This is a genomic window from Halorubrum coriense DSM 10284, from assembly GCF_000337035.1.
Taxonomy (GTDB): Archaea; Halobacteriota; Halobacteria; order Halobacteriales; family Haloferacaceae; genus Halorubrum; species Halorubrum coriense.
The window spans coordinates 1-57,157 of sequence record NZ_AOJL01000037.1; the positions used below are offsets into that span (position 1 = coordinate 1).

At 66.0% G+C, this 57,157-nt stretch carries 55 protein-coding genes, 1 tRNA gene and 2 pseudogenes; 25 read left to right on the top strand and 33 right to left on the bottom strand.

Features of this window, described 5'->3' with window-relative positions:
* Positions 1–258: 258 nt before the first annotated feature.
* From C464_RS09565 to C464_RS09585, 5 genes are all read right to left on the bottom strand, one after another.
* A complete protein-coding gene (locus C464_RS09565; protein ID WP_049911027.1) occupies positions 259–1,287 on the bottom strand; it encodes an NAD-dependent epimerase/dehydratase family protein in 1,029 nt (342 codons plus the stop codon).
* A gap of 200 nt (positions 1,288–1,487) precedes the next feature.
* The gene (locus tag C464_RS09570; protein WP_006113489.1) at positions 1,488–2,741 is read right to left on the bottom strand and encodes a protoporphyrinogen/coproporphyrinogen oxidase; all 1,254 of its coding nucleotides are present in this window, start codon (positions 2,739–2,741) and stop codon (positions 1,488–1,490) included.
* Positions 2,742–2,930: 189 nt separating this feature from the next.
* Positions 2,931–3,530, bottom strand: coding sequence for a metal-dependent hydrolase (locus tag C464_RS09575; protein WP_080510423.1), 600 nt, complete (start codon positions 3,528–3,530; stop codon positions 2,931–2,933).
* Positions 3,531–3,576: 46 nt separating this feature from the next.
* Entirely contained in the window at positions 3,577–4,818 is a 1,242-nt protein-coding gene (locus C464_RS09580; RefSeq protein ID WP_006113491.1) for a glycosyltransferase family 2 protein, read from the bottom strand.
* Positions 4,819–5,442: 624 nt separating this feature from the next.
* Positions 5,443–6,519: a glucose-1-phosphate thymidylyltransferase gene (locus C464_RS09585; protein ID WP_049911029.1), complete on the bottom strand. Its 1,077-nt coding sequence runs from the start codon at positions 6,517–6,519 to the stop codon at positions 5,443–5,445.
* 242 nt (positions 6,520–6,761) lie between these two features.
* Between C464_RS09585 and C464_RS09590 the strand changes: the two genes are divergently transcribed.
* Positions 6,762–7,733, top strand: a complete 972-nt coding sequence (locus tag C464_RS09590) for a glycosyltransferase family 2 protein (RefSeq protein WP_006113493.1) — start codon at positions 6,762–6,764, stop codon at positions 7,731–7,733.
* 58 nt (positions 7,734–7,791) lie between these two features.
* Here C464_RS09590 and C464_RS09595 read toward each other — a convergent pair whose 3' ends face one another.
* From C464_RS09595 to C464_RS09605, 3 genes are all read right to left on the bottom strand, one after another.
* Positions 7,792–8,961: a glycosyltransferase family 4 protein gene (locus tag C464_RS09595; protein ID WP_006113494.1), complete on the bottom strand. Its 1,170-nt coding sequence runs from the start codon at positions 8,959–8,961 to the stop codon at positions 7,792–7,794.
* A gap of 211 nt (positions 8,962–9,172) precedes the next feature.
* Positions 9,173–10,633: a lipopolysaccharide biosynthesis protein gene (locus tag C464_RS09600; RefSeq protein ID WP_006113495.1), complete on the bottom strand. Its 1,461-nt coding sequence runs from the start codon at positions 10,631–10,633 to the stop codon at positions 9,173–9,175.
* Between the two features lie 117 nt (positions 10,634–10,750).
* A complete protein-coding gene (locus tag C464_RS09605) occupies positions 10,751–11,914 on the bottom strand; it encodes a glycosyl hydrolase (protein WP_152420918.1) in 1,164 nt (387 codons plus the stop codon).
* Between the two features lie 244 nt (positions 11,915–12,158).
* Between C464_RS09605 and C464_RS09610 the strand changes: the two genes are divergently transcribed.
* From C464_RS09610 to C464_RS09625, 4 genes are all read left to right on the top strand, one after another.
* Positions 12,159–12,755 carry an acyltransferase gene (locus tag C464_RS09610; protein ID WP_006113497.1) on the top strand — a complete coding sequence of 199 codons (597 nt, stop codon included), beginning with the start codon at positions 12,159–12,161 and terminating at the stop codon, positions 12,753–12,755.
* A 208-nt stretch (positions 12,756–12,963) separates the two neighbouring features.
* Positions 12,964–14,946, top strand: a complete 1,983-nt coding sequence (locus C464_RS09615; protein WP_006113498.1) for a hypothetical protein — start codon at positions 12,964–12,966, stop codon at positions 14,944–14,946.
* 561 nt (positions 14,947–15,507) lie between these two features.
* A complete protein-coding gene (locus tag C464_RS09620) occupies positions 15,508–16,617 on the top strand; it encodes a hypothetical protein (RefSeq protein WP_161781673.1) in 1,110 nt (369 codons plus the stop codon).
* Positions 16,618–16,776: 159 nt separating this feature from the next.
* Positions 16,777–17,739 (top strand): alkaline phosphatase family protein, encoded by a 963-nt coding sequence (locus C464_RS09625; RefSeq protein ID WP_006113500.1) that lies wholly within the window; start codon positions 16,777–16,779, stop codon positions 17,737–17,739.
* A gap of 44 nt (positions 17,740–17,783) precedes the next feature.
* Here the strand turns inward: C464_RS09625 and C464_RS09630 are convergent, their stop codons facing one another.
* From C464_RS09630 to C464_RS09650, 5 genes are all read right to left on the bottom strand, one after another.
* On the bottom strand, positions 17,784–18,791 hold the full coding sequence (locus C464_RS09630) for a DUF1616 domain-containing protein (protein WP_049911033.1): 1,008 nt from the start codon (positions 18,789–18,791) through the stop codon (positions 17,784–17,786).
* Between the two features lie 247 nt (positions 18,792–19,038).
* On the bottom strand, positions 19,039–20,388 hold the full coding sequence (locus C464_RS09635; protein WP_006113502.1) for a sulfatase: 1,350 nt from the start codon (positions 20,386–20,388) through the stop codon (positions 19,039–19,041).
* Positions 20,385–21,644, bottom strand: coding sequence for a glycosyltransferase family 4 protein (locus C464_RS09640; RefSeq protein WP_006113503.1), 1,260 nt, complete (start codon positions 21,642–21,644; stop codon positions 20,385–20,387). The genes C464_RS09635 and C464_RS09640 overlap by 4 nt, the downstream gene beginning before the upstream one ends.
* Positions 21,645–22,664 (bottom strand): NAD-dependent epimerase/dehydratase family protein, encoded by a 1,020-nt coding sequence (locus C464_RS09645; RefSeq protein WP_006113504.1) that lies wholly within the window; start codon positions 22,662–22,664, stop codon positions 21,645–21,647.
* A complete protein-coding gene (locus tag C464_RS09650; RefSeq protein WP_049911034.1) occupies positions 22,661–23,683 on the bottom strand; it encodes an NAD-dependent epimerase/dehydratase family protein in 1,023 nt (340 codons plus the stop codon). The genes C464_RS09645 and C464_RS09650 overlap by 4 nt, the downstream gene beginning before the upstream one ends.
* Positions 23,684–24,447: 764 nt before the next feature.
* On the opposite strand from C464_RS09650, the gene C464_RS09655 reads away from it, so the two are divergent.
* Together C464_RS09655 and C464_RS09660 are read left to right on the top strand one after the other, a co-directional pair.
* Positions 24,448–25,185, top strand: a complete 738-nt coding sequence (locus C464_RS09655; protein WP_006113506.1) for a hypothetical protein — start codon at positions 24,448–24,450, stop codon at positions 25,183–25,185.
* Between the two features lie 367 nt (positions 25,186–25,552).
* Positions 25,553–26,458, top strand: a pseudogene (locus C464_RS09660) (NAD-dependent epimerase/dehydratase family protein); the annotation flags it as partial.
* A gap of 49 nt (positions 26,459–26,507) precedes the next feature.
* On the opposite strand, the gene C464_RS09665 reads toward C464_RS09660, so the two are convergent.
* From C464_RS09665 to C464_RS09680, 4 genes are all read right to left on the bottom strand, one after another.
* The gene (locus C464_RS09665; protein WP_006113508.1) at positions 26,508–27,512 is read right to left on the bottom strand and encodes an arsenic resistance protein; all 1,005 of its coding nucleotides are present in this window, start codon (positions 27,510–27,512) and stop codon (positions 26,508–26,510) included.
* A 94-nt stretch (positions 27,513–27,606) separates the two neighbouring features.
* Positions 27,607–27,816 carry a hypothetical protein gene (locus C464_RS09670; RefSeq protein WP_049911035.1) on the bottom strand — a complete coding sequence of 70 codons (210 nt, stop codon included), beginning with the start codon at positions 27,814–27,816 and terminating at the stop codon, positions 27,607–27,609.
* A complete protein-coding gene (locus C464_RS09675) occupies positions 27,809–28,072 on the bottom strand; it encodes a hypothetical protein (protein ID WP_049911036.1) in 264 nt (87 codons plus the stop codon). The genes C464_RS09670 and C464_RS09675 overlap by 8 nt, the downstream gene beginning before the upstream one ends.
* Positions 28,073–28,240: 168 nt before the next feature.
* Positions 28,241–28,540, bottom strand: coding sequence for an amphi-Trp domain-containing protein (locus C464_RS09680; protein WP_006113509.1), 300 nt, complete (start codon positions 28,538–28,540; stop codon positions 28,241–28,243).
* Positions 28,541–28,748: 208 nt separating this feature from the next.
* On the opposite strand from C464_RS09680, the gene C464_RS09685 reads away from it, so the two are divergent.
* Positions 28,749–30,002: a saccharopine dehydrogenase family protein gene (locus tag C464_RS09685; protein WP_006113510.1), complete on the top strand. Its 1,254-nt coding sequence runs from the start codon at positions 28,749–28,751 to the stop codon at positions 30,000–30,002.
* Positions 30,003–30,038: 36 nt separating this feature from the next.
* Here C464_RS09685 and C464_RS09690 read toward each other — a convergent pair whose 3' ends face one another.
* Both C464_RS09690 and C464_RS18955 read right to left on the bottom strand, forming a co-directional pair.
* Positions 30,039–31,010, bottom strand: coding sequence for a phosphoadenosine phosphosulfate reductase family protein (locus C464_RS09690; protein ID WP_006113511.1), 972 nt, complete (start codon positions 31,008–31,010; stop codon positions 30,039–30,041).
* Positions 31,007–31,147, bottom strand: a complete 141-nt coding sequence (locus C464_RS18955) for a hypothetical protein (RefSeq protein ID WP_161781674.1) — start codon at positions 31,145–31,147, stop codon at positions 31,007–31,009. The genes C464_RS09690 and C464_RS18955 overlap by 4 nt, the downstream gene beginning before the upstream one ends.
* Between C464_RS18955 and C464_RS09695 the strand changes: the two genes are divergently transcribed.
* Both C464_RS09695 and C464_RS09700 read left to right on the top strand, forming a co-directional pair.
* On the top strand, positions 31,146–32,489 hold the full coding sequence (locus C464_RS09695) for an alkaline phosphatase family protein (RefSeq protein ID WP_006113512.1): 1,344 nt from the start codon (positions 31,146–31,148) through the stop codon (positions 32,487–32,489). The genes C464_RS18955 and C464_RS09695 overlap by 2 nt on opposite strands.
* A 77-nt stretch (positions 32,490–32,566) precedes the next feature.
* On the top strand, positions 32,567–32,998 hold the full coding sequence (locus C464_RS09700) for an NUDIX domain-containing protein (RefSeq protein ID WP_006113513.1): 432 nt from the start codon (positions 32,567–32,569) through the stop codon (positions 32,996–32,998).
* A gap of 16 nt (positions 32,999–33,014) precedes the next feature.
* Here the strand turns inward: C464_RS09700 and C464_RS09705 are convergent, their stop codons facing one another.
* The 5 genes from C464_RS09705 to C464_RS09725 form a co-directional block, all read right to left on the bottom strand.
* Complete coding sequence (locus tag C464_RS09705; protein WP_006113514.1) at positions 33,015–33,779, bottom strand: hypothetical protein; 765 nt, start codon at positions 33,777–33,779, stop codon at positions 33,015–33,017.
* Between the two features lie 389 nt (positions 33,780–34,168).
* On the bottom strand, positions 34,169–35,089 hold the full coding sequence (locus C464_RS09710; RefSeq protein WP_006113515.1) for a metal-dependent hydrolase: 921 nt from the start codon (positions 35,087–35,089) through the stop codon (positions 34,169–34,171).
* Positions 35,090–35,812: 723 nt separating this feature from the next.
* Complete coding sequence (locus C464_RS09715; RefSeq protein ID WP_006113516.1) at positions 35,813–36,502, bottom strand: hypothetical protein; 690 nt, start codon at positions 36,500–36,502, stop codon at positions 35,813–35,815.
* Entirely contained in the window at positions 36,499–37,104 is a 606-nt protein-coding gene (locus C464_RS09720) for a hypothetical protein (protein ID WP_006113517.1), read from the bottom strand. The genes C464_RS09715 and C464_RS09720 overlap by 4 nt, the downstream gene beginning before the upstream one ends.
* Before the next feature lie 52 nt (positions 37,105–37,156).
* Positions 37,157–37,678, bottom strand: coding sequence for an HdeD family acid-resistance protein (locus C464_RS09725; protein ID WP_006113518.1), 522 nt, complete (start codon positions 37,676–37,678; stop codon positions 37,157–37,159).
* A 394-nt stretch (positions 37,679–38,072) separates the two neighbouring features.
* Between C464_RS09725 and C464_RS09730 the strand changes: the two genes are divergently transcribed.
* From C464_RS09730 to C464_RS09740, 3 genes are all read left to right on the top strand, one after another.
* Positions 38,073–38,954 carry a mechanosensitive ion channel family protein gene (locus C464_RS09730; RefSeq protein ID WP_006113519.1) on the top strand — a complete coding sequence of 294 codons (882 nt, stop codon included), beginning with the start codon at positions 38,073–38,075 and terminating at the stop codon, positions 38,952–38,954.
* A gap of 362 nt (positions 38,955–39,316) precedes the next feature.
* On the top strand, positions 39,317–39,910 hold the full coding sequence (locus C464_RS09735; protein WP_006113520.1) for a TIGR04206 family protein: 594 nt from the start codon (positions 39,317–39,319) through the stop codon (positions 39,908–39,910).
* A 51-nt stretch (positions 39,911–39,961) separates the two neighbouring features.
* Positions 39,962–40,171, top strand: a complete 210-nt coding sequence (locus C464_RS09740; protein ID WP_049911037.1) for a hypothetical protein — start codon at positions 39,962–39,964, stop codon at positions 40,169–40,171.
* A 27-nt stretch (positions 40,172–40,198) separates the two neighbouring features.
* Here the strand turns inward: C464_RS09740 and aroC are convergent, their stop codons facing one another.
* Positions 40,199–41,386, bottom strand: coding sequence for a chorismate synthase (gene aroC, locus C464_RS09745; RefSeq protein WP_006113522.1), 1,188 nt, complete (start codon positions 41,384–41,386; stop codon positions 40,199–40,201).
* Between the two features lie 162 nt (positions 41,387–41,548).
* Between aroC and C464_RS09750 the strand changes: the two genes are divergently transcribed.
* The 6 genes and pseudogenes from C464_RS09750 (at position 41,549) to C464_RS09775 (ending at position 45,868) form a co-directional block, all read left to right on the top strand.
* On the top strand, positions 41,549–41,770 hold the full coding sequence (locus tag C464_RS09750) for a hypothetical protein (protein WP_006113523.1): 222 nt from the start codon (positions 41,549–41,551) through the stop codon (positions 41,768–41,770).
* A 92-nt stretch (positions 41,771–41,862) separates the two neighbouring features.
* Complete coding sequence (locus C464_RS09755; RefSeq protein ID WP_006113524.1) at positions 41,863–42,639, top strand: enoyl-CoA hydratase/isomerase family protein; 777 nt, start codon at positions 41,863–41,865, stop codon at positions 42,637–42,639.
* 112 nt (positions 42,640–42,751) lie between these two features.
* The gene (locus C464_RS09760; RefSeq protein ID WP_006113525.1) at positions 42,752–43,255 is read left to right on the top strand and encodes a hypothetical protein; all 504 of its coding nucleotides are present in this window, start codon (positions 42,752–42,754) and stop codon (positions 43,253–43,255) included.
* Positions 43,256–43,336: 81 nt separating this feature from the next.
* Positions 43,337–44,097 (top strand): annotated as a pseudogene (locus C464_RS19650) (phosphorylase family protein).
* Between the two features lie 112 nt (positions 44,098–44,209).
* Entirely contained in the window at positions 44,210–44,779 is a 570-nt protein-coding gene (hpt, locus tag C464_RS09770) for a hypoxanthine/guanine phosphoribosyltransferase (protein ID WP_006113526.1), read from the top strand.
* Between the two features lie 411 nt (positions 44,780–45,190).
* A complete protein-coding gene (locus C464_RS09775) occupies positions 45,191–45,868 on the top strand; it encodes a DJ-1/PfpI family protein (RefSeq protein WP_006113527.1) in 678 nt (225 codons plus the stop codon).
* 30 nt (positions 45,869–45,898) lie between these two features.
* On the opposite strand, the gene C464_RS09780 is transcribed toward C464_RS09775, so the two are convergent.
* Entirely contained in the window at positions 45,899–46,201 is a 303-nt protein-coding gene (locus tag C464_RS09780; protein ID WP_006113528.1) for a transcriptional regulator, read from the bottom strand.
* A 111-nt stretch (positions 46,202–46,312) separates the two neighbouring features.
* On the opposite strand from C464_RS09780, the gene C464_RS09785 reads away from it, so the two are divergent.
* Positions 46,313–47,287, top strand: a complete 975-nt coding sequence (locus C464_RS09785; RefSeq protein WP_006113529.1) for a sugar phosphate nucleotidyltransferase — start codon at positions 46,313–46,315, stop codon at positions 47,285–47,287.
* Positions 47,288–47,339: 52 nt separating this feature from the next.
* On the opposite strand, the gene C464_RS09790 is transcribed toward C464_RS09785, so the two are convergent.
* From C464_RS09790 to C464_RS09810, 5 genes are all read right to left on the bottom strand, one after another.
* Positions 47,340–47,546, bottom strand: a complete 207-nt coding sequence (locus C464_RS09790) for a hypothetical protein (protein ID WP_006113530.1) — start codon at positions 47,544–47,546, stop codon at positions 47,340–47,342.
* Positions 47,547–47,617: 71 nt separating this feature from the next.
* Complete coding sequence (locus tag C464_RS09795) at positions 47,618–49,084, bottom strand: DHH family phosphoesterase (RefSeq protein WP_006113531.1); 1,467 nt, start codon at positions 49,082–49,084, stop codon at positions 47,618–47,620.
* A gap of 123 nt (positions 49,085–49,207) precedes the next feature.
* Positions 49,208–51,901, bottom strand: a complete 2,694-nt coding sequence (locus C464_RS09800) for a TRAP transporter permease (RefSeq protein ID WP_006113532.1) — start codon at positions 51,899–51,901, stop codon at positions 49,208–49,210.
* A 93-nt stretch (positions 51,902–51,994) separates the two neighbouring features.
* Entirely contained in the window at positions 51,995–52,549 is a 555-nt protein-coding gene (locus tag C464_RS09805) for a DUF1850 domain-containing protein (RefSeq protein WP_006113533.1), read from the bottom strand.
* Between the two features lie 3 nt (positions 52,550–52,552).
* The gene (locus C464_RS09810; protein ID WP_006113534.1) at positions 52,553–53,545 is read right to left on the bottom strand and encodes a TAXI family TRAP transporter solute-binding subunit; all 993 of its coding nucleotides are present in this window, start codon (positions 53,543–53,545) and stop codon (positions 52,553–52,555) included.
* 164 nt (positions 53,546–53,709) lie between these two features.
* Here C464_RS09810 and C464_RS09815 point away from each other — a divergent pair.
* Positions 53,710–53,783: transfer RNA gene (locus C464_RS09815), tRNA-Lys, on the top strand.
* Between the two features lie 96 nt (positions 53,784–53,879).
* On the opposite strand, the gene uvsE is transcribed toward C464_RS09815, so the two are convergent.
* Positions 53,880–54,773, bottom strand: coding sequence for a UV DNA damage repair endonuclease UvsE (gene uvsE / locus C464_RS09820; protein WP_006113535.1), 894 nt, complete (start codon positions 54,771–54,773; stop codon positions 53,880–53,882).
* 152 nt (positions 54,774–54,925) lie between these two features.
* Between uvsE and C464_RS09825 the strand changes: the two genes are divergently transcribed.
* Positions 54,926–55,243 (top strand): hypothetical protein, encoded by a 318-nt coding sequence (locus C464_RS09825; RefSeq protein WP_006113536.1) that lies wholly within the window; start codon positions 54,926–54,928, stop codon positions 55,241–55,243.
* A gap of 93 nt (positions 55,244–55,336) precedes the next feature.
* Positions 55,337–55,555 (top strand): YgaP family membrane protein, encoded by a 219-nt coding sequence (locus C464_RS09830; protein ID WP_006113537.1) that lies wholly within the window; start codon positions 55,337–55,339, stop codon positions 55,553–55,555.
* Positions 55,556–55,581: 26 nt separating this feature from the next.
* On the opposite strand, the gene C464_RS09835 is transcribed toward C464_RS09830, so the two are convergent.
* On the bottom strand, positions 55,582–56,514 hold the full coding sequence (locus tag C464_RS09835) for an SDR family NAD(P)-dependent oxidoreductase (protein WP_006113538.1): 933 nt from the start codon (positions 56,512–56,514) through the stop codon (positions 55,582–55,584).
* A 138-nt stretch (positions 56,515–56,652) separates the two neighbouring features.
* Between C464_RS09835 and C464_RS09840 the strand changes: the two genes are divergently transcribed.
* Together C464_RS09840 and C464_RS09845 are read left to right on the top strand one after the other, a co-directional pair.
* Positions 56,653–56,835 (top strand): hypothetical protein, encoded by a 183-nt coding sequence (locus tag C464_RS09840; RefSeq protein ID WP_006113539.1) that lies wholly within the window; start codon positions 56,653–56,655, stop codon positions 56,833–56,835.
* A 46-nt stretch (positions 56,836–56,881) separates the two neighbouring features.
* The gene (locus tag C464_RS09845) at positions 56,882–57,118 is read left to right on the top strand and encodes a hypothetical protein (RefSeq protein WP_006113540.1); all 237 of its coding nucleotides are present in this window, start codon (positions 56,882–56,884) and stop codon (positions 57,116–57,118) included.
* Positions 57,119–57,157 lie beyond the last annotated feature (39 nt).

Below are 57,157 nucleotides of genomic sequence, written 5' to 3' on the forward strand. Positions count from 1 at the left end.
GACATCTCGTTGGACGACCAGCATACCGACTACCGATTCCTCACGGCGGTCGAAGACGATCTCCACGAGTACGTTCGTCTCTATCTGACCGACAACGACCTCCTCTGAATCCGGTGAGCGGATCCGGTCAGCGGAGCGCCCTTTCGCGTTACCCGAATCTCGATCGGATCGCCGCGCAAGAGGTCGCCGGGCCGCTCCGCCCGCGAGATGGGTTCGAGACCAGTACAGTGCCGCCGTGCCTCGTCGAATAAAATCGACTCAGATGAGTTCGTTCGTCCACGTCTCGGGCGTTTGCTCGTTGACGATCTCACACTCGATGTGGTAGTCGAACTCCTTCGCTCCGCGCGCTTTCATCCACTCGATCATCTCCTCGAGCCCCTGCCGCAACGTGTACTCCGTCTCGTAGTCGAGCAACTCCCGAGCCTTGTCGGCCGAACAGTTCGCCAACCTGACCTCCTGTGGCCGCTCCCGTTTGTAGATGGGGTCCAGATCAAAGTCGAGGATGTCGGCGATCGTCTCGGCCAACTGGTTGATCGAGACGAACTCGTCGTCCGGACCGATGTTGATGACCTCGCCCGTGACGTCGTCGTAGTGGCCGAGCTTCTGTAACGGCCGCACGTTGTCTTGGATGAACGTGAAGCAACGCTTCTGCTCGCCGTCTCCGTAGATGATGGGCTGTTTGCCCTGGAGCATCCTGTTGATGAAGATCGCGGCGACGTTGCGGAACGGATCGTCGTAGCGCTGCCTGGGGCCGATGATGTTGTGTGGAACGGCGATGACGTGCTCGAACCCGTGGACGTCGGCCATCAGCTGAACCATCTCCTCCGCTGCGACCTTACTTACGGCGTACGGGTCTTGCGGTTGGGGCTCCATGTCCTCGGTGAACGGCGTCTCGTTTTCGCCGTACCGGGACATACTCGAGCAGAAGACGAACCGTTCGACGCCGGCGTCGGCGGCCGCCGCCAACGTCGCGGTCGTTGACTGATATATACTCTGGTTGACTCGCGCCGGCGAGAAGACGCTCAGTCCCTCGTACGCCAGTGCGGCAGTGTGATAGACTACGTCGGCCCCCGCCACTGCCTCCTTCATCTTCCAGACGTCCTTACAGTCGATCTCGTGAAGCTCCGCCTCCTCCGGAACGTTCGACTCGTATCCGCCACTGAAGTTGTCATTGCCGGCGACGGTGTGGCCCGCTTCGATGAACGCGTCGGCGAGATGGCTCCCTAAGAACCCGGCAATCCCGGTGACGAACACGTCCTTCGAACGATCTGTGTTGGTTGCGGACATCGAACTGTCTACGGAGTGGTAAACCCAATTCAATTTAATTATAAATTAGTTACCTGCGCGTAGTATTGTCCTAATTTACCGGTTAAATGCCGATATGTCAAACAGAACTGTCAGGATCTGAGCGTCAGACGCAGTCCAGCGATACTTGTACTCGGGTTTCACCGGATGGTGTCAAAATCGGCCATCCAGACCGCAGGGACTCAGTCGTTCGCCTCGGTTCGGCGCTCCGCGAGAATATTCTCCCGGGTCTCGTAGGCCTGTTGAACGATGTCTTTGATCCAGATGTACTCGTAGGTACTCACTCGGCCGAGATTGAACATGTTGTCGTACGCGCTCAACTTCCCGTTGATACGTTCGAACGTTTCTATCTGCTCGGTGACCGGCAGCGGGTACGCGCGCGGCGCTCGACGGACCTGCGCGTCCAGTAACTCGGCGTCGATACCCTGTTCGTCGAGAAACTCGAGCAGGTAGTCGGCGTACCAGCGTTCGTCGTTGGACCAGGTATCGTCACCGACGAAACAGGGGAACTCCACCGTGAGGATCTGCTCCCCGGCCGGCGTTTCCTGCGGCACGAACTCGTAGTCGGTGATGCGGGTGAAATCGTAGTGGTTCGGGAAGTAGCCCCAGTCGACGTGGTCGGGGAAGAGCGACTCGTCGGCACCGACGTGGGCACCGAGGATGACCATACTCCGGTACTCCAACGACTCGTCGGTGTCGACGACGATGCTCGGGTCGATCGTACTGACGAAGAGGTCGCTCTCGATCCGGTCGCCCGACTCCGTTTCGACGGCCGTTATTCGGTCGCCCTCCGTTTCCAATCCGGTGACTCCGTCGAAGACGATGTCACAGTCGGCGATCATCGACTGGAGAACGTCCGTGTACTTGTCTTCCGGGTAGTAGGCTCCACCGCCGAAGAACTCCTGCTCCTCGTCAGGAAAACTGATCTTGAAGTCGAACCAATCGCCCGTGATCCGCTTCGGGTCGATCCCCCAATGTTTCTCGGTGTAGCTCCGGTTGTACCGTTCGTACAGCGTTCTACCGACTTGGTTTATCATGTACTCCTCGAAGAACTCGGCGTCGGTCTTTCCGGGTGCCTGCTCAAGCTCTTCGCGGATCTGGTCCGCGTCGTCCCACTCGTCGATGTTCTGCTTGCTCACCGGATAGTGGTGCGGGTCGTCGAGATCGCCTCGGGGGTACGTCGCGGCGTAAAACTCGTGTGGCTCGATATGGGTGAACTCCGAGAACAACTCACCGACTACCGCCTCTTCTTCATCGTCGAAAAACAGTAGATGCGGTGCGGAATCGCAGTGATACCCGGTCTCAAACTCGATTTCGCGCAACAGCCCACCGACGGCGTCTCGCTCGATGACGGTCACGTCGAAGCCCTCGTTCGCTAGGAGGTAGCCGGTGGAACAGCCCGCGACACCGGCGCCAATTATCGTGACATCTACCATTACTCGTGGGGTCGGCGCAGACTCATTAAATTATTCACACCTTACGGCCGCTCGTCGGAGTATCGTTCGGACGCTCGCGGGCGCGCATCTCACGTACGGCGCAATGGGTGGCCTCGGCCGAGCTGACTGCGAGCCTAGGTCCCGTGGTCCGGTCGCGTGGAGTACGCGTGGACCCGTCGCGTACCGAGGTTACCGGTCCCTGAGCGCTTCGGCTCCCGGGGCGTCGTCCGCCAGCCAGAGCACCGTCGCCGCCGAAGCGAGTGCCAGTTCGACTACGCGGATGTATCGGCTGAGGCGTGCTCCGCTCGGCACGTGCCGCGCGGTCCAGCGCGGCTTCGCCTCGATGGCTCGATCGATTGCTGGCAACTGTTCGAGAAGCTGGAAGATCCCGTCTGCCGGGAGCCCGACCGGCCAGAGAACAAATCCGACCTCGACGAGGTCCCTCGCGAGCGTCCCTTGAAGCAGGAAGACCGACGCGTCGAGGAACGGATGAGAGACGTATCCGACCGCGAAGAGCACCACCGGGACCGCCGGTCCGCGACAGCGCCGGAGGACGGAACCGAAGACGAGGATGGCAGGGATCGCGAAGAGCAGAGAATGAGCGACCGTCCGCCCGCTCGCGAACGGCCCGCCGACCGCGACCGCGAGCGGCTTATCAACGAGATCCGGCAGCAGTGTCCCCACGACCACGAGGAGCGTCTCTCGGCGCGTTATCGATCGACGCCGAGTCGCACGGACGACTCCCGAAGCCAAGACATACCCTACCGCCAGATGTGCGTGCGGGAGCATAGCGAAACGAATTCAGGGGGGTTCATGCCGGATCATTCCGCGGGTCTCACTCCGCGCTCCCGAGCGCACTCAAGAAGAACGATGAGGACATGATCTGTGTCCCGAGGACTACCGAAATGAACGCGACGACGATCGCTTTCAAAGACGGAAGCGCCGTGTACCCGGTCGTCGCCCACGTTAGAAACACCGAGCCGAGGTACGCCAGTCCGAGTGCGCTGACGCCGACCCCCAAGCTCATCCCGTGCTCCAATCGCACGTGTTCTTTCGCCCACTGGGTGAGCCGGTCTGAGGGCGCACGAATGCCGGTGTCAGCCGTCGCGCTGAACACTGCGAGACACCAGAACTGGAAGCCGGTGATGAGGGCCAACCCGCCCGCGACGGTCGTCAGTACGCCGGGCGAATACTGGCCGATCTGTGTGCCGCTGACCGACAGCACCAATGATACCAACCCGACCACAGCCAAGGCTGTCCCGGGAAGCGAGAAGATGTGTCCCGGAGTGTTGACGAGCATGAACCGGACGTGGCGCCAGCCGTCACGGAAACTGTGGAGCGTCGCGTCGCCCTCCCGCTCGTGGTAGACGATGGGGACCTCTTCGATGCGGAGGCCCTTCACCGACGCTTCCATCAGCATCTCGCTGGCGAACTCCATCCCGCCCGACGACAGTTCCAGCCGGTCGAGCGCGGCGCGAGTGAAGACTCGGAAACCGCTATGGGCGTCGCTAACGCCCGCGTCATAGAACATGTTCAGAAACCACGTCAGGAACGGGTTGCCGACGTATTTATGTAACAAAGGCATCGACCCGCTCTCTATCGTTCCGTTGAGACGGCTTCCGAGGACCATATCGGCTCTGCCGTCCCTAATCGGGGCGAGCAACTTCGGGATCGACGTGAAGTCGTAGGTCACGTCGGCGTCTCCCATGGCGATATACTCGCCGCGCGCTCGCTCGAACGCGTATCGATACGCGTTGCCGTACCCCATTTCGGTCGGCTCGACGACGATCGCCCCCTCGTGGCGCGCTATCTCGGGCGTCCGGTCGGTCGAGCTGTCGCTGATGATGATCTCCGTGGGCACGCCGAGTTCGAGGATAGCCTGTTTTATTTTTTGAATACAAACGAAGACGCCCTTTTCCTCGTTGAGCGTCGGCATTATCACGCTCAGTACCGGGACCTGACTGCTGTCGGCCTGTACGAGTAGGTCCGAGACGTCCGGCTGGTCCCCCTCTCGATCCCTCGACTCGGAAGTTACGAGACTAGGATATTCCCGGCCGGTTGTGATGGTATCCTTCATCTGTCCTCCTCTCGGAACGGTCGACGATCGCCGGGATCGGTCGGGTTGATGTCGCGCTTGTACTGGCTCATATCCGGCTGGTCACCCGACGCTAATTCGATCACAGGTGATAGTTATCCGTCTTTTACCGGTCTGACGGACCGGTATCAGGTGTTTACTAACCGATCCCGGAGCACCGCGTTGATTTGGGATCGCAACAGCCGGCTTCGTGGTCGATGGTCGATCGTCGGTAACTGTCTCCTTACGACGCCCTACGAATCGCAAAACCGAACGCCAGCCGACGAGATCCGACCGCCGATAGATTATTACCGCCCGCCCCTGGAGAGCCGCGTTCGTGAGATCGAAGCGGCGTCGTAACGCGTCGTCCGGTCGCTCCGCCGGTGGACTGCGGCCGCTCCCGTCGACCGCTCTCCTCTCGGTAGGACGCGTGTGCCGGGTCAGGAATCCGAAGTTGGCCTCGCGTTCGACCGCGCCGTGTCCTTCGAGCAACTCAGAGAGCGGCAATGGGTGAGCCGACGCGCGATTCCCGCTGGGGAGCGTTCACGAACCTCCCAAAGAAGTGAAATACGATGCGCTCGCCGTGCCCGTGCTCTCCGTGTGCCGTGTTCAAACCCGTCTACTGCGTCAATCGCTGAGAGTGATCGACGAGTCAGCACCGACGGTGAGATTCAGACAGGTTGCTTGATCGCGGTTGCCAGATAGAGACGATCGTGGACCAATTACGCTTTCCTCAAGCGTACAATCGACCTCCGTCTTAACGCCGTCCATGATCACGGTCGAGCGAATATCCGCGTTCCTGATCGTACATTGGTTTCCGATGGTGACGTATGGACCGATCCTCGCGTCACTGCGAATCGACGTGTCTTCTCCGATATAAACAGGTCCCCGGATTTCTGTACCCGCCTCAACGGTCGCTCCCTCGGCGAGGCGAACTCTGCCTGTTATCTCGGCCCTGTCGGAAACGTCGCCTTCTATCTCAGGAACCATCGATTCGACGAAATGTCGATTTGCTTTCCGGAGATCGTCGACCGTCCCGACGTCCATCCATACCCCAGTTGTCTCCGTCCAGTACGCTTCGTACTCCGATATCAACGTATCAATTGCGTGAGTGAGCTCGAGTTCGCCTCGGTCAGACGGTTCGAGATCCTCTATGATATCGAACACGGCCGGCGTGTAAGCTTGGACACCGATGTAAGCTGAATTCGTCGGGGGATCGTCTGGCTTCTCCAGTATCCGCCGTATCTCACCCTCCCCATCCAAATCCGCAATTCCAAATCGCGTCGGGTCATCCACGGACTTCAAGATGATTCCCACTTCGTGTTCGTTCGGATCAAACTCACGGACTAATTCGGCAGTGATGTTCTCTCCCGTGATCGTATCACCGAAATATACGACGAATGGGCTATCACCGACGAACTCCTTCGCACAACGGACCGCGTCTGCCAGCCCTCGGGGGTCACCCTGATGAATGTACGTTACCGAAACGTCATACTCCGAACCGTCACCTATCTGTTCACGGACCTTTTCCGGGAAATCTCCGCCGAGAACGACGCCGATATCGTCAATCCCGGCCTGCTTGAGATCTTCTATGACGTACTCTAAGACCGGCTTGTTCACAACGGGCAACAGTTGCTTCTGAGTAGCGTTAGTGAACGGTCGGAGCCTCGTTCCCGATCCCCCGGCGAGGATTACAGCTTTCATACGGCCGTCATTTCACCGAGGGACATAGTACCTTTGACGGGCAGGACATAATTGACCGATCGTAGGCTGAGCGGGCCGTAGCGAGAACTGCTAAAACAGCTCACACCCCTCCGGAGAACCAGTAGAAACGGACAGACGAGCCGTTTCCCCGCTCGTATGACCCGCGTGTCGGGGGGCTCGCTATGGAATGTTCCACCTACCAAAGTGCCCTTGGCTGGAGAACCGACAGAGGAGACGAACCCATGAGCCACTCGACAGAGTCCGAAGCCACGACGCCGGTGCGAGGCGACGAACGGACCAGCGCGGCCGACTCGCCGGCCTCCGGGCCCGCAGTCGCTATCATAATTCTGACCTGGGAGAACTACGAGGAGACCGCCGACTGCCTCGATTCGCTCCGGTCGGTCGACTACGATAACTATCGCGTCATCGTCGTCGACAACGGCTCCGAGGACGGTTCGGTCGACCGATTGCGGCGGGAGTACGGCTGGTGCGAGTTCGTCGTCAACGACGAGAACATCGGATTCGCCCCGGGAAACAACGTCGGCATCTCCTACGCGCTCGACACGGGAGCGGACTACGTGCTGCTCCTCAACGACGACACGATCGTACGGCCGGACTTCCTGACGCCGCTGGTCGACGCGATGGAGCGGTACGATAGGGTCGCCGCCGTCGGGGGCGTGAACCTCTTGCCGGACTCCGGTGAAATTCACAACGCGGGGTACGTCTTCCACCCGTGGCTCGCGGCCAAGGGCGAACTACACCGGGAGCCGGTCTCCGACGAGCCCTATCCGGTCGATTTCGTACAGTCCTGTCTGATCCTCTTGGATCCGGAGTTCTTGGCGGAAATCGGGCTGTTGAACGAACAGTATTTCCTCGGGATGGACGACGTCGACCTCGCCTGGAAGGCGCGCGCGAACGGGTGGAAGGTGCTGGTCGCGCCCGACTCCCAGATATACCACCGCGTCGGCGAGACGGGGTCGAGTTCACCGTTTAGCATCTATCACAAGACGAGGAACAAACTCCAGTTCGCCGAGGAGAACCTCTCGCCGGCTCGCCGGCTCCCGCTGTACCTGTCGCTCCTGGCGTACCGATCCCTGCTGTCGATCTGGTGGGCGGTGTCCGGGAACCGACGGGCGATCCGAACGACGGTGCTCGGTGCGTACGACCACTACAGGGGCGTTGAGTTCCGGGATTACGACGAGATTTCCGAATAACAGGCGAGAGCGCGTCAACCTTCCCGGCCGCTCGACACTCGGTCCCGAGAGGACGGGTTCACTCGACGCCCAGCGCGTCGATCACCGCGTCGTACTCGGCCATGAGCGAATCCCAGGAGTGTTGGGCCGCGATCTCGCGTCCCGATTCCCCGAGTCGGCGTCGCAGCTCCGGCGAGGACCGGAGCCGCTCGATTTCGCCCACGAACCCGTCCATGTCGTCACAGACGAGCGCCTCCCGGCCCGGCTCCACGGCCAACCCCTGGGTTCCGACGGTCGTCGAAACGACCGGGAGTTCGGCCGCGAAGTAGTCGAGCATTTTCAGTTTGGTTCCGGACCCGGTAGTCAGCGGACAGAGGGCGGCGTCGGCGAGACGCAACGCCCCGGCGAGGTCGTCGACGTATCCCGGGGCGTAGACGTTGTCTGCGGACACCGACAGCGGATTCCGGCCGAGGAGCAGGAAGTCGACGTCCGGCAGCGCTGGCGCGATGTCGTCGATAATTGACCTCGCGGCACGACGGTTCGGCGCGTAATCGTACGACCCGAGGAAGACGCAGGTGAATCCCTCACCGGGTATCTCGCACTCGCGGGCGGCGGCTTCCGGGTCTCCACCGCGGTTTATCCGCTGGTAGTCACAGCCGTTCGGGATGACGAGCGCGTCGCTGGCCGACCCGACGTCGAACCGCTTCCTGTCATCCTCCGATTGGAACACGGTCACGTCGGCGGCCTCGATGGCGTTCGCCTCGAACTCCCGGAAGTTCTCGACCAATCGATGTCGGACGATCGCCGGAACGCTCCGCTCTCGCAGATACCCGTCAAGTATCTCGTGGTCGGCATTGTGCTTGTTCAACAGGAGCTCGGCGTCGTGGGACCTCGCGAGACTGATGGCCGCGTCCGTCACCTGCGGGAACTCACACACGACGACGTCGAAGGATACTCCGGTATCTTCCACGGGCTCGACCATCGCGTCCGCGAGCGGTCGTCGGAGCGGATGCCGGGGTGACACCGCGAACAGGCCGGTCCAGAGTTCGTCCCAGACCGGCTGGTAATGAAACAGCGGGCTGGTCACGCCGATCGGTTCCATATCGCCGTCGAGGCGCTCGTCTCCGGGGGGAGCGGCGACCCACAGGTCACCGAGCGTGCTCAGCTTCTGTGCGGTCTTCCAGAGCCGAACCTCGGCTCCGTTCTTCGGCGGGTACATCGACGTTCGGCTCAGTTGAACGATGTTCATAGCGCAGTGGTCGGGCTCGTCATCGCCGCTCGGGCGGGATCGTCGCAGATCCGATCGCCGAGGCGAGGCGTCGAGCGAGCGACCCGGCCGGGGCGGACTGTCGTCGACTCACCGGAGGGGAGGGCGCGCCGTTTGTAAGTATGTATTGCGTACCCCGCGTCGCGCGGTCCGATCGCCGACGGGACCGGAGACGCGGACGGCAGATCGACCACTACAACAGCGCCCCGAGACTGTTGATGTCCCGCGCACCGACCTCGTCGAGGCCGTAGAGGACGGCACCGTACAGTACTCCGCCGACAGCGGCTGTCAACAGCGACACTGCGACACCGTAGGTTCCGGTCACGTACAGCGCTGCGGTCGGACAGGCCATGACCGCCCCGGCGATCAGCGCGTTCCGGAACGGAAGCACCGGGAACTGCCAAGCGATGTACCGCGAGGAGAACACCAGCGTGAACGCACAGTAGAGTCCGTAGCTAATCACCGTCGCCACGGCGGCGCCCACGTACCCGAAGGCGGTGATGAGCGGGACGTTGAGGGCGACGTTCAGCGCGATGACGACGAGGATTCCGTACGAGAGCAACGACGTCTGCTCTTTGATTTCGATGGCGACCTGGGCGAGATTCGCGAGCGACCAGAGGAACAGACCGACGGCGACGATGGGGATGATGACGTATCCGCTCGTGAACTCGTCCCCGATCAGGAGGGTGCTGACGGTCCGACTGAGCGCGGCGACGCCCACTACCACAGGGACTCCCAACAGTATGAAGTATCTCATGAACTTGGTCAGCGTGTCGGCTATCTCGCCTTCGTTGTCCCCCTCCCACGAATCGATTATGATCGGCGACATGGCCTGAAGCATCGGGGTGTAAGCCAGTCTGAGCCCCCGGTCCACGAGCATGTAGTTCGAGGAGTAGATGCCGACCGCGACGCTTCCGGCGAACACTTCGAGCAGCACCCGATCCGCCTGAACCAAGAACGCGTCTCCGATCACGAATCCGATCATCGGAACGCCGTACCCGGCGAGGCGGCCGATCGTCTCTCTGTCGACCGCCGGGGACGTCCGGACCTGTTCCGACGTGACGAAAGCGAGGACGCAAGCGACGGCGATTCCGATAGTGGTCCCCCAGATCCACCCGACGATGTGATCGAGGACGAATATCGCCAGCACGACGGAGAATCCGAGTCCGACAACGGCCCGCGCGAGACGGAACAGCGTGACCTTCTGCGAGTTGAGGATCGACCGGAAGAACGCGAGGAGTACCTGTAACCCACCTCGTGCGAGGGCCAGCCCCAACGACGCAAAGAAGAACACGGTGTACGGACCCAGCCGGTGTCTCAAGACGAGGTACCCGCCGATGGCGGCCAGCAACAGAACCGACGAGATCCCGAGGTAGACCGAGAACGCGTTTCTGATGACGAGTTCTTCGTCCAGCTGTGGGGCGTATCGCAGCACCGAGTAGTTGAGCCAGCCGTAGAGAAGCGTGCTGACGATTCCGGCGACCGCTAGCGAAAGTGAGTACCGACCGAACGTCTCCGGCCGGAAAGTCCGGGTGAACAGCATCAGCGCCCCGAGCGAGAGCAACGCAGGGACGACGTGCGCGACGGAATAGAAGCTCAGATCGTGAACGAGCTGACGGACCCGGTCGCCTACCTCCTGCGTCGTGCCCTCCATTGGCTCACGTGACAGCGAGGATGGAAGTAAGTAATCGCCGATTACGAGCCATTCGCCGCACCTCGTTCGGACGAGGGGTCGGGTCTCGGCACGGTCGAAGCGGGCCGTTCGAACGGGTCATTCACTGTTGAAGACCGTTTTGAACGTCCGGGACGCCTCCGGAAGCGACTCGTACTGCTCCGAGACGTGTAGTTCGCTCGGTCCAACGAAGTGAGGGCCGGCGACGAAGCTCCACACGTTGTGCCACGCGACGACGTCGCTGTTCGCTCCGATCCAGTCCGCGAAACGCTCGAAGAACAACGGATTGTCACCGCTGCCGGCGTCGTTCCAGTTCCGAGCCGCGACGCCATACTCCGGGAACACGAGAGGCTTCTCGCGGTCTCTGGCGAACTCGACCCAGTGGCTGAGCCCGAAGTCTTGGTTCACGAGACGGTTCCAGTTCTCTTCTCTGAGCCTCTGGACACACGCGTCCCCGCAGCCGGGCGGATAGTAGTGCTGGCTCTTGTCGTACACCGTCAAGCCGACCTGGTCGACCCACTCGTCTCCCGGGTACGCGGCCGTCGGATCCATGTGTACGCGACCGACGTGGGGTGCCCATACGTACTCGAACGCCGCTCCGTCGGCGGCGTTCATCGCCTCGACGACCCGTCTCCACGCCCGGACGAATCTGTCCGGATGGCCGACCGCCCCGTCCGGTGACCACCGCCCGTTCATCTCGTGGCCGATACGGACCGTCGCGTCCGCCATCCCGTGCCGGATCAGGCTCCGGGCGAACGTCTCGTGCCGGTCGGCGTGATCCCCGGCCGCGACGGCGGCCAACGTCGTCTCTCCCGGGGGGAACATCTTCATCGTGACCGCAATCTCCCGGTCGGACGCGATCGGCTCTATCGGCCTCTCGAAGGGCATGTTGTCCACGAGGTACTCCTCCCACCCACCCGTCGGAACGTTGAACGAGTAGTAGTCGACGGGTCGGCCGAACCACTCTTCCCAGGGTGCTAAGGCGCTCTCGTCGCCCAAGTAAACCCCCACCTTCGGGTCATCGCCGGTAGAATCCGGCGTTCCCGACGTCTCGGTCCCGGTGGTCGGCTGCCCCTCCGACTCGTCTGACGACATCGGGCCCAGGCACCCCGATAGCAGACTCGTCCCAGCCACGGCGCCAGCGGCCGTCCGCTTCAGGAAGGTTCGCCGCGCCCGCTCCACCGGGCCTTTCGTAGGGGGAGAGGGCTGCCGGTCGCTCGCGTCTGCGGCGGAGCCCCCCCGGCAGTAAGTGTCGCCGGTCACGCTCCCCGTTCGTCCACGTCACATTTAGTAAGTACACACCTACCTCCGACGGCATCCGCGAGCGGCACGAGAGCCCGGGCCACGCGGACCTGCGCCGAGGCGTCTCTACCGCTCGGACGATCCCGCCGTCACGTCCCGGGGTTACGCACTCGTTTAGTTCGATTTTCCTCTGTATTACTAATGCCCCGTAGTCTCGACTCAGACGCAGTCAGGACCGCCGGAGGCGGGGAAATCGGTGTAACTCATGAACACGAATCCACTCGAGCTCTTCTCGGACAAGGGTGCGGTGACCCTCCTTTCGATGTGTAAGTCGTACCTCGAGGAGGAACTGTACAGGCGGACCCTCGACGCTCGGCGCAACGTGTCTGTCCACCCGTCGGCAGAGATCGATCCCGAGACGAAGTTCGATACGAACGGGACGATAACCGTCGGCCGTGACTGCCGAATACGCAAATACGTGGTCATCGCTCCGTCGGGCGGTCAGATCAACATCGGTGAGAACTCGCTCGTCAACGCCTTCGGGATGATAATGGGACGCGGACCGGTCGAGATCGGTACCGATGTCCTGATCGGACCGCACACCACTGTCGTCGCCGGAAACCACACGTTCGACGACCCGGACACTCCCATCGTTCGACAGGACGTCGTCGGTACGGGTATCACGATCCGTGATGACGTGTGGATCGGTGCCAACTGCGCCGTGCTCGACGGCGTTACCCTCGGGGAGGGATCCGTCGTTGCGGCCGGAAGCGTCGTCACCGAATCCGTCCCGGACCACACGGTCGTCGGTGGTGCGCCCGCGGAGGAGATCGGCGACCGAGGCGCGTCACAATCGCCGTAGTTCGTGGCGTTCAGAGCTCCGAACGGAAACAGACGACCGTCTCCTCGGCGCCCGGATCGGATCGCCGAAACGTCATCACAACCCGACTGACCTCGGGTTATCCGAACGAGTTCGCGGCACGTTCCACGGTTAGGAGGTACTTACTCGAACGGCGTCCCAGTTCACCGGTCCATAATTATACTGCGGACAGTCCACGTGCGTATCACGGATGGTTGTCGAAGCCCGGCGTCTGGCCAGCCACTATTACTTTCCGACGCTCCTGGTCGTCGCGATAATCGCCATGGTAACTGCGCTCGAGGTACTGGGGCCCATCGCTAGCATCAAAAGCGGCTACCTGTTTCTGGGGGTCTTGTTCGCCTCCGTCGTCTATTACGGACACGAGGTGACGCCGCCGGAGCAGGTCCGGAGCGGCCGCGGCGTGGCGCCGTACTACGGACAGGTGGTGCTCGGCGTCGTCGCTCTGGCAATCGCCGCTGTCGCGGCGGCCGCGATGCTTCCGTTCGCCGATGCGACGACGGTCCGAACCGGCGCTATCGTGGTCGGTCTCCCCGTCGGGTATACGGTACTCGTCCTTCAGGTCGGTGAACAGGCACCCTCCGATTGGCTCCTGACCCAGATCCTCGCGCTCTTCGCACTGGATCCGATCACGAAGGTCCTCTCGACGGACTTCTACTTCGGCCGAGGCGATATCCCCAAACACGTCCGATTCACGGAGCTCGTCACCACGACCGGTACGTGGAGGATCATTCCGGAGGCGACATCCTATCACTCCTTCCCGGGGTTACAGACGTTGGTCGGGTCCGTCAGTCTCCTCTCCGGGCTTTCGGAGTACGACTCGCTCGTCACCGTCGGCATTATCACGTACCTCATCGTCGTCGTGATCGCGTATCTGCTCGCCGATCTGCTGTTCGACGACTGGCTCTTGCCGGTGTGTGTCGCGTTAGGCGTTACCGTGTTGAGCCCGATCCACCGGTACAGCGTCTACTTCTTCCCACAGTCGCTCTCAGTCGGACTGGTACTCGTCGTTATCCTAGCCGCGTACCGGTTCGATGCGGTTCCGGAAGCCGGGGACGGGAACAACCTGCTGGTCGCGTTCCCGATCGTCGTCGCACTCTGGTTCACCCACCACCTGACCACCGTCCTCTTCGCCCCGGTGGTACTGTGCCTCGTTGCGGTGCCCGTCATCGCCGACCGGTGTGGGTTCGAGGGAGTACGTCGGCTCAAGATCCTCTCGCTCGGGGCGTGGATCGGGGGAAGCGTTGCCTACTGGATCCTCGGCGGAGTGTTCATACAGAGCCTCATTAGCGCCGTCGGGATGGTACTCAGTCAAGGGGGGGTGAGCGACACCGACGCCGGCGCGCCGGTCGTCTCGCTCGGCGCGGCGGTCCCGGAACCACTGATCGACGAGGCGGTTCTCAGTCTCCTCAGCGTCGGTGCCGTCTATAACGTTACGCTCGTCTGTGTCTTCTCGTTGAGTGCCTTGTTGCTGCTCAGAGATCCGAACCGGTACCGCTCCTCGGCGGCGATTCTCACCGTTGGTCTGTTGGGTACGGGGGTTATGATTCGGACCCCCATCGACGTACACGGTCTCGCGCGCACTCAGTTGGTCGTCAGTGTCTTCGTGGCGTTCCTCGTCGCCGTGACGTTCTCCCGGCTTCTCCCCTTATCGCTCGGTTCGATCAAGACGACGGGACCTGCCCTCTTGCTCGTCGTGTTGGTCGCGACCAGCGGGTCCGCGTACGCCGCGGACGATCTGTACGGCCTCCATTCCGGTCCCGACCTGTGGGAAACTCGGACGACGCCCGAGACACAGAAGGAATTCAGCAGCGCGGAGATGGGAGGGTTTCAGCTCGCTGCCTCCTTCGCCGATCGGAACGATCTGAGACTCGGAACCGACTGGAATTCAGAGATCGGCCTCAGTAGATACCGATACGATCTGCCGACTGGCTCGTTCGCCGTCGAAGAGGGGCGTATCAGGACGGACAGGGACGTGATAATGTACCGACAGCGATGGGTCGACCACAGCGTCCGTTTAGTTCCCGAACGGCGATCGTTCATCACGCTCCTGATCTCAAACGAGTGGTTTGATCGAATGGTAGGGGCCGAGAACAAGGTGTACACGACGGGCGATATCGGGATGATCGGCGACAACCCGAACGCCACGTACGTCGAGACGACGGACCGACCGTAGTTTCCGGTCGTCGTTTCGCTCCGAGAGTCTCGGCGAATACGTCCCGGACCGCTGCTTCCGATGAACCGTTTCCGGACCCGCCCCGGCGCGTGATGTCGTCGCGAAACCCGAGGGGCCGGTGCTGGTTTTCGCGGGTTTTCGGCGATCCGTACACGCAGACACGGAGGCCCGACCGACGTACACCGTCGTCCACGCGCCCGAGTCCGGGTCGACCACTCCGCGAGTCCCGAAAGGCGAGACGAACGGGGTAGCCCCCAGCGTCAGCGACTCAGAACACCGACTCCTCGGTGTGTAAACGGACCTTACTTTCCGGTAATGTCGTGTTTCAATCTCGATCTTTGACCTTACTTCCGTAGTAACTGGTAAGTAACTATCTCCAACGTACATCTATAAATGACCAAACTTACACTAATAGCTGGTAAGGTTGGAATACTTTTAATTATGGTCCACCTATAGACGTTGATGTATGAATCAGGCTGAACGAGCCGGTTCGGGCGGGGTCGCGTGTAGTAATGACGGGACGTACTCAGGCGGTGGTGTACGATGAAACACGGCGCGTACGTGATCTCCGAGTCGAGAGTCCGGCAACTCGAAGACGAGTGGTTCGGTGGTGCCGAAATCGATCTCGTTACGACCACCTTCACCGAGGGGTTCCACGACGCGATCGGCATCACGTGGGAGCCCGGTGCGGGTGCGAGCGAGAAGCGCGAGTCCCTCCGGCGAACGTTCGGGGAGACCGATCGTCGGATGATCATCGCCTACGAGTTCGCGGGCGAGGATCGCGGAGCGTACGGCCCCCCGGCCAACGGTGACTTCGACGATCGGTACCGCCAGTTCGCCAGCGATCTTGTGGACCTCGGGATGGGTGACTCTTTCATCGCCCCGAACCACGAGTTCAACCTCGACTGGGGCAACAAATCGGCCTGGGACGATCCGGAGAACTACCGGGACGGCTACGCGCGCTGTGTGCGAGAGATGCAGTCCGTCGACGGAGCCGAGTTCCGATTCTGCTATGCGCCGGCCCGGAACCGGCTCGGCGTCGCCCCGGAAGCGTGGCCCGTTGCGTCCGACTACTGGCCGAGCGGGGAGGATCCGCCGATCGTGATGCCGACATTCTACGACGCCGGGCAAGTGTACCCGGACGACCTGTCGTCGGTCAACCAGACCGAGCTACAGGACCTCCGAGACCAGATCTGGCGGGAGAAGCACAAGCCGCTACTAGACATGTGGAACGACTTCGCAACGTCGCGGAACGCGCCTCTGGGTTTCCGCGAGTGGGGGGTCGGAGACGACGACTACTACCATCCGGCTGGCGGCGACAACGCCGAGTTCATCCACCGGATGTTCGACTACATGCGCAATAACGGCGTCGAGTTCCAAGCCTACTGGAACGTGGAGTCCGGCGGTGGTGGTACCCATCGACTCTGGCCCGAGAGCGAAACAACCCTCGACAGCGCCGGGGAGGCGTTCAGGACCGAGGCGTCAGTCGACATCGGTAGCGGCAGTGACGAGGGATCCACAGACACTTCGGACGAGACCGAAACGACGTTGGGCGGCTACAACCAACCGTCGTCGGGAACGCTGAACTGGCACGTTCCGATGAACGAGAACTTCGCGGACATCGAGGCGGACGTCAAGTCACTGGATCAGCGGTTGAGCGATCTCGAGTAGCTGAACCGTCGTGCGTGAGCGGATCCGGGTATCCTGTCGCTCCCACCGGACCGCCGTTCGGCACGGTCCCAACGGGATTCCTCCCGTAGTCAGTCCATTCATCGCCGGAAAGTTCCGAATATAAAACCGGAACGGACGCGAAGCGCGGACCGAACACCGATGTCGGGTCTACACGCGCTCGCCGAATCGCTGTCCGCTCGGGTACCAACAACTGACCGACTCGAACAGACGGCGGACGCGGTCATGAAAGTGCTCTCGTCGTGGGCCCCACACGGGACCGACATCTTTGAAGAAGACTGGGACGTGCTCGTGATTCTCGACACGTGTCGAGCCGACGCGATGGACGAGATGGCCACCGAGTACGAGTTTATTTCGTCCGGAACGTCGGTGTGGTCGCGGGGGAGCGCCACACGCGAGTGGGTCCCGCACACGTTCACTCGGTCTAACCTCGAGGAGATACGGGACACGGCGCTCGTCACCGCGAACCCGACGAGCAGATGGGGGCTCGGCCACGAGGCTCAGCCCGAGTGGCCGGCGTTCATGAAGCGACTCACTCGTTGGGACACCGTCGACCCCGACGACTTCCTCGAATTCGACGAAGTGTGGCGGTACGGGCCGCAGAACCCGTTCAGCGGAACCGTTATGCCGTACGCCGTCACTGACCGTGCCATCTCGGTGTGGCGGTCGGAGTCGCCAGATCGACTGATCGTTCACTATCTTCCGCCCCACCAACCGTACGGCGCTAGAGCGCTCCGCGAGAACCGCGCGCTGAACGACGTCGAGCGAGCACCCTGGAGGGCGTTGAAAAACGGGAAGCCCCGGGAGGAGGTCTGGTGCCGCTACCTCAACGAACTCCAGTTCGGCCTCGACAGCGTCCGGACGTTGGTCGAGGACATCGACGCCGAGCGCATCGTTATCACCTCAGATCACGGTGAGGCGTTCGGGGAGTTCGGGCTGTACGCGCACCCGATGGTCCCGATTCCGCAGCTCCGGCAGGTTCCGTGGGTCGAAACGAGCGGCCGGGGCCGCGACGAGTACACGACACACCTTGAGCCGACGGGCGGGAGCGACAGACTTGAGTCGGCGGTCGAGGAACAGCTCGAGTTACTCGGGTATCGCTGAGCAGCGCAGACGTGACACCCTCGCCTTTCAGACGACCCGTCTCCCTATTCCCCGGGACTCGAAACTCGAATCCAGAGATGTACCTCTCGGTAGGCGTTGTCTACCGAGGGATTCGGCGGGGGCTCTCCGGTGTACAGAAGATAGGTCAGCCGATAGCTCCGATCGTCAACCCTCGGCTCGATATGGTGTGGAATACGCTCCGTTTCCCCATGGTCCAACGTCGTGGAGAGCGTCTGGAGTCGGGTCTCCGAGACCAGAAGTCTCGCTCCGTCGTCCTCCTCGAACGCTTGGAGAAGAACGATGGCCGTGTATGTAGTCGTCTCCCCCTCCCGATTGGTTACCCCGAGCGCGAACGACTCGTTCCCACCTCGTGATACCGTCTCCGGGTAGTTCCTCGGGACGTACTCCCCGCTTTCGTTTTCCGACAGCAGATACAGTTCGGTGACTTCGCCGCCCTGAGACGATTCCACCCCCGCCCCGACGGAGAGGACTGCGGCGATGAACACCAATGCGAGGAGGACGTTCATCGCGTTTGCCGCGGTCCCCTGACCAGCGAGCGCCGACCGGACTCGGATCGATACGGTCCGGTGCGGGGATCGCATCCGGACGTCGGAGGGTAAACCCGACCGCCGTTTCGCCGCCAGCGGGAGGCCGACCGCGACGAGTGCGGCCAGCCCGACATACAAGTTGCTCCGGGATATCCCGGGGAACCAGTAGCCGAGAGCGAGTCCCAGTAGGACGGCGATTGCGACGCTCACGCCGAAAGAGAACACGAGTCGTTCGAGCGACCCGAGTCCACCGTCCGAGTGCTCCGTAGCGGACGCGCTGTCCGCCGTCTCGCTCGGACAGGACCGCTTCGGGAACAGGACGCTGAGGTAGACGTAACCGGGAGCGAAGAGGACGAACACGAGCGAGACAACGGGCCGGAGCGGCGTGTCGCTCAACGGTGAGACGAACACGAACAGGCCGACGACGGCGGTCAACGCCGCTATTGCGAGGAGGTCTCCGACGGAGTCGAAGGCGTGTCCGTCGGCCGCGTCAGGCTCTCCCATCATGCGGCCAGTTCGACTTCGGGGGTAAAAGTATAGACGCGGTACGAGTCGAATACCGGGGTGTCGGGACTGACGGCCGAGTATAGCCGGTCCCTACCAGAGATCGGCGTTCTCCGCCACGACTTCGGTCCGTCGCCGTCCGGTCGGCCAGTTCGGTTCGATATCGGCCGCTCCCCGCCCGAGTATCGATGAAGCCGGTCCGATGCGTTCGACGGGGTGCCGGTGATCGACGTGTCGGCTGGTCCGCTCATCGGTAGCCCAGATCCTCTAAGCGTGCTTCCACGTCCGGTTTTAGCCGGCGGTCGTCGGGCAGCCGGCTGTCGACACCGACATCGGATGCCCGTTGGGTTGCGACCCGCTGGACCCGTCGCAGTTCGTCGTCGTCGTGGCTCTCCGGTGACACTACCTGCCCAGAGTTCAGGTCAGTGAGACGCGTTTCGTCGAGGATGTCGTCGATCTCGTACAGCCAGGAATCGGACCGGACGCCGACGATCGAGTCGCCGTGTACCTCGTGTTCGGCGACGACGTGGTCTCTGGCTCCTGGCTCCGGATACCGACCCGCATACTCGGCGGGAACGTCCAGCCCGGTCGCTCGATGGAACAGGGGCGGCAGGTCGACGAGGCTTACCAGTTCGTCGGTGGCCGCCGATAGGTCGGTCGGCCCGTTGACCACCACGAGCGGGACGCGTATCAGCTCGTCGTACATGCGCTCTGGCTTGCCGTACCGTCCGTGTTCGCCGAACAGCTCGCCGTGATCCGACGTGAACACGACGAGCGTGTCGTCGAGGCGGCCACTCGATTCGAGCGCCTCCAGTAACCGCTCCACTTGGCCGTCGACGTACGCGATCGACGCCCTGTACAGCCGCCGGATGTCGGCCATCTCCGCGTCGGTGAGTGACGCCGAGTCGTCCAGCAACCGGGAGTAGAGTTGGGAGACGGTATCGATATCGACGTGTTCGACGCCGAACTCGGCCCGGTATTCGGAGGGCGGATGGCACGGATGGTGGACGTCCATGTAGTGGGCCCAACAGAAGAACGGGTCGTCCGCATCGGCCATCCACGCTATCGAGTCGTCCGTGATCACCTCCGCGCTGACGTACGGCCGCGGTTTGCTGGCGACCGCCCGATACGCGGTCTTGATGAATCCAGTCAAATTAATCAGGTCGTCGACCCGCTCGAGCCAGGGATTGTTTATTTCGATCCCTCTGGGGAACACCGTCGTCGCGACGCCCATCAACGGGTTCTGGTAGTCCTCGAACTCGTCGAAGCCCCGGTCGTAGTTGAAATGGGTCGACAAGAAGGGGTTGCTGTGGAAGCCGGCGGTCGCGAAACCCCGGTCCCCGAGCAGCGCTGCGACGCTGGGCCGCTCGGCCGTCAGCGGTCCGAGACCACCGTACGAGAGCGGCAACGTTCCGGTCAGCATCGCCGGGAACGACGGCGTGGTCCCCGGGCCCGTCGCGAACGCCCGATCGAAACTGACGCCGGTTTGCTCCAGTCTCGGTCCCGCGACGAGCGCGTCCTGCATCTGTTTCCAGACGTCGTACCGAAGCGAGTCACACGTGACGAGCAGCACGTTGTCCACCGACCCGTTAGTCATGCTTTCACCGTCTTTCTGTCCGGTCCGGCGAGCATCTCGTGGTACCGGTCTATCGAGGCGTCCTTTACGAAATTCTCCTCGAACGCCTCGCGTGCGTTTGCGCCGTGCCGGTCGACGAGCTCCGGGTTCCGCTCATATCGTTTGATTGCGGCCGCGGCCTCCTCGACCGACCCCTGTTCGACTTGGACACCTGCGTCGAACCGATCGACGATACGGGCTTCGTCGTCGTTCGCCTTGGCGATGGTCAACACGGGCTGCCCCGACGCCATCGCCGTGTAGAGTTTGCTAGAGACGACGATACCCTCGAACCCCTCTTTGACGGCGACGACGGAGACGTCGGCGGAGGTCAGACTGTACGGTAAGTCGTCCCACGGCTGGTACGGTAGGAATCGGACCGAGTCGCCCCGCAACCCCTGCTCTTCGGCGAGTTCTACGATACGCCGTTTGTTGTCTCCTTCACCGATGATGAGAAACTGGACATTCTCTCCCTCGAGTTCGGCCGCCGCCCTGACGAGCGTTTCGAGATCGTGAAATTCAGCGATGTTTCCGGAGTAGAGCACGGTGAACTGGTCTTCGAGGCCGTGTTCCTTACTGAACCAGTTGTCCGACTTCGCCATCGGAGTGATGAACTCCTCGTCTTCCCAGTTGTGGATGACGTGGATCTTGTCGGCGTCGAACGACGGCCCTCCCTTCGCACTGATCCGCTGTTTCATCACGGGACCGAGAGCAACGACGTGCTCGGCTCCCAGCAGCGCTCGTCTGTCGAGAGCTCCCCAGATCCGATCGAGGGCGCCGCCCTTCCGGAAGTAACCGAGCGCTGCCGGTTCGTCCGGGTACAGATCGTACGCGATGTAGGTGTACTCCCAGCCTCTGACGGTACACACGAACCACATCGCGACGGGCATGAACGGCGGACAGGTCACGAACACCACCCTGCGTTCGCGTTCGACGCGCTCGAAGAGCAACAGCGCGGTCATCCAGACGGTAAACAGCGTCCAATTGACCAGCCGACGGAGTATCGACGCCTGCCGGAACTGCGGCGCGCCGATCCGGCGGACGAGGACGCCCTCGTGGAGCGACCGTTTCGGCTGTCGCTCGTTGTCCCCACTGTGGTAGTTGGGCTGGCCAGTGTACACGGTCATGTCGAGGCCTCTGTCGTTGAGTCCGACCGCCAAGTCCGTCATCAACTGCCCGGTAGAGGCCGTATCCGGGTGGAAGTATTCGGTGACCAGCAGGTACTCCGGTTCCGGTGCCATCTATCGCTCGTGGAGGAGTGTCTCGAGGTTCGATTTCACGCGCTCCCTGTCCTTCGCGTCCGTGTACCAGTCGACCGTCGCTTTGAGACCCTCTTCGAGGGAATACTCCGGCTCCCATCCCAGGATCTCTGCTGCTCGAGTGGTGTCCGCCGCGCGGTGGCGAACGCCGACGGGCTTGTCCGTCATGTACTCGATCCGTCCCGGCTCCTCGCCGAGACACTCGAATATCTTCTCGACCACCTCGTTGATCGACACGTATCGGCTAATTCCAGCGTTTACCGGCGTCCCGTCCGTGACGTTCTCCGCTGCGAGGCGAAGCGCGCGCGTGATGTCTTTGACGTAGGTGAAGTTCCGAGTCTGCTCGCCGTCACCCCATATCTCGAACGGGTTCTGCCCGGCGTACGCCTTCGCGATGAGCGCGATGATCGCGTGGGTTTCGTTCTCACGCGGGCCGTACGCAGTGAAGATACGGACGATGCTGGTGTCGATGCCGTACTGTTCGTGATACGCCTGTAGCGACCGTTCGCCCATCAGCTTCGCCCACCCGTACACCTCGTCGGCGTACGCTCCGCCACGGGTGTCGAAATCGACCATGTCCTCGCCGAGGCGTCGTTTCTCCTGCTGTATGTCCGTCGGATACGCGCACGCGCTGGACGCGAACGTTATCCGCTCGACGCCGTTCTTCGCCGCGGACTCGTACACGGTGTTGTCCAGCGCCATGTTCGTGGCGCAGTTCGCGGGGTAGTTCGATATGTACCCTCGCCCGCCGTGATCCGCGGCGAGGTGGAAGACCGTATCCACGCCGTCGGTGGCGCGGTCAGCGAAGCCGACGTGCTTGAGGTTTCCGTCGAGGATCTCGACCCGATCGGCCACCGAGGCGAGGTTGTCCCGCGTCCCGCTGGAGAAATCGTCGGCGACTCTGACCCGTGCCCCTTGGTCCACGAGGTCTTCGACAAGGTGGCTCCCGATGAACGACGCCCCGCCCGTGACGAGCACGCGCTCGTCGCGCCACTCGGTCACGGCGACCCCCCGTCGGCGGAGACCGCCGTCTCCGGCGTCGTCTCGAGTTCCCTTTCGGCCCACCGGTAGACCTCCGGGAGCCCGGCGTCGAGCGGGACCGAGGGCTCCCACTCGAGCTCGCTTTCCATCTCGGTCATGTCACAGGCGTACTTGTCAGTTCCAGTGGGTTTCGACCGGTCGTACGCCAGCGAGAGGTCCTTGTCGCTGATCTCGATTATCCGGTTTGCGAGCTCGCGTATGCTGACCACCTCCGTCGAGTTCCCGAGGTTTATCGGCTCGCCGTCGGACTTCTCGGTCAGCACTTCGATCATCCCGTCGACGAGGTCCGTCACGAAGATGAACCCGCGCTGTTGAGACCCGTCGCCGAACAGCTCGATGGACCCGCCGTCGGGCGCCTCGATGACCTTGCGACAGAGCGACGGGATGACGTGGCTGCTATCCGGATCGAGGCTCTCGCGCGGGCCGTAACAGTTGAATATCCGGACGCTGCTCGTCCGTAGGTCCGTGTCGGCGTGATACGCTCGACAGGCGACCTCACCGAGGACCTTCGCCCATCCGTACGTGCTGTGTGGGTCGGCAGGGATGCCTTGGTCTTCGGAGAAGCGGTTCAGTCCGTCGTGTTCCTGTCGGTAGATACACGCGCTCGAGGCGAAGAGGAAACGATCGATGTCGTTTATCCTCGCGGCTTCTAGCATACACTGATTCATCAGGACGCTCGGGGTGAGCCCGCCCACGTTCTCCTGTTTGATGTAGTGGACTCCGCCGACGCTTGCGGCGAGGTGGAATACGTCGTCGACACCCTCCGTGGCCTCGACGCAGCCCTTCTGCGTGGTCAAGTCGACCGGCAGCAGTTCGATACTCTCCCGGATACCAGAGAGGTTCGACACGTCTCCCCGAGAGAAGTTATCTGCGACTCTGACCTGCGCCCCGAGGGACACCAACTTCTCGGTCAGGAAGGAACCGATGAAGCCCGCGCCGCCGGTCACGAGAACGGTGCGATCGGCAACTCCGTCTGTCATATTTCTACCTAGTAACGACTGCGACCCGACATTGTTATAGAGAAATTATCCGATCGGTCGAGGGTCCAGTCGCGTGCTACCAGCGGGCGCCAGCCGCTTCACGCCGGTTCGTCCGATGATTTTTCACCGTTCGCTGTCGGGAAATTAGTGGCCCGTTCTCTCACGGGTCGGCGTGGCTGGTCGCGAACGAGCCACGGAGAGGACAGAGACGTACGTCGGTAAGCGTCTGTTACCTCCCCTCGGTTCGCCCGGATGACGTGGAGTTCGTCCCGACGGGTAGTTGCCCGACTCCTCACGGCGGTATCGTCCGACGCCCACGAGTTGCGGTTGCGACGGGAGACCCACCCACGGAGTTGTCAGGTCCGTTGACGTCGAGTCAGCGGCGAGTCACTGACGTCCGGGCACGCGTCCTTCGACGAGGTCCGCGCCGCGGGAACCCGTTCGTCGGTGCGGGGTCGGACGGAACCGCTCCGGCCGTGCCGACGGCGTTCGCTCGGTGTGTACCGCCCGTATGGGTCGGAACGAAATTGCTCGCGTGTCGTCCGTCGACCCTACTACCGCTCCGGTCCGCGTCCGATTCTTCCGCCGACATGCGGCTATTCGGAAGCGGTAAAGCCAGTCGGAAGGACCATACTACTGTATTATATGGGGAAATACCTTGAAGCGAAATCAGCTTCAGATGTGGTTATCTGGTAACTAACCCTACTCAAAAGTCGGAACGTGGTAAGAAGCGTTAATTTACGCTGTGCTGATTTTCGCACGCAATGGCCAAGGACGACGACACGTGGTATGACAGCATTATCGACGGATCCGGCGACAGTAGCATGCCCTTACTAGGGACGGAGACGGGAGAGACCGACGACGGCGGATCCCCGAGTGACGGCGGCCTCACCAGACGGTCGTACCTCGCGAGCGCCGGCGCGGCGGCGGCCGCTCTCGCCGGGTGCGCGGGACGCGCGGGTCAGCCTGTCGTCACTCCGGTGACGGTGTTCGGCTTCGGTGGCGGTACGGCGATCCGACAGTCAGAGGAACCGTCGACGTCGGTCGCTGAGTCCGAACCCAACGACACCCTGGGGGCCGCGACGCCCGTGGCGCTCGGCGAGCAGATCAGCGGCGACCTCCGACCGAGTGACAGCGACTGGTACGCCCTCGAACTGTCGAACGGACAACAGCTGGCAGTCACGTTCTGGCGCTCTTCGCAGACGGGGGTGACCGCAGTTATCGTCTACGACGCCGACGGAGTCTTCAGCAATCTGCGGTACATCAGTACGGACGAGACGGTCGCCTTCGAGGTGACCGCCGAGACCAGCGGGACCCACCACGTTCAGGTCGTGGACACGCAATCGAGCGACGGGGCGTACACCCTGGCACTCGGAGACGCGTCGGCGACCGAGACGCCCGACTCGGATTCGGGGACTGAAACGCCGACGCCGACCCCCATTGAGGACGACTACGGCCAACAGGGATACGGGGAATACGGCTACGGTGGTATCAAGGCCTGAGGGGCCGTGACGGGCGGACGATCCGGGTCGCAGTCGTAGCCCGAAGAGGCGTCCGGGCCGACACTCCGGTACCGATCCGAACGGTGGACCGTCTCGAGAGAAGACGTCGCCCGCGCCGCCAGACAGACGCCCGGAATCGCCTTCGGTATCGCCCGTGACGTGAAATCTCACTCGACGCGGCGACGGGGTTCTGCCGCAGGCGATCAACAGCGGACGTCGGATACGAGCGAGCGTGTACGCCGGTCCCCTACTTGAGAGACGTGACGCCGATCGACCGAAGTGCGACGTCCGGATCGCGTCGGAGCGAGCGGGAGGGCGTCGAGCAGAAGTTCTAATCCGTTCGCTCTACACAACGGTACACATGTAGAACAAACGCGTCCTCGTCACCGGCGGCGCGGGCTTCATCGGATCGAACCTCGCGAATCGCCTCGCGGCCGACAACGACGTGATCGCGGTCGACGACACCTACCTCGGCACGGAAGAGAACCTCGACGACGCCGTCGAGTTCGTCGAGGCCTCGGTCGTCGACGGCGACTTCCCCGCCGACGTCGATGTCGTCTTCCACCTCGCCGCGCTCTCCTCGCGGAACATGCACGAGTCCGACCCCCAGCGCGGTTGCCGCGTCAACGTCGAGGGGTTCGTCAACACCGTCGAACGCGCCCGCGAGGCAGGCTGTGAGACCGTCGTCTACGCCTCCACCTCCTCGATCTACGGCAGCCGCACCGAACCCTCGCCCGTCGACATGGACGTGGAGGCCCACACCGCCTACGAGGCGTCGAAGCTCGCCCGCGAGCGCTACGCCGAGTACTACGCCAACCACCACGAGATGAGCGTGGCGGGGCTCCGCTTCTTCTCGGTGTACCAGGGCTTCGGCGGCAACGAGGAGCACAAGGGCGAGTACGCGAACACGGTCGCGCAGTTCGCGGACGCCATCGCCAACGGCGAGGCCCCGGAGCTGTTCGGCGACGGCAGCCAGACCCGCGACTTCACGCACGTCTCGGACGTGGCGCGCGCCTGCGAGCTCGCCGCCGACGAGGAGTTGACGGGCGTGTACAACGTCGGCACCCAGGAGGCGTACACGTTCAACGAGATGGTCGCGATGATCAACGACGCGCTCGGCACGGATATCGACCCGGAGTACGTCGAGTGCCCGTTCGACGGTTACGTCCACGACACGATGGCCGACTACTCGACGTTCCGCGAGGCGACCGGCTGGGAGCCCGAGATCGGCTTCGAGGAGGGCGTCGAGCTGGTGTGCGAGCCGTACCGGTAGCGACGACGCGGCGGCTGTGGCTCCCGACAGCCGGCGTTCCCTCCGCGGCTCAGACGATCGAGGCGACCGCCTCGGAGAGCGACTCGTCGCCGTCGGCGACGTCGCGACGGTAGTGCATGTACACCGCGCCGAGCGGCGGCTGGACGACGTACGCCAAGGCGATCGGCAGCACGGCGGTCTCGGGCACTGCCGGCGCGGCGACGACGACCGCCACCGCGATCGAGAGGTTGCGCATGCTCGTCGCGTACACGAGCGCGACGCCGCTGGCCGCGTCGCGGAGCACGCGCCCGAGCCCCGCCCCGACGGCGAGTAAGAGCGCGTAGAACGCGACGATGGGGAGGATCGTGACCCCCGAGGCGACGGGGTCGGCGAGGATGCTCTCGGAGCGCATCGCCATGGCGATGAACACGATCAGCATGACGCCGAAGGAGCTGATTCCGCCGAGCGTCGGCTTCAGCCGTTCGAACCCGTCTTTACCCAGTCGGTCGAGCAACACCCGCCGCGTGAGGGTGCCGGCGACCATCGGGACGACGACCACGCGGGCGAGCTGCCCGTACAGCGCGGTGGGGTCGAAGCCGACGCTCGCCGGGATCAGCGCGGCGAGGTACGTCGGCAGCACCGCGACGGCGACCAGCAGGTTCACCGCCATCGCCACGAGCGCGGACTCCAAGTCCCCGTTGGCGAGCCCGGTCCAAGCGGCGGTCATGCCCGAGGTCGGGATGAGCGCGATGAAGTAGAGCCCGACCGCGTAGCCGACGCTCCCATCGAAGAACAGCCGCGCGAGCCCGACCGCGAGCAGCGGCGCGACCCCGAAGTTGACGAGGAGGCTGAGCGCCACGACCCGCGCGTGGCTGCGGACGTTCACTACCTCTCGGAGGTCGATGTTGATCATCATCGGGTAGATCATCAGGAACAGCACGGGGACCACCGCCGACTGGAGGAGCGTCTTGAACGACGCCCCGGCGAACTGTCCGACGAGTAACCCCGTCGCCAGCGACCCGACGACGACGTAGATCAGGTTCGATTTGATACCGGTGAGGAACCGCCGTATCATCGTGTGCGTTATTGTGGTTTGCGCACAATAATGGTTCGGGCCGACGGTCGTGTTCGCGGATCGAGTCGCGTCGCGGGTCGTGGTCGCCGCCGGGTCAGTGCCCCTCGACCGCGCTGCCGGCCGCGATGAGGAACCCGGTGATCGCGGTGATCAGCGCCACCGTCCCGATCGCGATCGCGCCGATCCGGAACGTGTCGCCGGAGAGGCGTTCGGCGATGAGAAACAGGAAGACGGTCGTGACGAAGCCGATGAGCACGAGCGTGCGCCCGAAGCGGCCCGTGTCGATGCCGGGCTCGCTAGACACGATTCAGTATCTCCTTGAGGACGCCTTGGTAGTCCTCCTCGGTGGCGGCGTTGCCGAGCGAGTGGATCGACTGACAGATCCACAACCCGGCGGTGAAGTTGATGAACGCCGCCATCGAGACGATGCCGAGCTGTCCGTCGACGAACAACCCCGAGACGACCGCGCCGACGAATCCCAGCGCCATGAGCGCGTGGGTGACGAGCGATCGGGTGCCGAAGTCGGCGAGCTGTAGTGATAACCGAGTGCCAACGGCCATACGACTCGTTGCGGCTGGCGATGTAAAGAGTTAGCGTGCTCCGACACGCCGACGCCGACGCGCGGCCCGGGCCGTCGGTCGCGAGACGTGACGGTCGCGGAACGGGGCCGTCGTCCGTTCGCTCCCGACGAGCCGCTCAGCCTCGACCGGGCGCTGCCGGTCGCCGAGTCACTCGACGGCGGGGGCCGTCTCGTCGGTCCGTCCCGGAAGCTCCAGTTCGATCTCGAGCTCCGGCTCGCCCACGCCCTCGAAGTCGATCTCGAGTTCGACCGGCTCGCCGAACGAGAAGGGCAGCTCCCACTCGTCGGTGGCGATCGTCAGCTCGTCCGCGTCGCGGAGCTGCTCGCCCAAGCCGATCAGGAACTCCCCCGCCTCGCTCGCGTCGAGCCGATATTCCTGTTCGAAGTCGCGGCCCGCGCGGATGGTCGTGCGTTCGGACTCGTCGCCGTCGGATGGTGATTGCGTCATCGTGGTGAACCCCTGCGTTCGCGACGGCCGCGCCGCCCGCGACGCGACCCCGAGCGGCGCGGCGCCGGGGAGCGGCGGCCATCGGAACGGATTAGGCAGGCCTAAAACTAAAGCTGCGCGGTTCCGACGACGATGCGGGAGTTGCTCGACGTCGACCCGACCGGTGAACCCCGCCAGTTTAGCCCGGCCGGCCCGTTTACGCTCACGAATGACCGACTCGAACCGGACGCACGACGTGGTTGTGTGGGGCGCGACCGGGGTCGCCGGGCGCTTCGCCGCCGAGTATCTCACCGAGCGGTACGCGCCCGAGGACCTCTCGCTCGCCGTGGGCGGGCGGAACCGAGGGAAGCTCGACGCGCTCGTCGACGACCTCACCGGCCGGAGCGACGCGTGGGACGACGTGCCCGTCGTCGTGGGCGACGCGACCGACGCGGAGAGCCTGCGCGCCATCGCCCGCGACACCCGGGTCGTCTGTACGACGGTCGGCCCGTACACGACCTACGGGACGCCGCTGGTCGAGGCCTGCGTCGAGGCCGGCACGGACTACTGCGACCTCACCGGCGAGGTGAACTGGGTGCGCGAGACCGTCGACCGCTTCCACGAGGCGGCCGTCGAGAACGAGGCGCGGATCGTCCACAGCTGCGGGTTCGACTCCGTCCCGGCCGACATCGGAACGCTGCTCGTCCAGTCGTTCGCGACGGAGACGTACGGCGAGCCCTGCGAGGCGGTCCGGATCTACCTCGACGGCGGGAGCGGGAGCGTCAGCGGCGGCACGCTGGCGAGCTTCGGCGAACTGTTCGAGGCGGCCGCGACCGACCCGCTCGCCCGCGAGGCGCTTCGGAACCCCTACTCGCTGGCCCCCCGCGGCGAGCGGAGCGGCGTCGACCCCGGCGAGCAGCGCCGGCCGCGGCGCGACCCCCTCCGCGACGAGTGGACCGCCCCGTCGCCGATGGCCCCGGTGAACGAGCGGGTGGTCCGGCGGAGCAACGCCCTGCTCGGCTACCCGTGGGGGCGCGAGTTCCGGTGCGGCGAGGTCGTTCCGACCGGATCGGGACCGGTCGGCGCGGCGACCGCGAGCGCCGTCGCGGGCGGGCTCGGGCTGTTCTCCGCGGCCATGTCCGTCGGCCCGGTGCGCGACGCGCTCCGCCGCTACGTCTTCCCCGACCCCGGCGAGGGACCGACCCGGGAGGAGGCGGAAGCGGGCGGCTTCCTGATCCGCGTCCTGGGCCGCGGGACGAGCGCGGACGGCCCGTTCACCGTCGAGGCGGAGTTCGGGGCCGACCGCGACCCCGGCTACGGCGCGACGGCGCGGATGCTCGGCGAGTCGGCCGTCTGTCTGGCGCGCGACGACGTCGACTCCCCGTTCGACGGCGGCGTGTTGACGCCGGCGTCGGGGATCGGCCTGCCGCTCGCGGACCGGCTCCGGGAGGTCGGCTTCACCGCGACGGTCGGCGAGGCGTAAGAGAGACTTCTCAGGCGGGTCCTTCCCGCCCGTCGATCACATGTAGCCGAGGTCGCGGAGGCGCTCCATCAGGTCCTCTTTGTCCTGGGCGCGGCCGGCGCGCTCGGTCGTGTCCTCGAGGTTCTGGAGCCATGCGGGCTCCTCGGTCGTCTTCTCGGTCGAGACCTCGCTGCCGAGCGAGCGGAACCCGGCGAAGTACTTCGGCGAGATCGGAACGTCCTCCTGGGTGACCCCCTCGGGCAGGTCGTCGTCGGCCTGCGGGATGTACCCCTCGTCGGGGAACGCCCCGACGCTGTCGGGGACGACGAAGTTCCAGAAGGCGTCCCAGACGTCGGCCTCGGCGAACTGGAGGATGGGCTGGATGCGGTCGTGGGGCGGGAACAGGTCGGGGTCGTGGCGCGGCGAGAAGAACGTCTCGTCGGCGCGCGCCTCCTGTTCGTCCCACCGGACGCCCGAGATGACGCCGTCGATGTCGTACTCTTCGAGGGCGTCGTTGAGCGCGACCGTCTTCAGCAGGTGGTTGCCGACGTAGGTGTCGAGCAGGAACGGGAACGAGTCCTCCTCGAACTCGAGGATCTCCCGGATGTGGTGCTGGTTGTGCTCGGAGAGCGCGTCGACGGGGATGTCGTCGCCGGGTTCGAGGCCGTGCTCCGCGACGTAGTCGCCGACGTCCTCGTTGCGGGCGTACACGAGGTCGATCTCCCACTCGTCGGCCCAGTGCTCGACGAAGTCGGTGATGTCGTCGAAGTGCTGGAAGTGGTCGATGAAGACGGCGGTCGGCTTCTCGTAGCCGTACTCCTCGGCGACCTGATTGATGAAGTACAGCGTCAGCGTGGAGTCTTTGCCGCCGGTCCACATCACCGCCGGGTTGTCGTACTGTTCGAGCCCGCGGCGGGTGACCTCGACCGCCTTCTCGATCTTGTGCTGGATCGACGGGTAGTCGTCGGGGGTCTCTCCCTCGCCGTCGGTGTAGTCGACGTCGACGCTCGCCGGGAAGTCGTCGCTCATACGCCGGAGATGTCGCCGCGAAGGGAGATATGCCTTCTGAATCGGACGCGGAGCGCGCCCGCGCTCGCCGGAACGGTCCCTCCCGCGATCTCACGGAACACAAGGGATATGCCGGCCGCCCCGGAACCGTCGAGCATGGGTCTGTTCGATCGGCTCCGCGGCGAGGACGACGAGCGCGTCGTCTTCCTCGGCATCGACGGCGTACCGCTCGACCTCGTCGAGGACCACCCCGAGGTCTTCGAGAACCTGACCGACATCGCCGAGACCGGCTCCGGCGGGCGGTTGGAGAGCATCGTGCCGCCGGAGTCGAGCGCCTGCTGGCCGAGCCTCACGACCGGCGTGAACCCCGGCGAGACGGGCGTCTACGGGTTCCAGGACCGCGAGGTCGACTCCTACGAGACGTACGTCCCGCTCGGGCGGCACGTGAAGGCGACCCGGCTGTGGGACCGCGTCACCGACGCGGGTCGCGACGCGACCGTCCTCAACGTCCCCGTCACCTTCCCGCCGTCGACGCGGATCCAGCGGATGGCCTCCGGCTTCCTCTCGCCCGACCTGGAGTCGGCCACGAGCGACGAGTCGCTCCGCGAGACGCTCGACGGCTTCGGCTACCGCATCGACGTCAACGCCAAGCTCGGCCACGACGACGACAAGACCGAGTTCATCGAGAACGCGCACGCCACCCTCGACGCACGATACGAGGCGTTCTCGCACTACCTCGCCGAGGACGACTGGGACCTCTTCTTCGGCGTGTTCATGAGCACCGATCGCGTGAACCACTTCCTCTTCGGCGACTACGCGACCGGCGGCGAGTACAAGCAGGAGTTCCTCGAGTTCTACCGCACGCTCGACGAGTATATTGGCGAAATCCGCGACTCGCTCGGCGACGATACCACGCTGGTCGTCGCCTCCGACCACGGGTTCACCCGGCTGGAGTGGGAGGTGAACTGTAACCAGTTCCTCGCCGACGAGGGGTGGCTCTCCTACGCGGCCGACGACCACGACTCGCTGACCGACATCGACGACGAGACGCGGGCGTACTCGCTCATCCCCGGCCGCTTCTACCTCAATCTGGAGGGACGCGAGCCGAACGGCGTCGTCCCCGAGTCGGAGTACGAGGCGACGCGCGACGAGCTCATCGCCGACCTCGAATCGCTCACCGGTCCGGGCGGCCGGCAGGTGTGTAAGCGGATCGTGAAGGGCGAGGACGCCTTCGACGGCGCACACGACGGCATCGCGCCCGACCTCGTCGTCATCCCCGCCGACGGCTTCGACCTCAAGTCCGGGTTCTCCGGGAAGGAGGCGGTGTTCACCGAGGGGCCGCGCAACGGGATGCACAAGTTCGAGAACTCGCTGTTGTACGCCACGGAGCCCGACCTCGACCTGAGCGACGCGAACCTCTTCGACGTGACGCCGACGGTCCTCGACCTGCTCGACGTCGACGCCGACGCCGAGTTCGACGGCGAGAGCCTTGTGTCGTAGGGCCATCGGCTCCGGCGCCGTCCCGGAACAACCGTAACCGACACGGCTATGCCCCCAGCCGCTGGGGTTGAGGTGTCGTGACCGACGGTATTCGGTTCGTCGCGCTCGGTGCCGTTCGACGGGACGACGAGTTTCTGGTCTGGGAAGGGGAATCGCCGAGTGGGGAGCCGTTCTATCGATTGCTCGGCGGCGGCGTCGAGTTCGACGAACACAGCCGCGAGGCGGTCGTCCGCGAGTTCGACGAGGAACTCGGCGTGGAGTTGCTCGACCCGACAGCGGTCGGCACCTTCGAGCGCGTCTTCGATCACTGCGGCGAGACCGCCCACGAGGTATGGCGGGTCTACGAGGGGGATATCGCCGAGGACTGGCTATACGACCGGGATTCGTTCACGTTCGTCGAGCCGGAGAGCGGGACTGAACACGTGGCACGCTGGGTCCCAGTCAATCGGCTGCGGCGACCGAAAGTGACGTTTTACGCGCCCGAAGTGCTCGACGCGCTGACCGACTGACGCGGACGCCCGGCTCTCAGATCCGCTCCGTCGGCGTCGAACACCGCAGACAGAGGATCCCGGTCCCGGCCCAGTTCACGTGTCGCGACCCGCACTCGGGACAGCGGTGGCCGTCGTTGTTGTACTCGGTCGTCCCGCGGGGCGCGGCGAGGTGCCCGTCGTCGATCGCGCGGTCGAGGAGGCTTCGAAACCGCTGCTTCTTGAACCGGGCTCGGTGCGCGAGGAAGTCGCCCGGGCGGTCGGGGTCGGAGCCGTGGACGTCCTCCCACTTGATCGCGATCTCGCCGTCCGCCTGTCCCCGCGCGACCTGCTTGATCGTCGCGGCCGCGGCCTCGAAGAGCGGCGTCGTCGCGAGCGCCTGCGGCGAGTCGACCGCGTCGGCGGCCGCGTAGCGCTCCGCGGCGTCGTCGTACGCGGCCGCGGCGCCGTCGAGCCCCCCGGCGACCCGGAAGTCGGCGACGAACTCCGCGAGGCAGGCGTTCTGTCCGGGTGCGTCGAGCACCCGCTGGAAGTCTCGGCTCGCGGCGATCCCCTCGACCGCGCGCTGGGTCGCCCGGGCGTCGGCGCCCGCGACGCGGTACGCGACCGCCGCGGCGAGCAGCTGTTGGAGCCCCTGCCCGATCCACCCCTTCTCGTCCGGTTCGAAGGGGTCGATCTCCGGCCGCGGGTCGGCGAGGACGCGTCGTCCCCCGCGGGTGTATCGATCCCCGGCCGTCTCGTACTCGCGGGCCGCGAGCGCGTCGACCGCCGCGTCGTAGTGACCGCCGTCCTGCGTGTTCATACCGTACGCAGGGGCCGGACCGGGTTGCATGTGACGGTCGCGGCGGCCTTCACTTCCGAGACGTTCCGACGGCCTCGGCTCGGATCTCACGGCCGACGCAGAGGCGGCAATCGGACCCGGGCGCGGCGACGCAGCGGAGGACGTACCCCGCGTCGTCGCCTGGTCCGTCGGTGCTCATTCCAGATTGCCGGGTAATATTCGACACTGCCAATAATGTAGCACGGTTTATGCTTCCAGACGATATTTGTTCACTATTTGATGCGTCTGGAAGGGCTGCCCGCCGACCGCTGCGGCTACCCACAGGGACGATCAGGTGACGGACGGGATACGACGGGCGACATCACGGTCGTGACGCAGTCTCGGGTCAAACGCACCCGACGGCCGTATCCTCAAAAGAGCAAGTACGCGACGCCGTACCCGACCGCCGCAACGGTCACTGTCGCCGTTCCGGTAACGATGGTTCCCAGTGCGTCGATCGGTCTCGTAAACGGGTGAGACAGCAGTCCGACGCCGACCGCGCTCAGCGCGAGGATACTGAACACGAATACGACTGCGTCGTGGAGCGTCGGCGGCGGAATAACGAAGACGGCCCCAGAGTACCCCGTCCCGAGCCCTGCCCGCGGGTGGACTAACCGACGGATGGAAACGTCGTGCGAGCGAGTGTACGTCCATATTCCCAGCCAGACGGTTCCGATCTCGATGAGGAACGCTCCGAGTAAGTGCAGCGTGGGATCTGGGTGCAGGGTGATCCGGTGACTCACCAGCATCGCATCGAACGGATAGAAAAACAGCGGCGGGCTGCCGGTGACTAAGTCCCCGAACGGATGTGAGAGCAACCCGAGAAACGCGACGGCCAGCACCGCTGGTGCGGGAACGCCGCGTCGTCGGGCGGCCGTCGCGACCACCACGCCGCCGAGAGCGTACACGACGGTGATCCCCGCGACTGCACTTCCGCCGGTCACACCGGCAACGGCGATCAGCCCCGCAATGACACCCGCGCCGGCTACGTGCCCGATCCGTCGATCCCCGGCTAAGAACGCCGCGCCGATCGCGAGAACACCTCCGAAGAGGAGCGAGTGGGTCGGGCCTCGATGGATGATGTTCGCTGTGTTCCAGAACGTGTCCGGGTCGATCGTCTGGACAGACTGAAGGGCTAACGCGACCGGGGCGTACGCGATGTCGATGTCAGGCACGAGCGCGAACAGCCCAGCGAACACGCCGAACTGGAGCGCTCTGTCCCGGCCGACACCGAGACGTGTCGCGGCCAGCGCTCCGACGGCGAACGCCACGAGACTATGCCCGACGAACATACCCGTGGTTTTGTTTCAAAAGATATAACTATCTCGTGTCGCCCGGCCCACCAATCGGTCTACACGGCGAAGTACCGACCCGAGCAGAACGGGCTAAATGTGGCCTCTCACTCAGTGTCCGACGAAGTCGTCTGCGATGTAACGAACCGGCAGTATTAGCTGCTACCGCTCACAGACGAGCGTGCGTCTGAGTTCGCTAACTGTGCTCAGATTCACCGACAGGGGTCGTCTCGGGGCGATCGACGACGGGTTTATCTCGTATCCTCGGGACGCGATCGAGCCCGGAAACTCCGGTGCGGCTCCCTCGGCTCGGGTGAGACCACGCGTTCCGTTGCCGGTGTGACGTCGCGGTGGCGGTGGCCGAGCGCGACGAACTCGCCCGCGCACTGCGGCGGGCCTCCGAGACGGCGACTGCCTCGGCCCAACAGGCGTTCCTGAATCGTCTGTCCCCCGCCGAGCGGAGCTGCTTGAGGGCATCTCCGGGGCCGCCACGATCGGTGTACGCCAGTGAACGTTCCTCCTCCTCGTCCCCTCCGTGTCGCTCACCCTGTCGCTTCAACGTTCGTCCCACGCAGCCCGGGGCGGCCCTGGTCGGCTCGGCCCCTCTCGGTGTGAAAAGTAACACGACCGACGACGAGTGAATGTACCAAGAGCCGTTAGCTGACCCGATGGCGATACGAGGGTGCCGAACGCCGGGCCGGGAACGCGACCTGCCTGCGTTCGTCAGCGGTCTGCCGACCTCGACCGGAGCCGATCCCCCAACTGGTCGGAGATGCCGGTCAGGTACGTCGTCCCGAAGACGGCGACGAGTATGCCGCCGATACTGTTGTACATGAGGTCCAAGACGGTGTCGTCGAGCCCGTACTGCGTGAGCACTTTGGGGATGCCGAACAGGTCCGCGCCCACGGCGATGTAAAACTCGATGAGCTCCCAGATGACGCCGAACGCTAACACGAATATCAGCAGGTACGCGAACATGAACTTCGGTCCCAGATGGATGTGGTCGGTGTGTTCTTGGACGGCTCGCGTCACCGCGTAGCCCGATGCGACGACTATCGACGAGGACAGCGCGTGGGTCAGGTGGTCCCACCACCACGTCGCACCGTACAGACTCTCGAAGTCGAGTCCGGGGAGCGGCACCGTCCCGAGCGCGTGTAGGAACACCGCCATCGTGATCCAAATGACGAGCCACACGTCCATGACGATCCGGTATCGACGCTCTAAGAGTGCGGGTAACTGTGTGACGAAGAGCCCGATTGCGGCGTCGAACGCGATCACGACGTTGCCGGAGTACAATCCGAACCCGAGGATGGCGACCAACAGGACTTGGAGCACTCTGACGACTCCCACCTGCGTGCGCTGAGAGACGTGTATCCGGGTTCGGATGCTCAGCATGCGGGTCCGGATGCTCATCGCGCACTCACCCCCTCTCCGCCGACGCGTTCGAGGTTGGCCTTGAGCTGCCGCTGGAAGTACAGCCGAAAGACGCCGCCGGCGACGAACGCCGCCAGTGCCGCGGCGTTGAAGATCATCATCAGCTCCTCGTTGGTTTCGATGAAGGCCGTGTCGAAGTAGTAGGCCGAACCCGCCGCCAGAATCGCCCAGAGGCCCGCAGTCGCCATCGTGGCGAACACGACGAAGAACACGGCGAAGTTCGGCGTCATCCGCACGGACCCCGTCGATTGGAACGCAACGACCACGAGCATGCCCAGCGCGGCGATACTGAGACCGGTGACGACATCGGCGAGGAAGTTGACCCCGAGCGCTCCTGTCGAAAGGGGGATCGCACAGACCAGTAACAGCGGCCACGGAACCGTTCGGGTCCACCGTCTCTCGACGAGCGCCGGGGTGATGGCGACGAACGCCGCGACGGCAGCGAGCGCCATCCGGGCCAGCAAGAGCTCCAGAAAGGCGGTTATCGCGACGGCGAAGAGAGCGCCGACGAGGGCCCACGCGATTGCCGCGTTGATCCGAGTGTCCTTGAGGAACCACTCTTCAGGTAGTCGTTGACTCATGCTCGGGAGCGCTCCGTGAGACGATCGGTGTGGGCTGCGCCAACCGACGGCTTCATACTCGACTCCGCTGGGCGGCGTTTCCGACAACCGAGCTATCGCGCTCCTGCCCAAGAAGCACCACCGAGACGCCGGTCACGAGCAAATTGATCCCGAAGAGAACACCGACAGCCCAGACCGCGTCGGTGGGGAATCCGCTCCAGAGGAAGCCGCCGAGCAGGAGCGAGAGACTCCCGCTAGCGAGCAGCCACACGGCTCCGGGCTGTCCGCGGCTTCGTATCCCCCACGCGACCTCCACGACCCCGTCGGCGATGAAAAATCCGACGGCGAGCAGGGTCAACGTCAACAGCCCGAAGAGGGGGTTCGCCAGGAAGATAATTCCGGCGACGCCGTAGACGACGGCAAGTGTCACTTGACCGAGTCCGTCTCTGAGCGTCCCCGTAGAGGAGGCGTGTAACACGTGTACAATCGCGCCGGCGACGAGGACGACGCCGAGTAACACGGACAGCGAAAGTCCCGTGACGAACGGAAATATCACCGCGAGACCCCCGAGTACTGCGAGGAGGGTTCCGGCCACCGCAGCGGTGCGGCTCCCGGTGCGGGTCGATTCGTTTTCAACAGTGTTAGTTTCTACCACATTATATACTACGTCAGTCTACATAAAAACGATAGAGACTTTTCAATTCAGTTCATCCGTTGCTAGAAATTCTTTTGTTTCGTAAGTGGCTCGGATCAAACATATTGGACAGATCCGAGACACTCCACCGCGAATCGCCACAGGAGGCCCCGGTAATACCGGTTTCACGTTGCGATAAATTACGGTACCGTCTGCTTACTGGCTGCGATATTACAGGGCGACCGCGCGCCGGTCGCGAGTGGATTCGAAGCCCGTCGACCCCGGCGGACGCTCCCAGAAGCGGCCGGTCAACGGGCGAATAACAGAGTACGACGAATACCATCGGACCGTAGAGATGGGACTGATACAACAGGGAGTCTCGATCGACCTACAGCAGTATATCCCGATGTTCGTGAACGCGATTGCGACGACGCTGCTATTCGTCGTCGTGTTTCTCGTTGCGTACCGACTCGGGCGGTCAGTCGTCACCGGAGCGGTCGAGAACAGTCTCAAACGTCGGGATTTCGACGAGACGCTCGTCGGGTTCGCCGCGAGTATGACCGCCGTCGTGATGACCGTCTTTGCGGCCGCACTGGCCGCCGCGATCGCCGGATTCGGGACCGTTCTCGCCGCGTTCGCGACTCTCGGAGGGGCGCTCACGCTCGCGATCGGCTTCGCGGCGCAGGACCTCATCGCGAACTTCGTCGCCGGCGTGTTCCTCATAAAAGACAAGACGTTCACCGTCGGCGATTGGATAGAGTGGAACGGGGGCGACGGCGTCGTCCGTGAGATCCATCTGCGGGTGACGAAACTCGACACGCTCGACAATCAACTGATGACGGTGCCGAACAGCGACCTCGCTAACGCGACGGTGACCAACAACGTCGCGAACGATCGACGCCGGGTGGCGGTGGGGTTCGGGGTCGAATACGACGAGGATCTCACCCGAGCACGGAACGCCATCGTTGAGGAGGGCGCCAGTATCGACGGCGTCCTCGACATCCCCCGACCGACGGCTCCCCTCGCGGAGCTGGGCGACTCGTCGGTCATTCTCTCAGGACGTGTCTGGATCGACCCGTCGGAAAACAGCTATCCGGCGGTGCGTTCGCAGTTCGCCGAAGCGGTCAAGGACCGCTTCGACGCCGAGGGCATCGACATCCCGTATCCCAACACGGAGCTCTCGGGCGACCTCGAAGTCACGAACGTCGCTCCTGTGGAGGGGAATACCGGAGACTGATCGACCTCCCTTCGGTTCGGAGACTCGGAGCGTGAGCCGTGAGCGGACGTCAGCGTCTACAAGTCGCCGCCCGGGAAGCCGGCAACACGCCGGGGACGTCCGGAGGGTTCGGTAGGTGTGAATCCGTCGACCGGGCGGTTCGACTTCGTCCCACCGTCGGCGTGACACTCGTTCCGGTCTCCGATTCCGCTCGTGATCATCGTGAGTACCGTGGTGTCCGAGCGTAGCGTAACGCGTGCTGCGCGTCGTACGGCCTCTGTCTCTGGCGCGGTTCAGGTGCCTCAACGGCGTGAAATCGGACTGTACGCCACCGAAATCTCGGTCCCCGACGATTCTTCCCGGCGCGTCCCCGAGAGGAGGGTATGGCAGAGCGCCCTCCGGAAGCGGCCGCCGGCGAGCGAGCGGGCGAGAGGTCGAGCGACGGAGGGCGGCCCTCCGACCGCACCGCCCACGGACCGGCGGGGAGCGGACGCGGTCTCGTCGCCCGGACGGGGTGGATCCTCGTTCTCACCCTGCTCGCGGTGCCGATGGCGGTCATCCCCGCCGCCGACCTCACGGTCGTGAGTCTCTGGGGCTTCCTCAACCCGGCCGCGTCGGGGTCGGGGCTCGGCTTCGGCGGGTACCCCGTCTGGGCGTACTTCCTCGATCAGTCGCGGCCGTTCGCGGCGCTCCCGGCGTCGATCCGCGCGTGGCCGCTGGCGGTAGGGTTCCACGTCCTCGCAGCGGCCAGCGCCGCGTCGGGCCGGGTGTTCGGCCGCGAGGACCGCCGCGTCACCGGCGGGCTGCTCGTGCTGGCGGGGACGGCGAGCCTGTGGGTCTCGGTGGGGTTGGCGGCGCGGTTCGGCGTCGGGACCACGTCGGGACTGCTCACCGTGCTTCCGGTCGGCGCGGTCGCGACCCTCGCCGTCGCGGCCGCCGCGTACGGGCGCGACCTCCGGGCGGTCGTCGTACAGTGATCGCTGCCGGTCCGGAATCCCTTTTCGAGGTTTGGTCCGTTCCGTTTGCGCGTGTCAACGACTGTGTCGACGCCCGACGCCGACGAGACGGACGCCTACTGCAGTTCGCTGATCTTCGACCACGACCCGACCTGCGTCCGCGACTGCGAGGAGAACCGTGGCTCACCGGCGTACTCCCGTTACGACGCCCGCCTCGCGACGCACATCGACGAGCGCGATCTCACCGCGGGGAACGCCCGCGAGTGGTCGCCGGGGGAGTGAGGCGACGCGCGGGGCGGCCGTCGTCCGCTACTCGTCGCGCGGGCTGCTCGGGTGGTACTCGGTGTCGTACTCGCCCGGGTTCCCGTCGACGCGGTCCGGGTTGATCCGGCCGCCGAGCAGCATGAAGTCGAGGACGGTACAGTACAGCATCGCCTCGACGACGGGGACGGCCCGCGGCGGGAGGACGGGGTCGTGCCGGCCGACGACCTGGACCTCCTTCTCCTCGCCGGTCTCCCAGTCGGCCGACCGCTGCTTCTTCGGGATCGACGTGGGCGCGTGCCACGTCGCCTCGCCGTAGATCGGCTCGCCGGTGGTGATCCCGCCCTGGAGCCCGCCGTGGTCGTTGCCGACCGGGACGGGGTCGCCCGCCTCGCTCTCGACGTGGTCGAACGACTCGCCGTCGTCGAACGTCCAGTTCTCGTTGCGGTCGCTGCCGGCCACGTCGGTCGCGTCCTTCCCCAGCCCGTACTCGACGCCGGTGGTCGCCGGGATCGAGAACATCGCCTGCCCGAGCCGGGCGGGGAAGCTGTCGAAGCGCGGGGATCCGAGCCCGCGGGGGACGCCGCGGCACTCGAAGTAGATGGAGCCGCCGATGGAGTCGCCGCGCTCCTGGTACTCTTCGATCAGCTCCTGCATCTTCGCGGCCGCGTCCGGGTCCGCGCAGCGCACGTCGTTCTCCTCGCTGCGGTCGAGGAGCTGTTCGAAGCTCACCGGGTCGGCCTCGACGTCGCCGATGCGGTTGACGTGGGCTTTGATCTCGACGTCGTGGTCGGAGGCGTCGAGCACCTGCTCCGCGACCGCGCCGGCCGCGACCCAGTTCACCGTCTCGCGCGCCGAGGAGCGGCCGCCGCCGCCCCAGTTGCGCGTGCCGAACTTCGCGGAGTAGGTGTAGTCGCCGTGGGAGGGGCGCGGGGCCGTGACGTACGGCTCGTACTTGCCCGAGCGGGCGTCCTTGTTCTGGATCACCATCCCGATCGGGGTGCCCGTGGTGTAGCCGTCCTGAACGCCGGAGTTGACGACGACTTCGTCGGGCTCGCCCCGCGAGGTGGTGATCATCGACTGGCCCGGCTTGCGCCGGTCGAGCTGCGCCTGGATCGCCTCCTCGTCGAGCTCGACGCCCGCGGGCACGCCGGAGACGGTGACGCCCATCGCGTCCCCGTGGCTCTCGCCGTAGGTCGTCAGCTGGAAGAGTCGGCCGAACCGATTCCCGTTCATACCGGTACGTGTGGCCGGGGGCATATAGGGGTTGCAATCCGCGCAACGGGTGCGGTCCGCCCGGGCGCGACGGAGACGGCGCGCCGGCCGTCGCGGCCACCGCGGTCGCCGGCACGGCGCGCGACCGATGGGGGTATGTAACGGGAACGCGTTGGTGGGGGCGTGCGCGATCGCCTCACCTCCGACCTCGGCGTGTACGCCCTCTCGGGGTTGTTCTCGCTCGTCGTCTTCGCCTTCGCCCTCTGGATCCTCTCGCGGACGCTGCCCGGCGGGCTCGCGAGCCGACAGCTCGGTGGGCTCGTCGTCGGCTACCTGCTGTTCGTCGGCGTCTACACGACCGCGTGGTTCATCTACACGGGGATCGACAGCCGCGAAGAGGTCTGACCGGCGGGCCGCGGCCGCCGACCGACCCCGGTTCCGCCCGGGCCGGATCCGCCTGCCGAACCGTTTTCACGCCGCCGCGCGACGGGACGCGTATGAGTCGGGACACCATCGCATTCGACGTCGACGACCGCGGCGTGGCGACGATCACCGTCGACCGCCCCGAACAGCTCAACGCGCTCACCGCCGAGACGCTCGAAGCCATCGAGGACGCGCTCGGCGAGGCCGCGGACCGCGAGGCGCGCGCTCTCGTGATCGCCGGCGCGGGCGACGAGGCGTTCGTCGCCGGCGCGGACATCTCGCACATGGTCGACCTGTCGACGCCCGAGGCGCAGGCGTACGCCGAACTCGGCCACCGCGTCGCGGACGCGATCGAGACGTTCCCCGCCCCGACGGTCGCCGCCGTCGACGGCTACGCCTTCGGCGGCGGCTGCGAGCTCGCCCTTGCCTGCGACCTGCGGGTCGCCGCCGAGAGCGCCGTGCTGGGGCAGACGGAGATCGACCTGGGGATCATCCCCGGCTGGGGCGGCACGCAGCGGCTCCCGGCGCTCGTCGGCGACGAGGTCGCCCGCCGGCTGATCTTCCTCGGCGAGCGGATCGACGCGACCGAGGCCGCCGAGGTCGGCTTCGTCGGCGAGGTCGTCGCGGACGACGCGTTCGACGACCGGATCGACGAGCTGGCCGGCGAGCTGGCGGCAAAGCCGGCGACCGCGCTGCGCGCGGCGAAGGAGGCGCTGAACGCGGCCGGCGAGGGGTCGGCGGCGACCGGGCTCGCCTTGGAGCGCCGGGCGTGGGCCGGCCTGTTCGGGACGCACGACCAGCGCGAGGGGATGGAGGCGTTCGTGGAGAAGCGCGAGCCCGAGTTCGAGTAACCCGACCGCGCCCGTCGGCCCGGTCGCGGTCCTGCGGCTCGGCGGGCCGGTAAGGCAAAGAGTCGTTTGCGCTACGAGGACGGCTTTATTCTTCGGCCGCGAACGGTCGTCTATGAACCGTAGACGACTCCTCGCCGCGTGCGGGGCCGGCGTCGGAACGCTCGCCGGCGGCGTCGCGTGGCGCCGGGTCCGCGGCCCCTCGGTGCCACCGGGGATCGAGGCGGCCACGACCCACCTCGAGGCCGACGTGCTCTTCCGGGCGCCCGACCGCGACCCCGAGTTCCCCGAGTGGAAGTCGGAACACCACACCGTCGTGCCGGACGCGGCGGCGGCCGAGGAGCGGCTCGTCGACGACGGCTCGGTCGCCGAGTTCGTCGCGGCGACCGACTTCGCGGAGTCGGTCCTGATCGTCGTACAGAACGGCATGCAGTCCGAGATGGAACTCGTCCTAGACGCGATCGAGCGGGTGGCGGACGGCCTGCGTCTCGACGTCTCGGTCGAGGCCCCCTCGGGCGGCCCCGACGACCTCCGGACTCACTCGCTGCTCGTCCGGCTCACCGGCGCCGAACCGCGCGTTCCCCTGCGCGTCACCGTGGACGTCGAGGGGTACGTCTGACCGGGGCCGAGCGGGCGGTTCCGGCGCGATTCTCACCGGCACTCGAGACAGACATACGCGACTCCGGCCCCACGTGACGGTATGATCCCGAACTTCGGCGACAAGTACGACGCCGACGCCCTCTTCTCGCCGAGCGACGCGGTCGCCGCGCAGGGGGACGGGCTGCCCGACGTGCCGCCGGCGGTCCTGCTCGGCTACCAGTCCGAGCTCACCGACGCGGTGCGAGAGCGGAGCGACGACTGGGTCGAGCTCGTCAGGGGCCAGGGCGTGGACCTGCTCTCCGAGGCGGTCGGGTACGTTGCGGTCCACGAGTCGGGTATCGGCGCCCCGGTGACCGCGACCGTGACCGAGAACGTCATCGCCGCGGGCGCGGAGGCGGTGGTGATGCTCGGCGGCGGCGCGGCGCTCCAGCCGGACCTCGCTCCGGACGCGGCCGTCCTTCCGACCGACGCCATCCGCGACGAGGGCGTCTCGCACCACTCCTCCCCCCGGAGGAACCGGTGACCGCGACCGCGTCCCTCGTCGACGAGCTGGACGCGTCGCTCTCGCGCGCCGGGTTCGACACGCCCCGCGGACCGACGTGGACGACGAGCGCGATGTACCGCGAGACCGTCCCCGAGGTCGAACGCTACCGCGACGAGGGGGTCGTCACCCTCTGTATGGAGTCGGCGGCGATCTGGGCGGTGGCCGAGTACCGCGGCGCCGACGCCGCGACGGTCCACGAGATCGGCGACTACCTCACCCCCGACGACTGGGTTCCCGAGGCGGACGCCGACCGCGGGCTCCCGGAGATGCTCGACCCGACCGTCGAGGCGCTGGAGCGGCACGTGGGCGAGCGGTGAGCCGGGACCGGCTCGGGCGAGCGACCCGAACCCCGCGCCGCGACCCGTGCGACCGAGGTCCACGGAACCCCGGGATCGCCACGCTTTATTAATCCGCCCGAGTACCGGCGACATGGACCAGTTGCGGCAGTCGCTCCTCGACGCGCCGATCATCGAGAAAGGCGAGTACCAGTACTTCGTCCACCCGATCAGCGACGGCGTTCCCATGCTCGAACCGGAGCTGCTCCGGGAGATCGTCATCCGGATCATCCGGAAGGCGGAGTTGGAGAACGTCGACAAGATCGTCACGCCCGCGGCGATGGGTATCCACATCTCCACCGCGCTCTCGCTGATGACCGACATCCCGCTGGTCGTCATCCGCAAGCGCCAGTACGGCCTCGGTGGCGAGGTCCCGCTGTTCCAAGAGACCGGCTACTCCGAGTCGGAGATGTACATCAACGACGTGGAGGAGGGCGACCGCGTGCTCGTCCTCGACGACGTGCTCTCGACCGGCGGCACGATGAAGGCCATCCTCGACGCGCTCACCGACGAGGTCGGCGCGGACGTCGTCGACGTCGTCGCCGTCATCAAGAAGGCGGGCGAGAACGAACTCGACGACACCGACTACAACGTGAAGACGCTGATCAACGTCACCGTCGAGGACGGCGAGGTCGTGATCGTCGACGCGCAGGGCGACGAGTAGGACGCCGCCGAGTTGCGTCGCGTTTTCCGGGGAGTCCGGGAGCCACAGCCGCGCGGCTGTGCGTAATCGCTTGTAACACGGCGATCGGCACGAACACTCCCGAAGCCCCAGCCGCAAGTCCCACACCGCAACCGCAGCCTCGCGCCTCCCCAGCCTCGTCGGGCGCGTCCGTCGGACTCCCTCCGGTCGTCCTCGTCGCGTCCGACTCCAGCGAGGGACCGACGGTCCCTCCGGCAGCCGGCGCGACGCGCCGGCGACCTCGCACGCGCACCTCGCGACCGCCGAGGGCGGCCGCTCGGCGGCGCGCGCCGACCGCGCCGCGGCGTCTGCCGGGTATAAACCCCGCGTCGCCCTCTCTCGCTGCCGGGCGCGGGCGTCTTTTATACCGAGGTCGTCAATGACTGACCACACATGACTAGCGCACTGTTCGTCGTGAGCGAGGAGGGGTACTGGGCCGAGGAGTGTATCGAGCCGCTGACGACGCTCGAATCGGAGGGCGTCGACGTGACCGTCGCGACGCCGTCGGGGTCGCCGCCGGTCGTCGACGAGCGCTCGCTCGACCCCGAGGCCGCGGGCGGCGAGGAGCGAGTCGCGGAGCTCCGCGAGGTCGACGAGGAGCACCCCGAACTGAACGATCCGGAACCGATCGCGACCGTCGACGCCGACGGGTACGACGCGGTCGTCTTCCCCGGCGGTCACGGCACCGTCTGGGACGTGAACCAGGACCGCCACGCCCGCCAGCTGCTCCTTGACGCGGTCGCGGGCGAGGAGAGCGTCGCGCTCGTCGTCTGCCACGCGGTCGGCATCCTCGGGTTCACGCGCGAGGCCGACGGGACGCCGCTCGTCGAGGGGCGCTCCGTCACCGGCTTCCCGAACGACTGGGAGGACGGCATCGTCGACGACCACGACGTGATGCCGGACGGTCGGAAGCTCCCGTACTGGGTCGAAGACGAGGTCCGGCTGGCGGGCGCTGAGTGGGACGCCGAACTCGACGCCGACACCAGCGTCACCGTCGACGGCGACCTGATCACGGCCCGCGGCCCGGGCTCCTCGGCCGCCGCGGCCGCGACGCTGCTCGACGAACTGTAACTCCGGGCGAGGGACGCGGGGCCCGTCCGCTCACCGGATCACGAAGGCCGGTTCGTCGATCCGCTCGCTCTTACACTCCGGACACCGCGACGGTTCGTTGACCGGGTCGTCGAAGCCGTCGAACCCGCAGTCGCGACAGGTCGGCGGCGCGACGAGGAACTCCTCGTCGTCGTCGCCGGCGTCGGACCCGTCGCCGTCGGCCACGGACCGCGAGACGTGTTCGAGGTGTTCGTACACGGCCGGCGTCGGCAGCGACAGCGTCGCCGCGAGGTCGCTCGCCGTTCGCGGCTCCTCCCGGAGCGCGTCGGCGATGCGCTGGCGGGTCGTCTCCATGCGTCGTCTTCGCCCCGCGCCGGCTAAAGCGGTCCGGGACGCGGCCGCCGCCGTACCGCGCGACGACGGCGCGGGCACAAGAGGTATGTCACCGGAGTGAGACGGAGGGGTATGAAAGCCGTCGTACTCGCTGGTGGCTACGCGACCAGGCTCTGGCCGATCACCGAACACCGGCCGAAGATGTTCCTCCCGGTCGGGGAGAACACCGTCATCGACGAGATATTCGAGGACTTGGAGGCCGACGAGCGCGTCGACGAGGTGTTCGTCTCCACGAACGAACGCTTCGCCGACACGTTCGCCGACTACCTCGACGACAGCCCCTTCGAGAAGCCGACGCTGTCGGTCGAGGAGACCGTCGCGGAGGACGAGAAGTTCGGCGTCGTGGGGGCGCTCGAACAGCTCGTCGAGCGCGAGGGGGTCGACGACGACCTGATCGTCGTCGCCGGCGACAACATGATCAGCTTCGACCTAGCCGACTTCGCGGACTTCTTCGAGGACAAGGGGACGCCGACGCTGGCGGCCTACGACGTGGACGACCGCGAGCGGGCGAAGTCGTACGGGCTCGTCCAGCTCGACGGCGACGAAGTGGTCGACTTCCAGGAGAAGCCCGACGACCCGCAGTCGACGCTCGTCTCCATCGCCTGCTACGCGTTCCCCGCCGAGACGCTCCCGGACCTCACGACCTACCTCGAAGACGGCGAGAACCCCGACGAGCCCGGGTGGTTCCTCCAGTGGCTCCAACAGCGCGGCGCGGTCCACGCGTACACCTTCGACGGCGCGTGGTTCGACATCGGCACCGCCGACAGCTACCTCGACGCGGTCGAGTACGCGCTCGACGGCGGGACGCTCGTCGACGACGACGCGACCGTCGAAGGGAGCGACTTGGGCGACGTCGTCCACGTGATGGCGGGGGCGTCGGTGAGCGACTCGACGCTCGACCGCGCCGTCGTCTTCCCGGACGCGACCATCGCCGACTCCGAGGTCCGTAACTCCGTGATCGACACGGGCGCGACCCTGACGGGCGTCGACCTCTCCGGCGCGCTGATCGGTTCGTACACCTCGATCACCGAGGGCGACGGCTTCTAGCGGGGGTCACCGCGGCCGGCGCAGCCGTCGCGCTCACCCCCGTCGGAGCCGCTCACTCGTCGGTCCCGGCCTGCGCGTGCGTGTGGTGGTAGCAGTCGAACGCGGGGTCGCCGCCGTCAGTCGCGGGGTAGAAACAGACCCGCTGGTAGCGCTCGTTGTCCAGCAGGTTCGCGACGAAGCCGCCGGTGTGCCGCGAGACCGAGTCGTACGGGTCGCCGCAGGCGGGGCAGTCCGCCGGCGGGTCCTCGGGGACGTACATGCGACGTGTCGGTCGACGCTACGCTCCCGAGCCGGAAAACGACCGCGGCGGGGGTCGGCGGCCGACGCGGCTCAGGAGCCGTTCGACCCGTCGCCGCTCCCGCCCTCGACGCCGAGCGCGTCGAACAGCTTCCGCCGGACCGCCTCCTCGGTGAGGTGGAGCAGCGTGTCGCGGTTCTCGCCGCTCGCCTCGATACCCGTGAAGATGCCCAGCGGGATCTCGAGCGACCCCTGCGTGGAGTGGCCCGCGGCGTCGCCCATCTCCGAGAAGGCCTCGTCGAGCACGTTACCGATGTTCAGCCGGATGTCCTTCGAGCGGGCCGCGAGGTAGATCTTGTCGTCGGCGATCCCCAACACGGCCGTCGTCGTGATCCCCTCTAGGTTGAGGAGGTGTTGGGCCGCCTGCGCGAGCGCCTCGCGGTCGCGGATGAACCCGGCCGTCGAGAAGAGGTGGCTCCCTTGGACCTCGCGGTTCTGGATCGCCTCCGCGAGCACGTCCAGCGTCTCCGGGCTCATCGACGGCGACTCCACCTGTTCGAGCGTGTCGTGGTTCGCGAACGGGTGGAGGTACGCGGCGGCGGTCAGGTCCGCCGGCGTCGTGTCCCGCTTGAAGTCCAGCGTCTCGGCGCGGATCCCGTAGAGGAGGGCGGTCGCGACCGCCTCCGAGGGCGACTGGTCGAACTCCTGGAGGTACTTCGTGAGGATCGTCGACGTCGAGGAGACGTTGGTCCGGACGTCGACGAACCGCGCGTCGAACGGTACCTCGGCCTCCAAGTGGTCGAGGTAGACGTCGACGGGCACGTCGAGGTCGAGGTCCTCGGCGGCGGCCTTCGCGAGGTCGACGGCCGCGACCGTCGCGTACTCCGCGAGCGGCGGGGCCTCGCTCCGGGCGAGCAGGTCGATCCCGAGGAGGTTGACGAAGGCCCTGTTCTCTTGATGGCCGACGTCGCCGGAGTAGATGATGTCGGCGTCGACGCCGAACGCCTCCGCGATCGCTTGGAGCGCGGTCGCGGACGCGATCGAGTCCGGCTCCGGGTTGTCGTGCGTGAGGATCGCCATCCGGTCGCCGCCCTCCTCGATGATCTCCGCCAGCTGGCGGGCCATGTACTCCAGCTCGCCCGTCTCCAGCGACTGGAGCGCGCTGTCGGCGATCACCGTCGAGGGGTTGATCACGACGTCCGCGCCGCGCTCGCGCAGCTCGTCCTCGCTGACGGGGTCGGAGGCCCGGGCGACGAGGTAGTGATCGCCGCCCGTCTCTCTGACCGCGGAGACGGCGGCCTTGTTCGCCTCCACGTCGCTGGCGAGTATCAACACGATGTCCCGGTCGTCGAGTTCGTCGACGACGTCCGGCTCGGCGATGTCCTGAACACGTGCGTTGAGGTCCTGGTCGCGGAGGGCCTCCACCCGGCTCTCGTCGCGGTCGAGGATAAGGACGTCCTTGCCGCGCTCAGTCAGTTCCTCCGCGACGGCGTGGCCGACGCTTCCGCAGCCGAGAATGGCGTATCGGGTCCGCGCGGATCCGGATGCCCCACTACTCATTGAAGGGATTTCCGCGGCACGACACTTAACGAGTGCGCTCTCGCCGTGAGAGGCGTCCGAGACCACCGGTCGACGGCGGCGCGGTCGGGCGACCGAGAGAGCGATCCCGCCGGCGGGGAACTCCTACTGCGAGACCGGGTCGGCCGCGCTCTCCGCGGCCGCGGCGTCGCTCGCGCCGCCGCTCGCGCGCCGCGCGTTCCGGACGAGCGCGGCGACGAGGATCGCGGCACCGACCGCGCGAGCCGCCACGTCGTTCGTCACCGAGTAGAGCGCGGCGTCGACGCCGACCAGTCCGAGCGCGGCGCTCGCCGGGAGCAGGACCATGCCCGGGACGGACAGCAGCACCGCGGCGGTGACGAGCGACCACCGCGATCCCGACCGCACGTCGGTCCGGTAGTACCCGATGATCGCGACGCCCAGCGCGTACACGCCGGCGAACGTCGCGAGGATCGGGACCGCCACCTCCGGCAGGAAGAAGCCGAGGTCGGCGACGTCGGCCCCGGTGAGGACCGTCCCCTGTCCGTCGCTGGTCCGCAACAGGAGGATCCCCGGCGAGAACACGAAGGCGAACGGCACGAGGATCTTGTTCAGCGAGAGGAGGAACGCCTGCTTACCGGTGTCGAACGGGTCCGACTTCGCGATCCCCGACGCGGCGTACGCCGCCACCATCACCGGCGGCGTCACGTCGGCCATCAGCCCGAGGTACAGGACGAACAGGTGGACCGCCAGTAACGCGATCCCGAAGTCCGGGAGCACCGGCCCGAGGAGCACGACAATGATGATGTACATCACCGTCGTCGGCATCCCCATCCCGACGATCACGGCCGCGATCCCGGCGAGGATGAGGAGCAGCACGAGCGACCCGCCGCTCACGTCCAAGATGAGCGCGCGGAGGCTCCCGCCGAGCCCGGTGATCCCGATGACCCCCGGGATGATCCCCGCCGCGGCGACCGCGACGACAACGAGCGTCGCGGTCCGGGCCCCGCTGTCCATCGCCTTCAACACGAACGACGCGAACCGCCCGGTCCGCGACGCTCCGACGTCCGTCCCGAGCCGCTCGTCGACCCACTCGGCCGACCCGTCGACCGCGTCGTCGAGGTCCAGCAGCGGAGCGTCGCCGCGCGGGTCGGCGAGGAGGAACGCCACGCTCACCGCGGTGACGATCGTCGGGAGCGAGTTCGCCGCCTCGCCGAAGGCGGCGACGAGCCCGACGTCGACCGCCTCGGCCCCGTACAGCAACCCGACCGGAGTCACGCCGAGGGCGAACAGCGACCCCGCGAACAGCGCGTAGCCGGCGGCCACGGTCCCGACGAGGTACGTCCCGTACCGCTCGTTGTACGCGGCGACCATCGCGATGAGCGCGACCGTCGCGGCGATCGTGAGCCAGCCGGCGCGCCCGACCGAGAGGCGGGCGATGACGAGGTAATACAGCAGGAGTCCGAGCGGCACGAGGTAGAACCATCCCCGGCGCATGTGCGGGACGACGTCCAGCAGCTCGGCCCGGTCGAGCCCGCCGATGTTCCGCTTCGCCGCCTCGAAGTGGACCATCACCCACATGCCGAAGAAGAAGGCGATCGCCGGGAGGGTCGCGGCGATCACGACGTCCCGGAACGGCGTGCCGGTGTACTCGACGATGAGGAACGCCGCCGCGCCCATCACGGGCGGCAGAATCTGTCCCCCGGAGGAGACCGACGACTCGACCGCGCCGGAGAACTCCGGCGAGTAGCCCGACCGCTTCATCAGCGGGATCGTCAGCGCGCCGGTCGTCACGGTGTTGGCCACCGACGACCCCGACAGCATCCCCATGAAGCCGGACGCGACGACGCTCGCCTTCGCGGGTCCGCCCTTGCGCGTCCCCGTGAGGGAGTACGCGAGGTCGATGAACCACTTGCCGGCACCGGACATCTCCAGGAACGCGCCGAAGAGGATGAAGATGTAGATGAACCGCACCGACACCCCGACGGGCACGCCGAGGATCCCCTCGACGGTGTACCAGAGGTTCTGGACGATCTGGTCCCAGCGGAGCTGCGAGGTGGCGAACGTCCGCGCGACGGGGACGTCCCGCGGGAGGAGGTAGCCGTACTTGGCGTACAACAGGAAGAGGCTCACGAGCCCCGTGAGGAGCAGTCCGAGCGCCCGCCGGGTCGCCTCCAACACGAGCAGGATGGCGAGCACGCCCATCAGGTACGCGAACGTGTACTCGGCCAGCGGCCCGATCGAGAGCGGCGCGAGCGCCGGGTACACGTCGGCGAGCCCGCCGGCACCGCGCAGGCCCAACACGCGGATCACGTCGGTGATCTCCTGGTACCGCGTCGCGTAGTAGATCGTCGGGAACGTCGACAGCAGTATCAAGACCAGGTCCGACGGCGTGATCCGGTCGCCCCCCTCGTCCACGAAGACCCACCAGATCGCGTCGCGGACGGCCGAGACGGCCGTCGAAACGGGGGAGCCGTCGAACCGGTCGGCGATCCCCCGCGTCGCGCGGTCGATACCCGCCGTCAGGTATCCCCGTCCGTCGGAGCCCGGGAACAGCAGGAACGCCAACACCAGCGCGAAGTTGACGTGGATCGCGCGGATCTGAAGCGAGGAGAGCGACCCGAGGTCCACGGTCCCGTACCCCGGGATCGTGAAGTCGAAGACGAACCCGCGCGCGCCGAGCCAGAGCTGGAACGCCGAGAAGGCGATCCCGATCGCCGCGACCGCGACGACGCCAGCGCCCGACAGCGAGCGCCGGTTGTCGATCTCTTCGAACACCTCCGTTGCCACGTCGCTCTCCGATTCCAACGATTCGTCGCCGTTCGATGTGTTCGAGGTCACTGTTGTGTCATCCTCCGCGGTGTTTCGTCGCCTATCGCCGAGGGGTCGATCCGGCGCGGGACCCCCTCGATCCGGATACTCGACGGCCGCGCGTCACCGACCGAGCGGGCCGCGGCGGTCGACGGTGAGTTCGACCGCTCCGCCGCCGCTCAGTCCCGAGATGTCGTACCGCTCCCCGCCCACGATCAGGTCGTGGCCGGCCACGTCGCCCGTCTTCAGATGAAGCGTGCGGTACTCACTAGATGGGGGATAATATACGTACCGACCGTCCCGCTCCGTGACGTCGGCTTGCGACGGCAGCCCCGCCCCGAAGGAGCTGAACTCCATCCGCGTCATCCGGAGCGCGTCCGCCGTCGGTACGTACACGTCGCGGACCGTCGTCTTCTCGACGCTGTGCGTGTACTCGATCACGATCTCCGTGTCGGCGTCGACCTGCGTCGCGATCAGCTCGGTCCCGTTCTCGTGGGTCACGACGAGGGTTCGGTCGCCGCCGAGCGCGCCCACGCCCGCGTCGCCGGCGACGCCGACCGCCGACACGACGACGGCGACCGTGACGAGCAGCCCGATCGCGGCCGCGACGGCGGTCCGCCCTCGCGGGCTCGTCCCGGGGAGCGGCGAGGCGTGCGCGTCCCGAGCCCCGCGGGTCACGCGTTACTCGAAGTAGCGCGCCGCGCCCTCGTGGAGCTCGACGGACATCCCGTCCTGCGCGGAGTCGGCCGAGATGAAGTCGGTCTTGATGCTCAGCTCGCTGACGTTGTCGAATATCGCCGCGGTCACCGCCTCGACGATGTCGGCGTCGTACTCCGACCGAGTCGCGATCATCGCTTGGACCGAGACGGTGTCAATGTCCTCGTCGATACCGGCGTACGTCCCGGCGGGGATCGTGTCGTCGGCGAACCAAGAGGCGTCGTCGCGAGCGGCCTGCCGCTCCTCGTCCGAGAGGCTCAGGATGCCGACGTCGGTGCTGGTCGCGAGCTCCTCGACGGCCCCCACGGGCCACCCGCCGACGACGAACGCGGCGTCGACGTCGCCGTCGCGCAGCTGGTTCGCCGCCTGCGTGAAGTCGGTGTTCTGCTCATCGAAGTCGTCGGTCGTGAGCCCGGCCGCCGACTCGAGGATCTGGAGCGCGTTCACCTGCGTCCCGCTGCCGAGGTCGCCCGTGTTGACCCGCATCCCCTCCAAGTCGGACAGCGAGCCGACGTCGGACTCGGGGTTGGTCAGCACGTGGATCGTCTCCGGGTACAGCGTCGCGACGCCGCGGAGGTTCTCGACGGGCGAGCCGTCGAAGGCGTCGAGCCCCTCGCCGTTGCGGGCGAAGTAGGCGATGTCGTTCTGGATCAGCGCGAAGTCGGCGTCGCCGCCGCCGAGGCTACCGACGTTCTCCACCGACGCTCCCGTCGAGGAGACCTCGACCGGATACTCGGTGTTGTCCTCGATGATCCCCTCGAACTCGCCGGACAGCGGGAAGTACGTCCCGCCCGTCCCGCCGGCGTGCCAGCGGATGACCTCGGTGTCGCCGCCGCCGCCGTCTCCGTCTCCGTCTCCGTTTCCGGAACAGCCGGCGACGCCGACGATACCCGCGGCGGCCGCTCCCCCGAGGAATGTTCGCCGATCGATCCGTTTGTTGCTTCGTTCATGTGACATACCGTGTCAATACTCTTTGGGAGTTGATAACCGTTTCCTCCTACCGTCGGCCGAACCGACCGACCCGACACCCGCCGCGCCCGGGCGATTCGGTCGACCCCGGCGGGGCGGCGACGGGGTCGAATGAAAAGGCCTTTTACCGTGACACGGATAGCGAATAGCGAGGGCCGGTAGCTCAGTTAGGGAGAGCGACGGACTCTTAATCCGTCGGTCGCGTGTTCAAATCGCGCCCGGCCCGCTCCTTTGTCGCCGCGGCCGTTCGCTCTGAGCGGTATCTCCGACGATGTCCGAGGCGTCGCCGAACTCTCGTGGGATCGTGTAGCGGCCGCGACCGTCAGCCGCGCAGCCGCAGCACCGACTTCTCCTTCCCGTGCGACTCGATCATCACGTCGGATTCGGCCCGGAGCCAGTCGGGGACGCCCGCGACGTGGCGCGCGTGTTTCTGCGGCGCCGCCTCCGGGTCACTGTGGAGCCGCGCCGGCTCCGAGTAGTGCGTGATCGGCCTGACCTCGCCCCACGTCTCGCGGGCCGCCTCGAACCCCTCGCGGTGCGTGCGGCCGCGGTCGGTGAACGCGTGGTGGTGGTAGTCGAACGTCACCGGCACGCCGGCGTCGGCCGCCACCGCGTCGACGAGTTCGGTGACGCCGAACAGCGACCCCTTGTCGTCGTTCTCGACGACGAGCCGCTCCCGGGCGCGCGGCGCGAGGTCGGTCACGACGTCGCGGAACCGGTCGGCCGTGGCCGCCTTGTCGCCGTAGTGTGCGCCGATGTGGACGTTGATCGCGTGTCGCGGCGACCGCGGCAGCTCCATCAGGTCGAGCCAGCGGCCGTGGTGTTCGACCGACTCGACCGACCGCGCGACCGTGTCGCTCGACTCGCTCGCCAGCTTACACCAGTGGCTCGGGTGGAAGGTGAGCCGCATCTCGTTCGACCGAACGATCTCCCCGCAGTCGGTCGCGAGCGACCGGACTCGCTCGTAGTTCGGGAGTTCGTCGAGTTCGAACTGCGAGTTCCACGGGACGAGCGTGGAGCTACACCGGTAAAACCGGATGTCGCGGTTGCGGTTCCACCGCAAGATCGCGCGCAGGTCCTCGAAGTTCCGCTCGGCGAGTTCGGCGACGCGCTCGATCCCCTCGGTCTCCCACGTCCGCTTGCGGATGTCCCGGTTACAGCGCCGCGGCGGATCCCGCTCGCGGAGCGTCCGGTTCATCGCGGCGTATCCGAGCATGATCGGTCCTTCGCGCGCCACGGTCTAGACGGGATCGGTCGCGGCGGTGCGTCGCCGACCTCCCGGCGGCTCCCCGCGGCACCCCGCGTAACCGTCTTGTGTCACAGCGCCGTATCGATCGTCGATCCCGGCGCGCGGACGCCGGGGCGACCATGGGACAGGAAACGCTGAACGGCGTCGACATCTCCGAGCTCCGGGCGACGTACGACCGGAAAGTCCGCGAGGAACTGCCGGCCCGCGCGACCGACGACTGGCCGATACGGGCAGATCACTGCTTCGCCCGCGTCGTGCTCGACAACGTGTTCGGCGGCCCGTGGGACGAACACGTCTCGGGTCGGCCGGCGTACGAGCGGCTCTCCGTCGCCGAACTGGAGGCGGCCGTCGAGATCGCGGACGTGATGCTCGCCGAGGGGCGGCCGGCGGTCGAGAGGTACGACGAGAACTCGCTCCGCTGGCGCGGCGAGCGCTGACCGCAACGCGCCGCGGCCCGCGGCTCGGATCGCGGTCGGTGGTCCCTCACCGCCGGCTCAACGCTTTTCTCGGAGCGGTGCCGACGACCGTCCGTGAAACGAAACGTCGGCCGTATCGACGCGATCGCGCGGATCGTCGGGGGCGTCGCCGTCGGGATCCTCGCGCTTCTCGCCGCGACGACGGACGTCAGCGTGCCCGTCGTCTCGGCCGTCGGACTCGCGGTCGGCTGCGTCGTGCTCGTCGTCGAGGGCGCGACGCGCCGGTGCCTGCTGTACCGCGTGCTCGGGATCGACCGCTGTCCGGTGGACTGACCGCCGAGGAATCGCCTGCCGGACCGTCACCCGCCGTCCTCCGCCGCGTCGGGGTCCGTCGCCGCCAAGGGCGGCTCGACATCGAGCAGGTCGGCGCTCACCTCCCACAGTCGGCGGGCGGCGGTCTCGTCCCGGGCCGCGCGCGACGCCGTCGTCGGCTCCCGGTCAGCGAAGTACCGCCCCGAGACGGTCGCCGTCTCCGGTTTCAGCGCCGGCACGAGGAGCTCGGCGGCCCCCTCGGCGACGCTCGTCACGAACGGGAGGCCGTCGAGCGCCCCCAGCGCGCTCGAGACCGGCCCCGGCAGGAACCGGCTGAAGCCGCTGCCCGGGATCGCTCCCGGGTGGACGCTGTTCGAGGTGACGTCGCGGTCGGCGGCGTCGAGTCGAGCGGCCAGTTCGTTCGCGAACAGCACGTTCGCGAGCTTCGAGTGGCCGTACGCCCACGTCGCCGAGTACCCGTCGACCGTCCGTACCCGCGTGAGGTCGAGTTCCGAGCCCCGGTGCGCGGCCGACGCCGTGGTGACGACCCGCGCGCCCGGCCGGAGGTGATCGAGCAGCTCCGCCGTCAGCAGGTACGGCGACAGGTGGTTGACGTGGAACGTGTACTCGACGCCGAGGTCGGTCACCTCCCCGTTGCGAAAGAACCCGCCGGCGTTGTTGATCAGGACGTCGAGGCCGTCCGTCTCCCTCCGGACGGTCACGGCCAGTTCGCGGACGGAGTCTGGGTCGGCGAAGTCGGCGCGGACGAACCGCCCGTCGACGCCGGCGGCGGAGAGCTCCTCGACGACGGCCGCCCCCGCTTCCCGGTCCCGGCCGTGGACGATCACGTCGGCACCGAGCCGCCCCAGCGCGAGCGCCGCGGCCCGACCGATCCCGCTCGTCGAGCCGGTCACCAGCGCCTGTCGGCCGCGACAGTCGACGTCCGCGACGCCCGCGATACGCTCCGGATCGTCGGTCATACCGATCGTTGGACGCGGACGCACTTGAGCGCGGTCACCGGCGTCGGTCCCGGTCCGGGCGGCGACCGGGCTCTCTCGGTCGCCGTCCCCACGACGTCGCCGGTGGATCATTTACCCGTGGAGACCGTTGGATGCGATATGGCGACGTTTGACGCGGACACGGCGATGGTCTGCGCCGGGGTGCTGCTCAGCGCCCTCGCGTTCGCGGAGGTCTACTCGACTTGGAAGCGGACCCGAGGAACCGAACGAGACGAGCGCGACTCCGAGACGACGGACGGGAGCGCGACGCCGGATCGGGACTCGCCGGCGTCGGACGCCTGACCCCGGCGGTGAAAACCTCTTTACGGCTATAGAACCAACTTAATATATGCCCGAATCAGACGAGGTCACGGCCGACGTCGTGGACGATATCGACGCCGAGGGACTAGGTACCGCGGTGATCGCGTCGATCGCTTCCGTCGCGCTCGCCCTGTACTTCTACTACGTTCGTGGGGACAAACAGCGCGGGCAGTTCGTCGGACTGTGGCCGACGACGATCCTCGCCGTCGCGTCCTACTTTAAACTCGAAGAGATCCGTCAGAAACTGGACGAACTGGACGCGTAACCCGACACCGCCGTCTTTTCTCCGACCGCCCCACCGACG

Bases quoted from the DNA above. Each gene is read 5' to 3' on its own strand.
- C464_RS09565 (WP_049911027.1), bottom strand. From the start codon at position 1,287: ATGTCCGCAACCAACACAGATCGTTCGAAGGACGTGTTCGTCACCGGG.
- C464_RS09570 (WP_006113489.1), bottom strand. From the start codon at position 2,741: ATGGTAGATGTCACGATAATTGGCGCCGGTGTCGCGGGCTGTTCCACC.
- C464_RS09575 (WP_080510423.1), bottom strand. From the start codon at position 3,530: ATGCTCCCGCACGCACATCTGGCGGTAGGGTATGTCTTGGCTTCGGGA.
- C464_RS09580 (WP_006113491.1), bottom strand. From the start codon at position 4,818: ATGAAGGATACCATCACAACCGGCCGGGAATATCCTAGTCTCGTAACT.
- C464_RS09585 (WP_049911029.1), bottom strand. From the start codon at position 6,519: ATGAAAGCTGTAATCCTCGCCGGGGGATCGGGAACGAGGCTCCGACCG.
- C464_RS09590 (WP_006113493.1), top strand. From the start codon at position 6,762: ATGAGCCACTCGACAGAGTCCGAAGCCACGACGCCGGTGCGAGGCGAC.
- C464_RS09595 (WP_006113494.1), bottom strand. From the start codon at position 8,961: ATGAACATCGTTCAACTGAGCCGAACGTCGATGTACCCGCCGAAGAAC.
- C464_RS09600 (WP_006113495.1), bottom strand. From the start codon at position 10,633: ATGGAGGGCACGACGCAGGAGGTAGGCGACCGGGTCCGTCAGCTCGTT.
- C464_RS09610 (WP_006113497.1), top strand. From the start codon at position 12,159: ATGAACACGAATCCACTCGAGCTCTTCTCGGACAAGGGTGCGGTGACC.
- C464_RS09615 (WP_006113498.1), top strand. From the start codon at position 12,964: ATGGTTGTCGAAGCCCGGCGTCTGGCCAGCCACTATTACTTTCCGACG.
- C464_RS09625 (WP_006113500.1), top strand. From the start codon at position 16,777: ATGTCGGGTCTACACGCGCTCGCCGAATCGCTGTCCGCTCGGGTACCA.
- C464_RS09630 (WP_049911033.1), bottom strand. From the start codon at position 18,791: ATGGGAGAGCCTGACGCGGCCGACGGACACGCCTTCGACTCCGTCGGA.
- C464_RS09635 (WP_006113502.1), bottom strand. From the start codon at position 20,388: ATGACTAACGGGTCGGTGGACAACGTGCTGCTCGTCACGTGTGACTCG.
- C464_RS09640 (WP_006113503.1), bottom strand. From the start codon at position 21,644: ATGGCACCGGAACCGGAGTACCTGCTGGTCACCGAATACTTCCACCCG.
- C464_RS09650 (WP_049911034.1), bottom strand. From the start codon at position 23,683: ATGACAGACGGAGTTGCCGATCGCACCGTTCTCGTGACCGGCGGCGCG.
- C464_RS09655 (WP_006113506.1), top strand. From the start codon at position 24,448: ATGGCCAAGGACGACGACACGTGGTATGACAGCATTATCGACGGATCC.
- C464_RS09665 (WP_006113508.1), bottom strand. From the start codon at position 27,512: ATGATACGGCGGTTCCTCACCGGTATCAAATCGAACCTGATCTACGTC.
- C464_RS09675 (WP_049911036.1), bottom strand. From the start codon at position 28,072: ATGGCCGTTGGCACTCGGTTATCACTACAGCTCGCCGACTTCGGCACC.
- C464_RS09680 (WP_006113509.1), bottom strand. From the start codon at position 28,540: ATGACGCAATCACCATCCGACGGCGACGAGTCCGAACGCACGACCATC.
- C464_RS09685 (WP_006113510.1), top strand. From the start codon at position 28,749: ATGACCGACTCGAACCGGACGCACGACGTGGTTGTGTGGGGCGCGACC.
- C464_RS09690 (WP_006113511.1), bottom strand. From the start codon at position 31,010: ATGAGCGACGACTTCCCGGCGAGCGTCGACGTCGACTACACCGACGGC.
- C464_RS09695 (WP_006113512.1), top strand. From the start codon at position 31,146: ATGGGTCTGTTCGATCGGCTCCGCGGCGAGGACGACGAGCGCGTCGTC.
- C464_RS18955 (WP_161781674.1), bottom strand. From the start codon at position 31,147: ATGCTCGACGGTTCCGGGGCGGCCGGCATATCCCTTGTGTTCCGTGAG.
- C464_RS09705 (WP_006113514.1), bottom strand. From the start codon at position 33,779: ATGAACACGCAGGACGGCGGTCACTACGACGCGGCGGTCGACGCGCTC.
- C464_RS09710 (WP_006113515.1), bottom strand. From the start codon at position 35,089: ATGTTCGTCGGGCATAGTCTCGTGGCGTTCGCCGTCGGAGCGCTGGCC.
- C464_RS09715 (WP_006113516.1), bottom strand. From the start codon at position 36,502: ATGAGCATCCGGACCCGCATGCTGAGCATCCGAACCCGGATACACGTC.
- C464_RS09720 (WP_006113517.1), bottom strand. From the start codon at position 37,104: ATGAGTCAACGACTACCTGAAGAGTGGTTCCTCAAGGACACTCGGATC.
- C464_RS09730 (WP_006113519.1), top strand. From the start codon at position 38,073: ATGGGACTGATACAACAGGGAGTCTCGATCGACCTACAGCAGTATATC.
- C464_RS09735 (WP_006113520.1), top strand. From the start codon at position 39,317: ATGGCAGAGCGCCCTCCGGAAGCGGCCGCCGGCGAGCGAGCGGGCGAG.
- aroC (WP_006113522.1), bottom strand. From the start codon at position 41,386: ATGAACGGGAATCGGTTCGGCCGACTCTTCCAGCTGACGACCTACGGC.
- C464_RS09755 (WP_006113524.1), top strand. From the start codon at position 41,863: ATGAGTCGGGACACCATCGCATTCGACGTCGACGACCGCGGCGTGGCG.
- C464_RS09760 (WP_006113525.1), top strand. From the start codon at position 42,752: ATGAACCGTAGACGACTCCTCGCCGCGTGCGGGGCCGGCGTCGGAACG.
- hpt (WP_006113526.1), top strand. From the start codon at position 44,210: ATGGACCAGTTGCGGCAGTCGCTCCTCGACGCGCCGATCATCGAGAAA.
- C464_RS09775 (WP_006113527.1), top strand. From the start codon at position 45,191: ATGACTAGCGCACTGTTCGTCGTGAGCGAGGAGGGGTACTGGGCCGAG.
- C464_RS09780 (WP_006113528.1), bottom strand. From the start codon at position 46,201: ATGGAGACGACCCGCCAGCGCATCGCCGACGCGCTCCGGGAGGAGCCG.
- C464_RS09785 (WP_006113529.1), top strand. From the start codon at position 46,313: ATGAAAGCCGTCGTACTCGCTGGTGGCTACGCGACCAGGCTCTGGCCG.
- C464_RS09790 (WP_006113530.1), bottom strand. From the start codon at position 47,546: ATGTACGTCCCCGAGGACCCGCCGGCGGACTGCCCCGCCTGCGGCGAC.
- C464_RS09795 (WP_006113531.1), bottom strand. From the start codon at position 49,084: ATGAGTAGTGGGGCATCCGGATCCGCGCGGACCCGATACGCCATTCTC.
- C464_RS09810 (WP_006113534.1), bottom strand. From the start codon at position 53,545: ATGTCACATGAACGAAGCAACAAACGGATCGATCGGCGAACATTCCTC.
- uvsE (WP_006113535.1), bottom strand. From the start codon at position 54,773: ATGCTCGGATACGCCGCGATGAACCGGACGCTCCGCGAGCGGGATCCG.
- C464_RS09825 (WP_006113536.1), top strand. From the start codon at position 54,926: ATGGGACAGGAAACGCTGAACGGCGTCGACATCTCCGAGCTCCGGGCG.
- C464_RS09835 (WP_006113538.1), bottom strand. From the start codon at position 56,514: ATGACCGACGATCCGGAGCGTATCGCGGGCGTCGCGGACGTCGACTGT.
- C464_RS09840 (WP_006113539.1), top strand. From the start codon at position 56,653: ATGGCGACGTTTGACGCGGACACGGCGATGGTCTGCGCCGGGGTGCTG.
- C464_RS09845 (WP_006113540.1), top strand. From the start codon at position 56,882: ATGCCCGAATCAGACGAGGTCACGGCCGACGTCGTGGACGATATCGAC.